Source organism: Aquitalea sp. FJL05 (assembly GCF_003852595.1).
Taxonomy (GTDB): domain Bacteria; phylum Pseudomonadota; class Gammaproteobacteria; order Burkholderiales; family Chromobacteriaceae; genus Aquitalea; species Aquitalea aquatilis.
On the sequence record NZ_QAJS01000001.1, the window covers coordinates 286,925 to 334,371 of the forward strand.

Genomic DNA, 47,447 nt, shown 5'->3' on the forward strand with positions numbered 1-47,447 from the left:
GTGTGTCGTTCACAGTGGGGCGCAGTATAGACAGGCTGCCGTTGGCTGTAAAGGGATCTGCGAAAAAAATTTTGCTGCGCGGCCTGCGCTATAATCGGCGGCTTAGCAATGACTGTGCGGGAATGCCGATGTCGGTTGGCCATTATGAAAACTTCCCGGTAGGTTCCATTTTGCTGCCCCGCCGCATGCGCCGGGCGGTGCATGCCATCTACCATTTTGCCCGCTATGCCGACGATGTTGCCGACGAGGGTGACAAGCAGCCGGAAGAACGGCTGCGCGAGCTGGCGCATCTGCAGGACGAGCTGGATGTCATCCGTGACGGTGGCATCCCGGCCATGCCGCTGATGCGTAATCTGGCTGCCGCCATCAGCAGCCATGCGCTGCCCATGCAGCCGTTTTACGATCTGCTGTCGGCCTTCAGCCAGGATGTGGTGAAAAAGCGTTACCAGAACTTTGCCGAAGTGGTGGACTATTGTCGCCGTTCGGCCAATCCGGTAGGGCGGCTGATGCTGGCCCTGTATGGTGAAAACGACCCGCGCAGCCAGGCCATGTCTGATGGCATCTGCACCGCGCTGCAACTGATCAATTTCCTGCAGGACGTGGCCATCGACTGGGACAAGGACCGCATCTATATCCCGCTGGATGATCTGCAGAAATTCCGTATCCGCGAATCGCAGATCGCCGGGCGCGATGCCACCGGCCTGTGGCGGCCGATGATGCTGGCGCAAATCGAGCGCACCCGTAAAATGCTGCAGGCCGGTGCGCCGCTGGGCAAGGTGCTCAAGGGGCGGCTGGGTCTGGAATTGCGGCTGGTCATCATGGGCGGCGAGCGTATTCTGAAAAAGCTGCACGACAGTGGCGGCGATGTGTTTCGCCAGCGCCCGGTGCTGACCTGGCGCGACTGGATTTATATGTTCTGGCGTGCGCTACGTGCCCGCTAAGCACGGCTAACAAAAAAACTGGTGCAGCGTTGCGCCGCCTGGCCCCTGGAGTGCCGCGCTATTTTGTTGGCTGCTCCAGCGACCGCTACAGACAATAACAACCATTCTTCGGGATGCTCCGGCAGGCCCGATGGCAGATGAGGAGAGGCGAGTGACGCCGCAGCAGTATTGTCAGGACAAGGCCGCCAGCAGCGGCTCCAGCTTTTACACCAGTTTCCGCTTTTTGCCGGCAGATCGTCGCGATGCCATTACCGCGCTGTATGCCTTTTGCCGCGAAGTGGACGATGTGGTGGACGAGTGCCACGACGAGGGCGTGGCCCGTGCCAAGCTGGCCTGGTGGCGTGGCGAGGTGACCAAGCTCTACCACGGCCAGCCTGAGCATCCGGTGATGCAGGCGCTCAAGCCGCATGTGACCGCGCTCGACCTGCCGCAGAACCTGCTGGAAGAAATTGTCGACGGCATGCAGATGGACCTGGACTTCGCCCGTTACGAGCGCTTTCAGGATTTGCTGCTGTACTGCCACCGGGTGGCCGGCGTGGTGGGCCAGCTGGCCGCGCAGATTTTCGGCTATCAGGACCGGCAGACACTGAAATACGCCCACGAACTGGGCATCGCCTTTCAGCTGACCAATATCATCCGCGATGTGGGTGAGGACGTGCGCCGTGGTCGCATCTACCTGCCGGTAGAAGAACTGCAGCGCTTCAATGTGCCGGCCAGTGATCTGAGCAGTTATCAGGAAACCCCGGAATTCGCCGCGCTGATGAGCTTCCAGATCGAGCGTGCCCGTGAATACTACCGCCGCGCCTGGGATTTGCTGCCGGCAGTGGACCGCAAAAGCCAGCGTCCCGGCTTGCTGATGGCCGCCATTTACCGCGCCACGCTGGAGGAAATCCAGCTGGACGGTCCGGCCAAGGTGCTCAACCAGCGCCTGTCGCTGACGCCGCTGCGCAAGCTGTGGCTGGCCTGGCGCACCTGGGTGCTGGGTTACCAGGCCTGATCCTGACATGGCTGCCATTCCACGTATTGCCATCATCGGGGCCGGCTGGGCCGGCCTGGCGGCGGCCGTTGAGTTGGCTGGCCACGCCGAGCTGACGCTGTTTGAAGCCGGGCGCGAGCCGGGCGGGCGGGCACGCCGCATCAGTGCCAGCGACAGCCAGCTGGATAACGGCCAGCATATTCTGATCGGTGGCTATCACCAGTGTCTGCGGCTGATGCGCAAAGTGGGTGTCGACCCCGAACAGGCCATGCAGCGCCTGCCCTTGAGCTGGCATCGCCAGGATGGCATACGCATGCAATGCCCACGCTGGCCGGCCCCGCTGCATGTGCTGGCTGGCCTGCTGTCGGCCAAGGGCTTGGGCTGGCAGGACAAGTGGCGCTTGGCCCGCGCCTTGCAAAGCCTGCAGCGTCAGGGCTGGCGGCTGGCCGAAGACTGTACGGTCAAGCGCTGGTTGCAGCAGCAAACCCAGTCGGACTGGCTGGTGGAGCAATTCTGGCGGCCCATGGTGCTGTCGGCGCTCAATACGCCGCTGGAGCAGGCCTCGATGCAGATTCTGGCGACCACGCTGCGCGACAGCCTGGGTGGCCGTCGTGCCGACAGCGACCTGTTGCTGCCCAGGCAGGACCTGTCGGCACTGTTTCCCACCCCGGCCTTGCGCTGGCTCAGCGAGCAGGGCGTGCAGTGGCGCGGCGGCGTGCGGGTGGAGCAGCTGCAAGCCGCCTCACATGGCGTGCTGGTGGATGGTCAGCCTTTCGACGCGGCCATCGTGGCGCTGGCGCCTTATCACGCCGCCGCCCTGTTGCAGGAGCCGGTTTTGCAGGCGCAGGTCAAGGCTTTCCAGTACTGGCCGATATATACCGCATACCTGCGCTACGATGCCGACATCGCCATGCCCTTGCCGATGATGGGCTTGCAGGGCGGCACACTGGACTGGCTGTTCGACCGCCAGGCGCTGTCTGGTGAGCGTGGCTTGCTGGCTGCTGTCATCAGCGCACCGCTGCTGGCGGTACAGGCGCTGAGTCGCGAAGCGCTGCTGCGCAAGGTGGAAACCGATATCGGTGAGCTGCTGCCGGCCTTGAACGGCCTGCAGCCGACCGCCGCGCAGCTGATCGTGGAAAAGCGCGCCACCTTTGCCTCAACCGTGGGACTGACAAGACCACACTGCCGTAGCAGGGTACAATCGGTTTTTCTGGCGGGGGACTGGCTGTGCCCGGACTACCCCGCCACGCTGGAAGGGGCGGTGCAAAGCGGTGTGACTGCCGCCCGCCAGCTATTACAGGATTTGCCATCATCACGGGTCGCCGCCGGGTGACTCACAGCAGAAAATCAATATGAACCAAACATTTGCCAAAGATTGTCTGGCTGGCCGCGTCATTCTGGTGACGGGTGCTACGCAAGGGGTAGGTCGGGAAGCTGCGCTGACGTTTGCCGCGCACGGTGCGTCGGTGGTATTGCTGGCGCGCAGCGTCAAGGGGCTGGAAAAGGTCTACGATGAAATCGTGGCCGCCGGTGGCAAAGAGCCTGCTGCCATTCCGCTGGATCTGCTGACGGCGACCGACGAGCAATTGAGCAACGCCGCTTTCCAGATCAAGCGCGAACTGGGCCAGCTGGATGGCATCGTGCATTGCGCCTCGCATTTTTATGCCTTGTCGCCGCTGTCCAACCAGGGCATAGACGAGTGGATGAACCAGTACCGCATCAATACCGTGGCACCGTTTGCGCTGACCCGCGCCTGCCTGCCACTGTTGAAGGAGTCGGCCGACGCCTCGGTATTGTTCATGGGTGAAACCCATTCGCTGCACCCGGCGGCTTACTGGGGCGGCTTCGGCGCGTCCAAGGCTGGCCTCAACTACCTGACCCGCGTGGCGGCTGACGAGTGGGAGGTGTATCCGAACCTGCGCGTCAACCAGCTGATTCCGGGTCCGGTGAATTCGCCGCAACGCAATCGCACCCATCCGGGCGAAGCCAAGAGCGAGCGGGCTGATCTGGCCACGCTGATGCCCTATCTGCTGCACTGGATGAGTGATGCCAGCAAGGGGCAGAGCGGCGAAATCGTCGAACTGGACCTGCGCAGTCAAAAGGGCGAGTAAGCGGCACAGGGCCGGTCAGCACGCGGTGGCCGGCAGATGGTCTATGGGGGGAGAGCATGAAGAGTCTGTGGATCTGGCCCTTGCTGGTGCTGCTGGCCGGCTGCAACTGGGTCAATAATGTGTCCGGCCTGTCCAAGGAGGCACACAAGGCGCTGGGCGCTGCCTGCCGCCAGACCGGCCGCTCGCTGGAAGAGTGCTTCAAGCGCAACCCGGAGGCCGACACTGCGGCTATTTACGCCGGCTGGCGCGAAATGAACGAGTACATGTCCAAGAACAAGCTGGACACTATGGAGCCGCCAGCCAGTGACAGCCCCAAGCCACACGGTGACACGGCGTCCGCCGCCAAGGATGGTGCTGCCGCACCAGCCGCCACCCCGGCAGAGGGCAAGTCCTCCAGTGCGGCACCCAGCCCGGCAGCGCCGCCGCCACTGAGCAGTGAGGAGGCCGACAAGGCCGCCAAGAGCGATCCGCAGGTGGCGGCCGTACTGGCCGCCATTCGTCATAATGGTGGGGCTGAGAAAGCCAAGGCCAAGGCGGGCAGCAGTAGCGGTGAACCAGACCAGAAGCGCCTGCTCAACATCATCCAGCAACTCAATGGCAACAAACCTGCCGACAACGGCCAGCCCCCGGCCGACAATGCCAATAACGCCAATCCCGGTTGAATCCTTCCTGCGCTTTTCCTGATGGCAAAAACCAAAACTGTTTTCAGCTGCACCGAGTGCGGCGGCCAAGTGCCGAAATGGCAGGGCCAGTGTCCCCATTGTTCTGCCTGGAACACCCTGGTAGAAGCTGTTTCCACCCCGGCAGCCAGTAACCCGCGTTTCCAGTCCTGGTCCACCACCAATGCCCGGGTGCAGGTGCTGTCCGAGGTCAAGACCGAAGAAGTCCCGCGCGACCCCTCCGGCATCGACGAGCTGGACCGCGTGCTGGGTGGCGGCATCGTGCGCGGTGCGGTCATCCTGATCGGCGGCGACCCCGGCATCGGCAAATCCACCCTGCTGTTGCAAGCGCTGGCCGTCATCGGCAAGCGGCGCAAGGTACTGTATGTGTCGGGCGAGGAATCGCCACAGCAAATCGCCCTGCGTGCCTCGCGGCTGGCGGTTGACCCCAGCCAGGTCAACTTGCTGGCGGAAATCCGCCTGGAAGCCATTCTGGAAACGCTCAAGCAAGAGCAGCCGGAAGTGGCGGTCATCGACTCCATCCAGACCCTGTATACCGAGCAGGTGACCTCGGCCCCCGGTTCGGTATCGCAGGTGCGTGAATGTGCCGCCCAGCTGACCCGCATGGCCAAGCAGACCGGCACCACCATCCTGCTGGTGGGCCATGTCACCAAGGAAGGTTCGCTGGCCGGCCCGCGCGTACTCGAACACATGGTGGACACCGTGCTGTATTTCGAGGGCGATGCGCACTCCAACTACCGCATGATCCGCGCCATCAAGAACCGCTTTGGCGCAGTCAATGAGCTGGGTGTGTTCGTGATGACCGAAAGCGGTCTCAAAGGCGTGTCCAACCCCTCGGCCATCTTTTTGTCTTCCTATCGGGATGATGTGGCCGGCTCCTGCGTGCTGGTCACACAAGAGGGCAGCCGCCCGCTGCTGGTGGAAATCCAGGCACTGGTGGATGATTGCCATGGCATGCAGCCCAAGCGACTGGCCGTGGGTCTGGAGCAAAACCGGCTGGCCATGCTGCTGGCGGTGCTGCACCGCCACGGTGGCGTGGCCTGCTTTGATCAGGACGTGTTTCTCAATGCGGTGGGCGGGGTCAAGATCAGCGAACCGGCAGCCGACCTGGCCGTGATTCTGGCCATGGTGTCGTCCTTGCGTAACAAGCCCTTGCCGGAAAAGCTGGTGGTGTTTGGCGAGGTGGGGCTGGCCGGCGAAGTGCGCCCGGTGTCACGCGGGCAGGAGCGGCTGAAAGAAGCCGCCAAACTGGGCTTCAGCCGCGCCATCGTGCCCACGGCCAACAAGCCGCGCCAACCCATCGAAGGGCTGGAAGTGATTACCGTGGACCGGCTGGAACATGCCGTCGATTACTGTCGTGGAGACTGAGCCATGATTGCCCATGCCGACCTGGAAGCCGAACTGGCCTATCTGCAGCGCTATGCCTTGGCGCAGCTGCGCGATCGCGACGCTGCCAATGAAATCGTGCAGGAAACCGTGCTGGCGGCGCTGGAGTCGGGGGACAGTTTCAATGGCAAGTCCAGTCTGCGCACCTGGCTCACTTCCATCCTGCGCTTCAAGCTGATCGACCGGCTACGGCGCAAGGGCAAGGAGGTGTTGTTCGAATCGCTGGAGGATGAAACCGACGACAGCGACTTTGACGGCCTGTTCAGCAAGAATGGCCACTGGCAGGACAAGATCAAGGCCTGGAGCGGGCCGGAAGAGTCGCTGATGTCGCGCCAGTTCTGGGAAGTGTTCGAGCGCTGTTCCGAGGTGATGCCCCGGCGCACGGCCATGGCTTTTGTCATGCGCGAGGTGATGGGGCTGGAAATTGCCGAAATCTGTAACAATCTGGACGTGACGGCGACTAACTGTTCAGTGCTGCTGTATCGCGCCCGCATGAGCTTGCGCGAGTGTTTTGAAATTCGCTGGACCGGGGAGGCCCACGCATGAAAATCAGTTGCCGGCAGGCCAGCCGCCTGATATCGCAGGGAATGGACCAGCCCTTGAACCAATGGCAATACGTGCGCTTGCGGGTGCATTTGTGGATGTGCGGCAACTGCCGCCAGTTTTCCCATCAGCTGCAGTTGTTGCAGCAAGCCGCTCGCAAGGCAGGCCGCGGAGAGTAAGGCTGTAAGGTGGAAAGAGCAAAGCCGGGTCAATGCCCGGCTTTCAGATTATTGACAAACCCCTCTCGCTTTTCGAAAGGAAAGCGAGGCTCCCTTGCAGGGCAAGGGCGGGGGGATGGGGAGTAAATTGGAAGGCTGCGGAATCAATCACTTAGTCGAGAGGCCCGGCTTTGCCGGGTCCAGTGAAATCGCACCAGTTTACTTTGTCAGCAGCCTGAAAGCCGGGTCAATGCCCGGCTTTTTGCTTAATGGCGTTTCTTGTTGCTGCTGGCAGGCTGACAGCGCTGCGGACAGCTGCCGCACTGCTTGCTGGAGAGGCCGGCGCAGTCCAGCGACTGTTTCAGGGCACAGACCGAGCGGCGGCAGGCGATGAAGCGAACTTGTTCTTCTGCAGCCAGTGCGCGGAAATGGCGCATCACATTGTGGCCGAGAAAATCGGTAAACAGGATGAGCAGATCGGTGCCGGCCGGCAGGCGGTCGCTCTTGCGCTGGTGTGAACTGTTGCGCCCGTTCAGGTGGCGGTGAATGGTGATGCCGAACTCTTGCAGCACCTCGGGAATATTGCCCAGCGTATCCGCGCCTACCAGCATTGCATTCATGACAGCTCCTGAGTGATATGTTTTGCAAATGATAATCATTATTATTTACAAAGACAAGTGCCATCTGGAGTGATTGTTATCTGGTGGCAAAACGCTAAGGCAAGGCCTGCACGCGGATGCGCACGGATTGCTGGCCGCTTAGCAACTGCCGGCCCGTGCCAATCAGCAAGCTGCTGCGGCCTTGCTCGTCGCGGCCTATGCTGCCCACTTCTATCCACTCACCCAGCCGCCCGGCCACCGTGGTGGAAAGCTGGCTGCCCTTGAGTTGGTTGCCGGCAAAGGCCTGCTGGCTGACTGCCAGTTCGATGAGCACCCGCTCACCCTGCAGGTGGGGGAGGGCGTAAAAGCCACTGACGGCCTCTTGCCAGCTGCTGCCGCGCACGATATTGCCTTGCGGCGTCAGCAACAGCCAGGGCAGCGGGCGGCTGTTGGCGGTCTGGATGAAACCGCTGCGGCCATCCAGCAAGGTAAGGCTTTGCAGGCTTTGGCCGGATTGGCTGCGGCTGTCCTGCTGCGCGGACAAGGCGACGCCATTACCCGCACTGCCGGGCAGGATGCGACCGATGCTGATATTGCCTTGCAGCTGTACGCCGGACTGGCTCTGTACACTGCTGCCGGACTGGCTCACTTCCAGCCGCAGGCTGACCGGGCGCACATCCAGCTGGCGTGCCAGCTCTGCCAGGCGGGCTTCCCGTTCAGGGCTGGCGTCAATGATCAGCTTGTTGTCCAGTGCGCTGAGCCGTTCATCCGGCAGCAGTTGCGCTTGCAGGGCGCTTTGCAGCTCGCTGGCTTGCCGCCAGCCCAGCTCGACAATCTGCAGCGCCAGTGCCGGTGTGCTGAGCAGCAGGGTGAGCAGTATGAACCGGCGCATTACAGCTCCTTGCCTGAGCGCCAGATCGACCAGATCAGCCATACGCTGTTGAACAGGGCGATCATGAAGCCGATGAAGCCGAAGAAGGGCAGGCCGAACAGCTTGGGCCCGGCGTTGACCGTCATCACGATGGAGGAGCCGATGATCAGGCAGCCGGTGACGATGGCCATGGTCAGACGATTGGTACTGCGGTCCAGCTGTTTGCCGAAGCTGTCCAGCCGTTGCAGGTCCAGATTGATGCGGAACTTGCCCTGACGGATGTCCTTGGACAGGCGCAGGATGTCACGGGGCAGGCCGGTCAGCATGCCCAGCGTTTCCTGCAGTGTCAGCTTGCCGCGCTTGAGCAGGGTTTTCGGGTGGTAGCGCGCCAGCATCAGTTCGCGCACAAAGGGGGTGATATGCTCCACCAGCTGGAAATCCGGATCGAGCTGGCGGCCCAGCCCTTCCAGCGTGATCAGCGCCTTGAACAGCATGGCCATGTCTGGCGGCAGCAAAATGCCGTGGTCGCGGATCAGCGCCATGATGTCGGTGATCAGCTGGCTGATGTTGAGGTCTTTCAGCGGCACGTGTTCGTACTGGAACATGAACTCGCTGATGTCGTAGGCAAATTTCTGCTCGTCCACCGGGGTGTTGCCGGTCCACTCCACCAGCACGTCCATCATGGCGTGCTCGTTGCGCTCGGCCAGTGCCGCCAGCAGGTCGACGATTTCGTCGCGCCGGCCATGGCTGATGCGCCCCACCATGCCGAAATCGATAAAGGCAATGCGGTGTTCCGGCAGGAAAAATACATTGCCGGGGTGCGGGTCGGCATGGAAAAAGCCGTTGAGCAGAATCATCTTCAGCACGGCATCTGCGCCACGGCTGGCCAGCTCCACCGGGTTCAGCCCGCTGTCGGCCAGCTGGTCCAGCCGGCTGGCCGGTACGCCATCAATGTGCTGCTGCACATTCACCGCCGGATTGGTGTAGTCCCAGTACACGTGCGGCACCACCACCTGGGCGTCATCGGCAAAGTCACGGGCGAAGCGTTCCATATTGCGCGCCTCGACTGCCAGATCCATCTCGCGCTTGAGCGAGCGGGAAAACTGGGCGACGATTTCCACCGGCTGGAAGCGCCGCGCATCGGGGAATTCCATTTCGATCAGCGTGGCCAGATGCGCCAGGATGCGCAGGTCGGCATCCACCTTTTCAACGATGCCGGGGCGGCGCAGCTTGACGGCCACATGGCTGCCATCATGCAGGGTGGCGAAATGCACCTGGGCGATGGAGGCCGAACCGATGGGCTTTTCATCAAAGCTGGCAAACAGCTCTTCCGGCGGTTTGCCCAGGGCCTTGATCACCAGTAGACGGACCGAGGCCGGGTCCACCGGGGGCACCGTGGACTGCAGTTTTTCGAATTCGGCAATCCACTCGGCGGGGAATACATCCACCCGCGTCGACAGGATTTGCCCCAGCTTGATGAAGGTGGGGCCTAGCTCTTCGAAGGCCAGCCGCACCCTGACCGGAGTGGGCAGGCCCGCGTCGGCATCGGGCAGGTGCAGGTTCAGCCATTCGCCGGCTTTTTCCATGGCGCGCGGCAGGCGCAGGCGCTGGGCGAACTCTCCCAGGCCGTGGCGGATGAGGATGCCGCTGATTTCCTTCAGGCGCGGAAGGTCGCGCATTGCAACAAGAGTTTCTCTGAGCATGGGCTGATTGGTGTCCAAGTTGGCTTTACACTCCCGTCCCTGTCCGATAGAGTGCGGCCTATGAAATTGCAACTCCGATTACTCGCCGTGATGCTTGCTGGCGTCATGGTTTTTGCCCAGGCCGCACCGGAAAAAAATGTGCAGGATGCACGGCCCAAGGTCGAGGCCTCGGAAGACCCCATTGCCAAGTATGCCTCGCCTGGCGAGGATGCTGTAGGGGATTTGCTGCTGCAGGCCATGAGCCTGCTGGGCGTGGCCTACCGTTTTGGTGGCAATTCGCCGGTCAGTGGTCTGGATTGCAGCGGTTTTGTCCGTTATGTATTCCAGAAATCCCTCAAGGTCAATTTGCCTCGTACCTCGGCCGAGATGGCGCATATCGGCAAGGCCGTCGATAAAAGTGAACTGGTCGCCGGCGATCTGGTCTTCTTCAATACCCGCGGTTTTGCCTATTCCCATGTTGGCATGTATATGGGCAACGGCAAGTTCATCCATGCGCCGCGTACCGGGCGCAATGTCGAAGTGGTGAACCTGAACCAGAGCTACTGGCAAAGCCGCTGGAATGGCGCGCGCCGCATCAACCGCAACAATGCCAATGTGCAGGCCGCGGATGAATTGCCGGGTGCCGCCGACAGTGTCGCCGCCAAGTCGCGTGACAACAGTGCAGCGGCAGCGCCCAAGGTAAAATGTCGCAAAGGCAAGAAGTGCAAGGCTGTCGCCGAAGCGCCCGCCAGCAAGAAAAAGGGCGGCAAGGCCGAGAAAGCCAGCAAGGGCGGCAAGTCGGCGCGCAGTGACAAGCCCGCCCGTGCCGGCAAGTCTGGCCACGGCAAGAAGAAAAAGGTCGCCGGCTGAACCGCTGGCGGCTGACCATCATCACGATGCCCGCTTTGGCGGGCATTGCGTTTTCAGGATTAGCCAGGCATGGCCATGAATATTGACATTCCGGTATGGAAAGACCCGCAAGGCGGCATTGTCGCCTGCGTGGAAAAAATCAAGGTAATGAACGAAAACCTGGAGGAATTGCAGCAGATGGCGCAAGACGCGCTGGAAGATGCCATTCTGATGGGCTGTGACGAACAGCAGGTCAAGGATTTCCTGGTGCGGCTGATGCAAAGCCTGCACAACCCCTACCAGCCCTGAAAGGCAGACCGGCATGCAATGGCCTTTTGAAGTCCTGATCGGGCTGCGTTATCTGCGCGCCAAACGGCGCAATGGTTTTATCTCCTTTATTTCCCTGATTTCCATTGTCGGCATCGCCTTGGGCGTGGCGGCGCTGATCATCGTGCTGTCGGTGATGAACGGTTTCCAGAAGGAAATCCGTGGCCGCATCCTCAGCGTGGCATCGCATGTGGAAATCTCCGCCTATGACGGGCGTCTGCCGCAGTGGCAAAGCGTGGCCAAGGTGGCCGAGCGCGATGCCCACGTTGTGGCCGCCGCCCCCTTCGTGAATGGCCAGGGCCTGTTTTCCGCCTATGGCAATGTGCGCGGCGGTCTGGTGCGCGGCATCGAGCCAGTACTGGAAGACAAGGTGGTGGACGTGGGCCAGCACATGCTGCAAGGCAAGCTGGAGGCCCTGAAGCCCGGCCAGTTCGGCATCGTGCTGGGCGTGGAGCTGGCGCGCCAGCTCAGTGTCGGCATGGGCGACAAGGTTACGCTGTTCACGCCGCAGGGCACGGTGACGCCGGCGGGGATGATTCCGCGCTACAAGCAGTTCACCGTCATCGGCATCTTCAAGGTGGACATGTTCGAATACGACGCCTCGCTGGCGATGATCCATCTGCAGGATGCCCAGGTGTTGTCGCGCCTTGGCGATACCGTCAGCGGCGTGCGGTTGAAACTGGACGACCCGATGCTGGCTCCGCTGGTGAAAGCCAATCTGCAGCAGGCGCTGGGCCAGCAGTCGCAAGTGACCGACTGGACCGATACCAATGCCAATTACTTCCGTGCGGTGCAGATTGAAAAACGCATGATGACCATCATCCTCACGCTGATCGTGGCGGTGGCGGCTTTCAATCTGGTGTCCACGCTGGTGATGGTGGTGACCGACAAGCAGGCCGACATCGCTATCCTGCGTACGCTGGGCGCAGCACCGTCCAGCATCATGAAGATTTTCATGATTCAGGGTTCGGTGGCTGGCATCAGCGGCACGCTGGCCGGGGTGGCCGGTGGGGTGCTGGTGGCGCTGAATCTGGACGTGATCGTGCCGCTGATCGAAAAAGTGCTGGGGACCAAGCTGCTGTCCAGCGAGGTGTATATGATCGACTACCTGCCATCCGACGTGCAGCTGGGCGACGTGAGCACCATTACCGTGATTGCCCTGCTGCTGGCCTTGCTGGCCACCATTTATCCCAGCTGGCGCGCAGCGCGCACCCAGCCGGCGGAGGCGCTGCGCTATGAGTAATGTGCTGAACTGCCGCAACCTGGGAAAAACCTATAGCGAAGGCCGGCTCAACCTGACCGTGCTGTCCGATGTGACGCTGCGGGTGGACAAGGGCGAGCGGCTGGCGATTGTGGGAGCTTCCGGCTCGGGCAAAAGTACGCTGTTGCACCTGCTGGGCGGGTTGGATACGCCGACACAGGGCGTGGTGGAAGTGCTGGGACGCGATCTGGCCAGCCTGTCCGAGGCTGAGCGTGGCGTGCTGCGCAACCAGTCGCTGGGCTTTGTTTACCAGTTCCATCATCTGCTGCCGGAATTCACCGCGCTGGAAAACGTGATGATGCCCTTGCTGATTCGCCGCCTGCCGCGCAAGGAGGCCGCCGAACAGGCGGCTGCCATGCTGGAGCGGGTGGGGCTGTCGCAACGCTTGCAGCACAAGCCGGGTGAGTTGTCCGGTGGCGAGCGGCAGCGTGCGGCCATTGCCCGCGCGCTGGTGACGCAGCCGGCCTGTCTGCTGGCCGACGAGCCGACCGGCAATCTGGATTACCAGACCGCGCGCCAGGTGTTCGACCTGATGCTGGAGCTGAACGAGGGCCTGGGCACCAGCCTGATCATCGTCACGCATGATCTGGAGCTGGCCGGACGGGCGCAACGCATATTGCGGCTGGTGGAAGGTCGTGTGCAGGATGCGGCGGCTGGCCAGTAAGGTCATGGCGTGCTGCCAAGGAGAATCAGGTGCTGCTAGTTCGTGAAGAAATGAATTTTGACACGGTGGTGACCGCTGCCCAGACCGGCACTGGTCTGAGCCAGTTGCTGCTGGCTGTGCTGTGCCTGCTGCTGGGGACCTTTGCCGCACGGCAGGTGTTCCGCCGCTGGTTTCAGCACCACCCGGAGCGCTACGAGCGTTTCGTCAGCTACACCGCCTTCCGGCTGGTGTTGCCCAGTGTGGCATTGGTCAGCATGCTGCTGTGCATTGTCGGCTGGAATCTGCTGACGCATAGCCGGCCGCACTTGCTGCCGCTGTTTACCGCCATGCTGTTCTGGCTGGGGGTGATCCGGCTGTTTTCCTCGGTGATGCGCCAGGCCCTGCCCAAGGGCAAGTTCGAACGCCATTCCGAACACTTCATCGCCACCGTGCTGTGGCTGGGTTTTGTCAGCTGGGCCATCGGCTTTGATGATGTGATGCTGGACTGGCTGCAATCGGTGTCCTTTACCGTGGGCAAGACCCATCTGGACCTGCTGACCATCCTCAACGCCATGCTGTGGGTGTCCATCATCGTGGTGGTGGCCTTGTGGGTCAGCCGGGTGATCGAGGCGCGGGTGATGGGGCTCAAGCACATGGACCTGTCGCTGCGCATCGTGTTTTCCAAGATGGCGCGCACCCTGCTCATCGTGGTGGCGGTGCTGATTGCCCTGCCGGTGGTAGGCATCGATCTGACCGTGCTGTCGGTATTCGGTGGTGCGCTGGGTGTGGGGCTGGGTTTTGGTCTGCAAAAGATCGCCAGCAATTATGTCTCTGGCTTCATCATCCTGCTGGATCGCTCCATCCGCATCGGCGACCGGCTGATGGTGGATAACCGTGTTGGCTACGTCACCCGGATCACCTCGCGCTATGTGGTGCTGAAAAGCGCCGACGGCTCCGAGGCACTGGTGCCGAACGACGCGCTGATTTCCAATACCGTGATCAACCAGTCCTATTCGGACAAGGCGATGTGGATCAGCCTGCCCATTCAGGTGGATTACGCTACCGATCTGGATCAGGCGCTGGCCGTGTTGCGCGAATCCGCCGTACACCCGCGGGTGCCGACCGATCCCGCGCCGGCCGCTTTTGTCACGGCATTTGCCGATAGCGGTATCAATCTGGAGCTGGGCATCTGGGTGAAAGACCCGGAAAACGGCTTCATGGGGCTGAAGTCGGAAATCTATCTGGCCATCTGGCGGCGCTTCAAGGAACTGGGCATCGAGATTCCTTACCCGCAGCGGGATGTGCGTATTGTCAGCGATGTGGCCGTGGCGCTGCCCGGCCGGGGAGAGCAGGCATGAGCGGCAAGCGACTGGCGATTGTGGATGACGATGCCGCCGTGCGGCAGGCCTTGATCTGGTTGCTGGATGGCCAGGGTTATCAGGTCAGCGGCTTTGACAGCGCCGAGGAGTTCCTGGCGAGCGGGCCGGATACCGGCTTCAACGGCCTGATTGTCGATCTGCGCATGTCCGGCATGTCCGGCATCATGCTGCTGGAGCGGCTGGCCGACTGGGCTTATTGCCCGCCCGCCATCATGCTGACAGCGCATGGCGATGTGCCGCATGCGGTGGCGGCCATCAAGCTGGGCGCGCTGGATTTCATGGAAAAGCCCTTTGATGACGAAGTGCTGCTGGCGCGGGTGGAAAAGATGCTGCGCCAGGACGAGGCCAACCGTGCCGTGCATGGCCGTCGCCAGCGTGTCAGTACGCTGCTGGCCTCACTCACCGAGCGTGAAAAGGAAGTCATGCAGCTGATCTTGCTGGGCAAGCTCAACAAGCAGATTGCCGAGGAGCTCTCCATCAGCATGAAAACCGTGGAAGTGCACCGCTCGCGGGTATTCGAGAAAATGGGCGTCAAGTCGGCAGTGGAGCTGGCCGGCCTGCTGGCGGCCAGCCAGTCCGAGCATGGCGGGAGTCGCAGCGATGGGCACTAAGCAGCCAGTATCGGTGCTGGTGGTGATTCACACTGCAGATGGCCAGGTATTGCTGATCGAGCGTGCCGACAAGGCCGGCTACTGGCAATCGGTCACCGGCAGCCGCGAGGGCGAGGAAAGCCTGCTGCAAACCGCCTGCCGCGAACTGCTGGAAGAAACCGGCCTGGTGGCCGCCGCGCATCAGCTGACAGATTGGCAGCTGCACAACCGTTACGAAATCTACCCGCACTGGCGTCACCGTTATCCTGCCGGGGTCACGCATAACGACGAGTATGTGTTTGGCCTGCAACTGGTGCATGCGCAGGAGGTGCAACTGGCTCCGGGCGAACACACCGCCCAGCAATGGCTGCCCTGGCAGCAGGCAGCCGAGCTGGTGTTTTCCCCCTCCAATGCCGCAGCCATCCGCCTGCTGCCGTCCCGCCTTGGCCTCGAATAGGCTTAGACGCTGTTCATAGGCTGAGCAGCCAGCCGCTGAGTGCGGCGGCTGCCAGCACCCGAATCACCCCCACCTTGTAGCGCAACAGCGCCACACCCGCCGCCAGGGCAATCAGCACGGCCACCCAGTCTGGCCCGGCCTGCCAGCCCTGTGGCCATAGAGCATGCCAGCCAAAGAACAGCGCCAGATTGGCAATCACCCCCACCACTGCCGCGGTGATGGCGGTCAGCGGCGCGGTGAGCGACAGCGTGCCGTGAGTACGCTCGATCAGCGGCCCGCCAGCCAGAATGAACAGAAAAGACGGCAAGAAGGTAAACCAGGTCACCAGGCAGGCGGCCATGATGCCAGCCAGCCAGGGCGCGCAGTCGCTCACATGCTGATAGCCGCCGACAAAGCCGACAAATGTCACCACCATGATCAGCGGCCCGGGTGTGCTTTCGCCCAGCGCCAGTCCGTCCATCATCTGGCCGGCACTCAGCCAGCCGTAGTGGCTGACCGCGCCCTGGTAGACATAGGGCAATACCGCATAGGCACCACCAAAAGTCAGCAAGGCTGCCTTGGTGAAAAACCAGCTCATCTGGGTAAATGGATGCTGCCAGCCATAGTGGCTGAGCAGTACGAGCAGTGGCACGGCCCATAACAGGCTGCCGGCCACCAACACCCGCAGCAGTCCGGACAGGCTGAAGCGGGCATGCGCCGGCGTGGGCGTGTCATCGTCGATCAGTGCCGGGCCGCTGGCGGTTGCAGGCTGGCCGTGGCCGCCCTTGCCGGTGGCAAACAGCGCCGGGTTGTGCCGTCCGGCCAGATAGCCGATGGCGGCGGCGGACAGCACGATCAGCGGAAACGGCAGGCCAAACAGCGCCAGTGCCACGAAGGAGGCCGCTGCCAGCGACCACAACAGCCGGTTTTTCAGCGCACGCTGGCCGATGCGTAGCGCGGCCTGCAGCACAATGGCGACAATGGCCGGCTTGATGCCGTAAAACAGCCCGGCTACCAGCGGTAGCTGGCCCAGCGCCAGATACAGCCAGGACAGGCCGATCAGGATGAATAGCGATGGCAGCACAAACAGGCCGCCAGCGATGATGCCACCCCAGCTGCGGTGCATCAGCCAGCCGATATAGGTAGCCAGCTGCTGCGCTTCCGGCCCCGGCAGCAGCATGCAGTAATTGAGCGCATGCAAGAAGCGCCGCTCCGAGATCCAGCGCCGTTTTTCCACCAGTTCCTGGTGTAGCAGGGCGATTTGCCCGGCGGGGCCGCCAAAGCTGATGAAACCCAGCTTGAGCCAGAAGACAAAAGCTTGGCGCAGGCTGACGGCGACGGGCGCTGCAGGGGCGGGTGTGGCGCGCATGATGGTTTCTTTATAACGAAACAAAAGAAAACGACTTTACAACAGAACGGAAAGTTTGAACATTTTTGCGGCAATGGGCTGCTGCCACTTGTTGCTGGCATGGCTGTGCCATGGTGACTTCAGGGCGGTACCGTCCCCTTGCCGCCCTGCTACCCGACGTGATCGGCCGTGGTGGATCTTGTCAGCGATGTATGCCCGATTGTCACAAAACACGCAAGGACAGCCCATGTCGTGCTGGTTACAATGCGGTTTTACTTTTGTTACCGACCCTACATGTTTGTACTGGAAAGCGTTAACCAGGCTCTGTTCCTGTCCATCAATGCCACGCCGGCGTCACCGCTGGCAGTCATCACCCTGGCCATTTTTCTGGCCAAATACCTGGTGCTGCTGATTCCGCTGCTGCTGCTGGGCATGTGGTTGTGGGGTGAGCAGCCACAGCGGGAAAGAGCGCTGAGAGTCTTGCTCAGCGTAGGCCTGGCCCTGCTGTGCAACCAGCTGATCGGCCTGCTGTGGGACCACCCACGCCCCTTTGCCATCGGGCTGGGCTACCGCTTTATCGATCATGCAGCCGACCCGTCCTTTCCCAGCGATCACACCACCATCTTTGCTACCACCGCCTATGCCTTCTGGCTGGCAGGCAAGGCTCGCCTCGGCCGCATGCTGCTGTTGCTGACTGTGCTTGTGGGCTGGTCGCGCATTTATCTGGGGGTGCACTGGCCGCTGGATATCCTGGGTGGCCTGCTGCTGCCCTTGCTGTATAGCCGGATGCTGGCACTGGCTTGGCCAGCCTGCGGGCCACGGCTGTTACAGTCCTTGAATGGGGTGTATCGCCTGCTGTTGGCCAAGCCGATTGCGCTGGGCTGGATCAAGGCCTGAGCCTCCATTGATGAGCAACAAACAAAAAAACGAGGCCCAGGCCTCGTTTTTTTGTTTCTGGCAGCCCGCTCAGGCGGCCAGTTGTCGCCAGCCTTGCACCATCATCACCAGTGCGATCAGCAGCATCAGCAGGCTGGACAGATAAGGCAGCCGCCGTGCCACGCCATCCAGACTACCCAGGCGCTGCCCCAGTTTCTGGGCGCCCCAGGCGGCAATGACCCCTACGCTGACCAGCGACAGTGCCAGCCCCAGGCTGAAGGACGCCACCATGGTCACGCCCAGCGCCACCCGTTTCAGTTGCAGGCACAGCAGCAGGATGGTGACCGAGGCGGGGCAGGGCATCAGCCCGCCAGTCAGGCCAAACAGCGCGATCTGCGCCGTGCTCACCGGCTTGCCGGCAAAGCGGCGGGCAATTTCATCGGCATGGGCTTTTTCATGCGCATCCTGATAAACGGCACTGGCGGCAGCTTGCGAATGGCGTTGCTGTGGGCGGCTCAGCGCTATTTGGCCACGGCTGCTTGCTGACAGGGCGGCTTGCGTACGATAGCGCTGGGTCGGCGGTGGGCCGAAGCGGACGGCAAACTGGTGGCCGTGGCCGCCGTGCTGCATGTCCAGCGTGACATCAAACTGGTGTGGTGCGGCCACCGGGCTGGCCCATTGCAAAATCTTGCCATGTGGCAGCAACTCATGGGTTTCGCTGTGGCCATCATCGCGGCGCAGCTGCAGCTGGTAACGCACGTCGGCCTGTGGTGGCTGCGGGCGCATGTGATTGTTATAGCAGTAGAGCTGCAGATGGGGCGGCTGCGTGGGGCTGATCAGCAGCTCCACCAGGCCATGGCCGGTGTTGATGATCTTGCCGCCGTGCGGTGCATGCTGCCAGGCGCGGGCAGCCAGATTGTCCTGCCGCGTGCGCCAGCACATCCAGCCGGCAATCAGCAGCACGATCAGGCCGGACAGCATCAGCAGCCAGGGCTCGGCCTGCTCCACCAGCAGCTGGTTGCCAAAATGCAGTGCCGCGGCGGCCAGCATCCACACCACCAGCGAATGCGACAGCGCCGCGCACAGGCCAAGCAATACTGCCTGGGGAATGCTGCCGCGGATGGCGATGATGAAAGACGCCATCAGCGTCTTGGAGTGGCCCGGCTCCAGACCATGCAGTGCACCCAGCAGGATGGCGGATGGTATGAACAACCATAGATTGGTCGAGCCTTGCTGTATCAGTTCGGAAAGAGGTGGCATGATGACGGGCTTCGTATTGGCAATTGCACGCAATATACTACCCCCTAGTATGTTTTGAGAAGGAAAATAGCAGCATGGGACATACCATCAAGGGTCAAAAACCTTTACTGGCAAGGGTCAGGCGCATCAAAGGCCAGGCCGCGGCCATTGAGCGCGCACTGGAAGAAGGGCAGGAGTGCATGGCGGTGTTGCAGCAGATAGCGGCCATTCGCGGGGCGGTGAACGGACTGATGGCCGAGGTGCTGGAAGGCCATCTGCGTGAGCACCTGCTGTCACCAGAGCCAGCCACCGAGCAGCCGGAACCGCAGCCGGCCCGGCAGGAAGAGGTGGACCAGGTGATGCGGATTGTGCGTTCTTACCTGAAGTAAGCACTCAATTGTCTGTGTCCATGGCTGCGCTGACCCGCAAGTGCCAGGCCAATTGCCAGGCCAGCATCCTGATGCCGCCTGCCGCTTTGCATGGTGACTACCGCCTTGCCGGCCTGATGTGCACAGTTTCGGTTCTTTTTTCACTTCATCTGCGCAGGGGACTGGCGCTGCCCTGCCTGAGTGGGCTATGGATAGAGTCATGAAACCGCTCAATGTCACTACCTACAACATCCACAAGGGTATGTCGCCGCTCAACCGTCACCTGCGCGTGGAAGAAATTGCCCAGGCGCTGGAAACGCTGTCGCCCGACCTGCTGTTTTTGCAGGAAGTGCAAGGCAAGAACCTGCTGCGCGCCTTGCGCCATGAGGGTTGGCCCTTGCAGCCACAGCACCACTATCTGGCGCGCCGGCTGGACCACAAGGTGGCCTACGGGCTGAATGCGGCTTATGAGCATGGCCACCATGGCAATGCGCTGCTGTCGCGCTATCCCATCATCGAGTGGTGCAATCGTGATATATCGGTCAACCGTTTCGAAAGTCGTGGTGTGCTGCATTGCGTGATGCTGCCCAAGGGCTGGCAGCAGCCGGTGGTGGCGCTGTGTGCCCATCTCAACCTGCTGGCGCGCGACCGGCGCAAGCAATATGCCAATCTGGTGCATTACATCGGTGCTGCCATTGCGCCGGATGTGCCCATCATCCTGGCTGGCGACTTCAATGACTGGCAGGGGGAGGCCAGCCACTGCTTGCAGGAGGCCGGCCTGCAAGAGGTGTTTCTGCAAAAGAGCGGGCGCTATGCGCTGAGTTTCCCGGCGCGCATGCCAGTGCTGCCGCTGGATCGCATTTATGTGCGCGGCCTGCGGGTGGTGAGTGCCGAAGTGCAGCATGGCCGGCCCTGGTCACGGCTGTCCGACCACCTGCCGATCTGCGCCTCCCTGTTGCCGGCCTGAGCAGGGTGTCGGGGTGGTTTTCGCAATGGAATATCGGTGATTGCCGATTGATAAAACACTGCTTGATTCCTGAGTATTCTGGTGTAATAACGCTGTTTTTCTGCAAAAAACGTGCTTTCATAGCAGGAATGCTGCATTGCGCTTGACGCAATGTGAAAGTCCATGTTCAAATGCATCCAAACTTGATCGCCGATTTGACACAGCTTGCGGGCGTAAAACAGCTAAAGCGTGGGTAAGCAGACCCCGAGACAACTCCTTCTGCTTATATAATCTTTACCAAGCATTCAAAGATTCCATGCCCTAGCCCGCCGCAGTCATTGGCGGGCTTTCTGCATTCTGGAGTGTTTGAATGATTCATCTGCAAAATATCTGCAAGCGCTTTCGCCGGCCCGACGGCGGCTGGTTTGATGCTGTCTGCGATACTTCACTGTCGATTGGTGCTGGCGAAGTGTTTGGCCTGATCGGTTTTTCCGGTGCCGGCAAATCCACCCTGCTGCGACTGATCAATCTGCTGGAACGGCCTGATAGCGGTGCCGTGATCGTAGCCGGGCAGGACCTGACCGCGCTGGATGCCAAGGCACTGCGCCGGGCGCGCCAGCAACTGGGCATGGTGTTCCAGCAATTCAATTTGATGGCCAACCGCACGGTGGCCGGCAATATCGCTTTCCCGCTGGAAATTGCTGGCTGGAGTGCGGCAGACATCGCCAGCCGGGTCGCCGAGTGCCTGGAGATTGTCGGCCTGGCCGACCGGGCGCAGCACTATCCGGCGCAGCTCTCCGGCGGGCAGAAGCAGCGGGTGGGCATCGCCCGGGCACTGGCGCCGCGCCCCAAGGTGATTCTGGCGGACGAACCCACCTCGGCTCTCGACCCCAAGACCACCCAATCGATTCTGGACTGTCTGAAAGATATCAATCAGCGCTTTGGCGTGACGGTGGTGATCGTCACCCACGAAATGCACGTAGTGCGCTCCATCTGCCATCGCGCTGCCGTGCTGGATGCGGGCAGCGTGGTGGAGGTCGTGGAAGTTAACGGGGGGGAAGTGGATGCCCGTTCGGCGCTGGCGCGCTCGCTGCTGGAGGCCGCGTAATGGAAGAACTGACTTTTGCCGCAGCGCTGGCTGATCTGGCCAGCATGGCTCCGGAAATCTGGCAGGCCTGCCGCGAGACGGCCCTGATGCTGGCCGTGGGGCTGGCGGCCGCCATTGCCCTGGGTGGCCCGCTGGGCATCGTGCTGTATTTGTCGCAGCCGGGCCAGCTGTTTGCCAACCGCTGGGTCAATGGCCTGCTGGGCTGGACGGTGAACCTGGTGCGCTCCTTCCCCTTCATCATCCTGATGGTGTCGCTGGTACCGCTGACGCGCATGATCGTTGGCAGCACCATCGGCCCGGTGGCCGCCGCTGTGCCGCTATCGTTTGCCGCCATTCCCTATTTTGCCCGCCTGGTCGAGCAAACCCTGCGCGAAATTCCGCGCGGGGTGGTGGAGGCGGCCGAAGCCATGGGCGCCAGCCCCATGCAGATTATCGTCAAGGTGCTGCTGAACGAGGCGCGCTCCGGGCTGATTTCCAGTCTGACCATTCTCACCATCAGCTTTCTGAGCTATTCCGCCGTGGCTGGTGTGGTGGGTGGCGGCGGCATTGGCGATCTGGCCATCCGTTATGGTTATTACCGCTTCCAGACCGACGTGATGGTGGCCATGGTGCTGCTGCTGGTACTGATCGTGCAGATCATCCAGTTTGCCGGCAACCGGCTGGCCTCGCGGCTGGACAAGCGTTGAACTGATTGATTCCAGACCGGGCGGCATGGCCAGCCCGGCATTTTCCCCTACCTGTATATTGCAAGGAGTTCGTATGCGTAGATTTGTCATCAAGGCGCTGGCCGCCTCGCTGCTGGGCCTGGCCGTAGCCGGCTCTGCCCTGGCTGCCGACCCGGCCAAGAAGGAAATCGTGATTGGCACCACCGTGGGTGACTTCGGCGACATGGTCAAGCAGTCGATCAAACCCATCCTGGAAAAGCAGGGCTATAGCGTGAAGCTGGTGGAATTCACCGACTACGTGCGCCCCAATCTGGCCTTGCAGGAAGGCGCGCTGGACGTGAACGTGTTCCAGCACAAGCCTTACCTGGACAGCTTCGTCAAGGAACACAAGCTGAGCCTGAAAGAAGTATTCCAGGTGCCGACCGCACCGCTGGGCATCTATCCGGGCAAGCTGAAGTCGCTCAAGGATGTGAAAGACGGCAGCACGATTTCCGCACCGAACGATCCGTCCAACTTCGCCCGCGCGCTGGTGATGCTGAACGATCTGGGCTGGGTCAAGCTCAAGCCGGGCATCAATCCGTTGACCGCATCCGAGCGTGACATCGCCGTCAATGTGAAAAAGCTGAAGATCGTACAACTGGAAGCCGCCCAGCTGCCCCGTTCGCGCAATGACGTGGATTTCTCCGTCATCAATGGCAACTACGCCACCAGCTCCGGCATCAAGCTGACCGAGGCCATCTATCAGGAAAAGAGCTACGCCTATGTCAACTGGGGTGTGGTGCGGGCGGCCGATGCCGGCAAGCCGTGGGCGCGTGATGTGATTGCCGCTTACAACTCCCGCGCCTTCAGCGACTGGGCCAAGAAAAAGTATGTGGGCTACAAATTCCCGCAGGGCTGGAAATAAGCCGGCCATGCAAAGGGCCGCTCTTGCTGGCGGCCCGGATACGGTTTTCTTGTAACACTCCTGGCTACAAGACTTGCGCGGAGGGCATGGCCCTCCGTTTTTTTATTTTGCCATGGTGAAACAGCACAGCTTGTTGCCATCCGGATCGCGGAAATAGGCACCGTAGAAATCATCTCCGCGCAGGCCCGGAGCGCCCTCGTCCTGGCTGCCCAGCTGCAGTGCGTGGGCGTGCAGTTGGTCCACGCCGGTACGGCTATCCAGATAAAAGCCCACCATCACGCCGTTGCCGACCGTGGCCGGCTCGCCATTGAATGGTTGCATGATGGCCAGTTGCGGCCGCTCGGGATGGGTACCCCAACAGATGCCACGGTCCATTTCCCACAGGCGGCTGGCACCGATGCCGGCCAGCAAGGTGTCGTAGAAGGCAGCGGCGCGCTGCAGGTCGTTGCTGCCGAGTGTGACGTAGCCAATCATGATGTTCTCCTGGGTAATGAGTCGGGGGCGTTGCCGAGCGCATGGCCGCAGGCTCGCTGCCCGGCTTGCGCTCACTGATGGTCATCCACAGTACGTCAACTGTCTGATTCTGTCTGGCGCTTATTCACACACGGTAAACGGTGCGGCTACGTCCTGGCAGCGTGGTTGCACCTGGATGGAGGCGGCACTGCGCCAGTGCGGGCCGTGGAATACCGCTTCAATATTGTTGCCGTCGGGGTCGGTGAGGTAGGCGGCGTAATAGCCATCGTGGTAGGGGCGTTCGCCCGGCTGGCCATTGTCGCCACCGCCGGCGGCCAGCCCGGCCTGGTAAAAGCGTTGCACCCGGGCCGGATCGGCAGTCTGGAAGGCCAGATGCACATGGCTGCGACTGGCCGGGCTGCCGCAGGAGACAAACAATTCGTCGGCCCAGAAATAATCCGGACCTTCACCGGTCAGTTCACGCCCCAGTGCCTGCAGCACCGCCGTGTAAAAGCGCTTGCTGGCGGGCAGGTCGGCAACGACGAGGTGAACGTGGTCGAGCAGTCTTCCGTAATGGTATTCCATGGGACATCTCCTCTATGGAAGCGCCATTGACTGCCGTGGATTTGCGGAAAAACCGGTGGTCAGGGCGCTTCTTTTCTTGACGACTTTTGTCCCATCATACGCTGCGGCCTGTTGGCTGCACATCCGGTGAAGTACGGCATTCAGCGCGCCAGCCATTCCTCGACAAACTGCTGGCGGAAGGCCTGCAGGCGCTGTAGCCGTTCCTCTGCCATGGCACGGCCGGCCGCGGTCTGCATCATGCCCGGCAGCTTTTCCAGCTTGACCTCGATGTGATCCAGCGCGTACTCGCGGTCGTCCAGCGGGCGCGTGCTGGCCAGCGGGTCGTCCGGGTGTGCCAGTTGCCGGCCCATGCGGCCGGAGGTGTAAAACATGCGCGCCAGGCCTATGGCCCCCAGGGCGTCCATGCGGTCGGCGTCCTGCACGATCTGTGCTTCCAGCGTGCGTGGCGTGATATTGGCGGAAAAACTGTGTGCTTCGATGGCGTGGGCCACGCCATCCAGCTTGTCAGCCGGGAAGCCGGCTGCGTGCAGCAGTGGGCCGGCCTTGGCGGCAGCCATGCGCGAAGCCTGTTCGCGCTGCGGGTGGTTCTTCGGCAGGTTGACCAAATCGTGCAGATAGCAGGCAGCCAGCACCACCAGGGCATCGGCGCTGCTGTGCTGTTGCAGGATTTGCCGTGCGGCAGCCCAGACACGATGGAAATGGCTGAGGTCATGTGCGCCATCATCGTCGGCGGGTTGTTGTTGCAGCAGGTCGATCAGCTGTTGTTGCCAGTATTGCAGCAGCGGGGTGTCTGACGGGGGAAGAGCGGCGGCGGGAGCGTTCATGGCAGGGTATCAGGTGGCGGGCCGTTGATTACACCCCTGCCGCCGGCCGGCGTCAACCATGCCGGCAGCAGGGGTGCGGCGGTGGCTCAGGCGTGCAGACGGCAGTAGTCGCCGGCAATGGCGGCGGCCAGTCGGGCATTGTTCAGCACCAGCTGGATGTTGGCGGCCAGGCTGTTGCCGCCGGTCAGTTCGCATACCCGTGCCAGCAGGAAGGGGGTGGATTCCTTGCCGGCAATGCCTTGGGCGCTGGCTTCAGCCAGTGCCTGCTCGATGGCGGCATCGATGCTGGCGCTGGACATGGCGTATTGCTCGGGAATCGGGTTGGCCACCACCATGCCGCCTTGCAGTTGCAGGTCCCACTTGGCTTTCATCACTGCAGCGATGGCAGCCGCGCTGTCCAGGCGGTAGTCCACCTTGAAGGCGCTGTCGCGGGTAAAGAAGGCTGGCAGGGTGGCGGTTTGATAGCCGATGACCGGTACGCCGTGGGTTTCCAGATATTCCAGGGTCAGGCCCAGATCAAGAATGGATTTGGCACCGGCACACACCACGGTGACCGGCGTTTGCGCCAGCTCCTGCAGGTCGGCAGAAATGTCGAAGCTCTGCTGCGCACCACGATGCACACCGCCAATGCCGCCGGTGGCGAAGACGCGGATGCCGGCCATGGCGGCCACGATCATGGTGGAGGCGACGGTGGTGGCACCAGTCTGGCCGGCAGCCACGATAAAGGGAATGTCACGGCGGCTGACCTTGACCACTTCGCGGCCGTTCTTGCCCAGCACTTCGATGTCGTCGCGGCTGAGGCCGGCTTTCAGGCGGCCATTGATGATGGCAATGGTGGCTGGTACTGCGCCGTGGGCGCGCACTTCGGCTTCCACTTGCAGGGCCGTTTCCACGTTTTGCGGGTAGGGCATGCCGTGCGAGATGATGGTGGATTCCAGTGCCACGACTGGCTGGCCGGCGGCCAGTGCGGCGGCGACTTCGGGGTGGATGTCCAGGTAAGCGTGTTGGGTCATGATGGCTCCGGGTAAGACAGGGTTGGGCACAGGTGCTGGATGGCAGCCAGCGACAGGGTAGGGTTGTTGGTGGCGGCGCAGCTCAGGGTCAGGGCGGCGCAGGCCTGGGCCAGACGCACGGCATCGGGCAGCGGCAATTGCTGCAGCCAGCCCCAGATCAGGCCGGCCATCAGGGCATCGCCAGCGCCGGTGGCATTGACGATGTCCACCTGTGGTGCCGGGCTCCAGCCCTGGCCCTCGGCACTGCTGTAGAACACGCCGTCGCCGGCCAGGCTGAGGATGACTTGCTGCACGCCCTGCTGGTGAAACCAGTCGGCAACGGCAGCGGCATCGGCGGGACTTTCCAGCGGCAGGCCGGACAGGGTGGCGGCTTCGATGCGATTGGGCTTGATGGTGTGGATGCGGCCCAGCCAGGGGCGGATGCGCTCGGCCTTGAAGGCCGACACGGTGTCGACAAACACCGGCTGCTGTTCGGCCTCGGCAAACAGCCAGGCCAGGGCATCGGGCGACAGGTTGGCATCGGCCACGATCAGGCCGGCATGGCGGACCAGCTCGCGCTGCGGGGCCAGCCTGGCGGCATCCAGCCGGTTCAGCACCTGCATGTCGTTGATGGCGATGGACATGTCGCCATCCGGGCCGTGGATGGACAGATAGGTGGAGGTGGCGGCATCCGGCAGCACCAGCACCGGGCGTACATCCACCCCGGCGCGCTGGGTCGAATCCAGCAGCGAGCGGCCATACAGATCGTCGCCCACGGCGCTGAGCAGCCGGCAATCAGCCCCCAGTCGCGCCAGATTCTCGGCAATATTACGCGCCACACCACCGGGCGAACAGCTGACCTGGCCGGGATTGGAGTCGCCAAAACGCAGCTTGGCCGGTGTGCTGCCACGGATGTCCATATTGGCGCCACCCAGCAGTACCACATAGCGGGTTTCGGCCAGGATGTAGCCCTTGCCCAGAATATGGCCTTTTTGCATCAGCTTCATGATGTGGCCGGCAGCCGCCGAACGGCTGATGCCCAACTGGTCTGCCAGCTGTTGCTGCGGTATCAGTGGGTTCTGGCGCAGCAGTTGCAGGATTTCCTGCTCACGTTGTGTCATCAAACAAATGTCCGTAGTGCTAACTTTTGTTTGATTGTGTCGCAGCCGCTGGCCGGGGTCAAGCCCGCAGCCTGCCTTGTGCTATTGGCCTGTTGCTGGCGGGCGGCCCGGCATGCTTGGCCGCTGCCCGCCTTGCCAGCCGGCCCCGTCCGGTATCAATCGATGAAGGGGCGTACGGTGTCCAGCAGCTTGTTGGTGTAGCTTTCCTTTTCCCCTACCGGCACCACGTAATCGAGTGCTTCGCGGGTAGCGGTTTCGCTGCTGCGTTTGAGCATGACCCAGCTGGCCAGGTATTGCGCCGACAGGCAGCCACCCGCCGTGGCCAGATTGCCGATGGCATGGAAGGGGGTATCCAGCACTTCGATGCCAGCCTGTTCTACCCAGGGTTTGGTGCGCTTGTCGGTACAGGCGGGCAGTTTGTCGATCAGCCCCAGCTTGGCCATCAATAGGGTGCCGGAGCATTGTGCGCCAATCAGCTGGCGGGCCGGATTGAGCTGCAAACGGGCCAGCAGCTCCTGGTCGTTGGCAATGTCGCGGGTCATGACGCCGCTGCCAAACAGCACCACGTCGGCCTGATTGGCGAACTCCAGCGGCTGCTGGGCGCGCACGGTGACACCGTTCATCGAGGTGACCTGTTCACTCGGGCTGGTGATGCAGGCTTCCCAGCCATGTGGCTGCATGCGGTTAAGCATGCCGGCGGCAATGAACGAGTCCAGCTCGTTGAAACCCTGAAAAGTGATGATGGCGATTTTCATGCTGTCTCCTTAGGCGTGTCGGCCAAGAGCGGCTAACAAAATAGCGCAGCGTCCCCGGGGCAGGGCGCACCGATGCAGGCAGCACCAGGGCTGGGCTAGCAGGCGCAAGGCTGCTGCAGCGGTTTTGTTAGCAGCGCTAAAGGACTGCGGCGTGCGGTTTGTCTGGTTGGCAGGAGACAGGATTATGCTGCTGTTATCGATTGCTGGCGATAAAGATCTTGCTTGGCGGGAAATCGGGCTATAAACCTGCGCTGCGGCGAGGGGCGCTGCAAGGGGAGAGAAAGCATGGCCGCCAGCGCAGGCAGGGCGGCCATGGTCGAGAGGCTTACAGCCGGTACTGGCTGAGGGTGCTGATTTGCTGGCGGGCCAGTTCGTCCAGATGGCGGGCGCTGCTGGCGGCTTCCTGCGCGGCGCTGGAGGATTCTTCGGTCATCTGGGCAATCTGCTCCACCTGCACCGCGATATTGTTGGTGGCCTTGCCCTGTTCGGTGATGGCGTCGGAAATTTCGCTGACCATGTGCACGGTATTGCCGGTGGCATCGCCAATCTGCTTGATGGCGCCATCGGCGTGATCGGCGCGGCTGACCCCGTTGCGTACCAGTTCTTCGGCCGAGTGCATCTGCTCGGTGGCCTGGCGCGAGCGGTCACGCATGGCCGTGATGGTGGAGGAAATTTCCTGGGTGGAGCTGCTGGTGCGTTCGGCCAGCTTGCGTACCTCGTCGGCCACCACGGCAAAACCACGGCCCATTTCGCCGGCACGAGCGGCTTCGATGGCGGCATTCAGTGCCAGCAGATTGGTCTGGTCGGCAATATCCTTGATGACGCCAACCACGGTATCCACCTGCGCACTATAGTTATCCAGCTCGCGAATGCTGCCGGCGGCGCTGTCCACCGCATGGGAAATCTCGCGGATATCGCTGATGGTTTGCGAGATGGTGTTGGACCCTTGCTGGGCCAGCGTGCCGGCATTGTGGGCCAGATCACGCGACTCGCTGGCGCGGTTGGCTACATGGTTGATGCTGACGGTCATCTGTTCGATGGTGGCGGCCATGCTGGCAGAAGAGGCCGACTGCGAATCAGCGGCAGCAGCGACCTGGGTGGCTGTCTGCGACAAGCCTTGCGAGGCATCTGCCACCGAGCGCGCACCATCCAGTATCGATTTCAGATTGCGCTGCAGGCCTTCCAGCAGGCTGTTGAAGGCGCTGGCGGTGAGGCTGATTTCGTCCTTGCCCGCCACCGGTGCGCGCTGGGTGAAGTCCAGCGACTGGCTGACCTGCTGCATGGTGGACTGAATGGAAGACAGACCACGGTTGATGCTGCGGAACAACACCACGCCCATATACAGCACGATGGCGAAGATGACGGCTATCAGCGTCGTCGTTTGCAGCAGCGCGGCATTGTAGGCGGTCTTGTTGGTTTCGATGGTATCGAAGGCCAGCTTGAGGTTGTACTCGGTATGGGTGTTGAGCGCCTTGCGGAAGTCTGCACTGGTGGTGTTCAGCGCCCCATCGCGCAGCATGGCATCGGCCAGGTCATCCTTGCCGCTGCGCGACATTTCAAAGTACTTGCTGCGCTCGGCACGATAGGCCGCCAGCTTGGCCTTGTCATCCTGCAATAGCTGGCGGTCGTGATCGTCGGCAATCAGGTTTTTCTCGTAATCGTTAAACAGGTCTTCCAGCTTTTTGTCGGCTTCACCAGACATGGCTTCGGCTGCTGCTTTTTCGCCGGCGGTATGGGAGACCGAATGCTTGGTTACCGCTCCACGGATATCCATGAAGGCATAAACCATGCCGTTGAGGTCACGAATACTGGGAGCCAGGTTGCTGACGGTGTCCTCAAAACGGTTGCTGGCCTGTTTTTGTTGGTAGGCACCAAAGCCGCCGACGACAATCAGGGCGAGCAGGGCGATGGCCAGGGTCAGCATGAGTCGTCTGATGATGGTCATGGGGATGTCCTTGCTAGGTTGAGGGCCAGGCTGCGATGGCAGCTGGCCGGTATTTTTTCTACGTAGCTATACGTATAGCATCAAATCATGACGTTTGTAGGGCTATTTCAAGCACCCGGAATGTGCTGGCTTGAGCAAGCCCGGACCGGCCGCAAAAAAAAAACCGCACGGCCAAGGCGATACGGTCTTTAGATTCCTGCAAGATTGCGCTGAATTTACCGCGTACTACTTAATTGCCAGCGGCTATTGCCCAGTATTTCCAGTTGCAGCCCATGGTGCTGCAACAGGCTGCTGCGATGCCCCACGCTGATGACGGTGGTGGCGGGCAATTGCTGACGCAGCAGGCGGTACATGGCGTCTTCCAGCCCTTCATCCAGTGCCGAGCTGGCTTCGTCGAGGAAGGCGATGGCCGGTTTGTTCAGCAACAAACGGCCAAAGGCCAGCCGTTGCTGCTCGCCCAGCGACAGGGTCTGGCTCCAGTCGCGTTCTTCATCCAGCCGTGCCTGCAGGTGGCCCAGCTGCACGGCTTGCAGCACGCTGGCGGCATCCTGCGCATCGGCGGCGGGCGGGCTGGCCGGGTAGTACAGCGCATCACGCAGTGTGCCACCGGGCAGATAGGGCTTTTGCGACAGGAACATCAGCCCCTGCTGCGGGCGGATGATCTGCCCGCTGCTATAGGGCCACAGCCCGGCCAGGCTGCGCAGCAGGGTGGTCTTGCCGCAGCCGGAAGCGCCACGGATCAGCAGGGCGCTGCCGCCGTCGATGTCCAGATTGACCTGCTCCAGCAGTTTGCGGCCATCCGGCGCTTGCAGGCTGAAGTTTTCCAGTGCCAGTCGTGGGCCGTCGCTGCGGATGTCCGGGCGCGGCAGTGCGGCGGCTTCCTGCATCGAGTCGCAATAACCGGACAGACGGTTCAGTACGGCGCGGTAGCCGGCAAAGTCGTCGTAGGCGTTACGGAAGAAGGACAGATTGTCATGCAGCGTGCCAAATGCCTGCGAAGTTTGCATCAGGTCGCCCAGGGTAATCTGCTTGGAGAAAAAGCGGTGTGCCTGCACGATCAAGGGAAACACCACGGCAGTCTGGCTGACGATCAGGTTGAAGCCCTGGAATTTCAGCGACCGGAACACGATGCGCCAGTTGTTGTGGATGATCTGGCCGAAGCGGCTGCGCAGCAGCATGCCTTCCACTTTTTCACCGGCGTAGAAGGCAATGCTCTCCGCGTATTCCAGCAGCCGTACCAGCAGGTAACGGTAATTGGCGTTGTACTGTTCGTTCAGGAAGTTCAGGCGCACCAGCGGGCGGCCAATCTTTACCGCCAGCACGGTGGCAATCAGCACGTACAGGAAGACGGCAAACACCATGGCGCGCGGGATATCCACCCCCAGCAGGTGCAGCGGGCCGGACAGGTTCCACAGGATCAGCGTGTAGGCCAGGGTGGAAACCAGCGAGCCGACCACGCCCATCGACAGGCCCAGCGAGCTGCCGACAAAGCTGGAAACGTCCTGCTGGATACGCTGGTCGGGGTTGTCGCTGCGTTGCGGCAGGTATTGCAGGCGATAGAAGGAATCGTTCTGCAGCAGCTTTTGCAGCAATTGCTCGTTCAGCCAGGCGCGCCAGTGAATGGAGAAGCTTTGATTGACATAAAAGCTGAACAGGCTGCGTAGCACATGGATGCTGGCCAGTACGCAGAAAATGCGCACAAAACTCCAGAACAGGCTTTCATTCAACTGCTGCAGCGAGGTGTACAGCCCATTGCTCCAGTTGGACAGCACCACGTCCAGCCGGACGCCGGCCAGGGTCAGCAGCAGGATCAAGGCCAGCCCCAGCAGCGGTTTGGCGCTGCGGCGCAGGCTGAAATAGCTGCCGCTGAGCTGCCAGAATTGCCGTCCCCAACTGGTGAGACGCACCAGCGCCCACACGGCCAGCACAAACAGCAGGCAGGTAATGCCGTAAGCCTTGGCCACCCACAGCAGGCTACGGCTCAGTTCCTCGTTCCAGTTCATAGGTTTCCAGTGTTGTACCAGACAGGGCTGACCTGATCCGCCGCCGCAAGGCAGGCGCGAAAGTATCAGCCGAGAAAATATCAGCGCAGGCGCAAGGCCCTGCCGGGCAAGCATACGTGGCGGCCGGCAGCAAGCCAATCGCTGCTGCAGCAAAAGTGCTGAAATCCTGTTGCCGCGCATGGCGGCCCACCCGCACTGGGGCCGGTGGGCCGTGGCAGGATCAGCGGCTTACCACAGCAGCTTGACCGACTTTTCTCCCAGCCAATCCTGCAAGGCTAGCAGCAAGCCGTCATCCAGCCGCACGCCCCAGGCTTGCGGCAGGGCAACATCGCCACGGGCCTGGGCATTGCTGTAGCTGATGCGCACCAGACAGCCGTTTTCCTCGTCACGGTAAGGGCCAAGCAGGTTTTTCAGCTTGCCGACATCGGCATTGCCGTTCATCTGCAGGGACAGGCCGCGGGCAAAGCGGCTGCGCGCCTCGCCCAGATCGTACAGGCGGTCGGCCATGATGCGCAGGCCACCGGAGAAGGCGTCTTCAGTCACCTTGCCCTGCACCACCAGCACGATGTCTTCCTTCAGCCGGTTGCGGTTGGTTTCATAGCTGTCGCCAAACAGGCTGATTTCGCGCTTGCTGCTGCCATCGTCCAGCTCGACAAAGGCCATCTTGCCGCGATTGCCCATCTTGACGCGGATGCCGGTGACAAAGCCGGCCAGCAGTTGCGGTTCCTTGCGTGGGCTAAGACGGGACAGCGTGGTCTTGATGAAGGCGCGCACTTCCTGGGCGTAAGCGGCAAAGGGGTGGCCGGACAGGTAATAGCCGATGGCGACTTTTTCCTCGGCCAGCTTGACGGCGTCGCTCCAGGGGCGGGTTTCCACCATTTCCACTGCCGGGGCCACATCGTCGCCAAACATGTCGAACAAGCCGCCCTGGTTGATATTGGCGTGGGCCTGGTCGGCCGCTTCCATGGCCAGGCCGACATTGGCAAACAGCTTGGCGCGGTTGGCTTCGATGCTGTCAAAGGCTCCGGCGCGGATCAGCGCCTCGATTACCCGCTTGTTGACCAGCTTCTTGTCGGTACGCTGGCAGAAATCAAACAGGCTGGTGTAAGGGCCGCTGGCTTCGCGTACCGCCACGATATGGTCGACGGCAGATTCACCGCTGCCCTTGACCGCACCCAGTGCATAGCGGATTTCCTGGCGGCTGACCGGCACGAAGCGGTAGAAGCTGTGATTGACATCCGGCGGCAGGAAACGCAGGCCGTTCTTGGCGTCGGTGGCGTCGTCGTAGAACACCTTGAGCTGGTCGGTATTGTCCAGTTCGGTGGACATGGTGGCTGCCATATAGGCGGCGCAGTGGTGGGCCTTGAGCCAGGCGGTGTGATAGGCCACCAGCGCATAGGCTGCCGCGTGCGACTTGTTGAAGCCGTAGCCGGCGAACTTCTCCATGTAGTCGAAGATTTCGTTGGCCTTGGATTCCGCGATTTCCTGTTTGGCAGCACCCTCGACGAACATGGCGCGCTGCGCCACCATTTCCTCGACTTTCTTTTTACCCATGGCACGGCGCAGCAAGTCGGCACCGCCCAGCGAGTAGCCGCCAATCACCTGGGCGGACTGCATCACCTGTTCCTGATACACCATGATGCCGTAAGTCGGTGCCAGCACCGGCTCCAGCAGCGGGTGCAGGTATTCGAACTTGGCCCCGTGCATACGCTGGATGAAGTCGGGAATCAGGTCCATCGGGCCCGGACGGTACAGCGCCACGAAGGCGATAATTTCTTCGAACTTGCTGGGCTTGGCTTCCACCAGCATTTTCTTCATGCCGGAGGATTCAAACTGGAACACGCCGGTGGTATTGGCGCTGGCAAAAATCTTGTAGGCGTCGGCGTCGTCCAGCGGCAGGTGGGCAACGTCCACGTCCTCGTTGCTGACCTGCTTGATATAGCGCTGGGCCAGTTCGATGATGGTGAGGTTGCGCAGGCCCAGAAAGTCGAACTTCACCAGGCCGATCTGTTCCACGTCGTCCTTGTCGAACTGCGACACTGGCGATGCACCATCGGCACTGGCAATGTACAACGGGCAGAAGTCGGTGAGCCGGCCGGGGGCAATCAGCACGCCACCAGCGTGCATGCCGATGCCACGGGTGAGGTCTTCCAGCTTCATCGCCAGTTCGATCAGCTCATTCGCCCCTTCCGATTCGATCACTTCGCCGATCTGCGGCTCCACTTCCATGGCCTTTTCCAGTCCCAGCGGCTTGTTGGCCTCCAGCGGAATCAGCTTGGACAGGCGGTCGCACAGGCCGAAGGGCAGGTCCAGCACCCGGCCCACGTCGCGAATCACCGATTTGGACGACATGGTGCCGAAGGTGGCAATCTGGCTGACGGCCTCTTCGCCGTATTTCTGCCGGGTGTACTCGATCACCCGCCAGCGGTTTTCCTGGCAGAAGTCCACGTCGAAGTCGGGCATGGATACCCGTTCCGGGTTCAGGAAACGCTCGAACAGCAAGGCGTAACGCAAGGGGTCCAGATCGGTAATGCTCAGGCTGTAGGCCACCAGCGAGCCGGCACCGGAGCCCCGGCCCGGCCCCACCGGGCAGCCATTGCCCTTACCCCACTGGATAAAGTCGGCCACGATGAGGAAGTAGCCGGGAAAGCCCATCTGGATGATGGTGTCACACTCGAACTTGAGCCGGGCATCGTATTCCGGGCGGCGGGCCAGCCGTTCGTCCGGATCGGGATAAAGCTGCTCCAGCCGCATCTCCAGCCCGCGCTTGGCCTCGTACACCAGAAAATCGTCCAGTGTCATGCCTTCGGGCGTGGGGAATAGCGGCAGGTAGTTCTTGCCCAGCACCACCGAAATATTGCAGCGTTTGGCGATTTCCACCGTGTTTTCCAGCGCTTCCGGGATGTCGGCAAAGCGTTCCAGCATCTGCTCGGTGGTCAGGAAGTGCTGGCATTCGGAAAAATTGCGCGGACGGCGTTTGTCGCCCAGGGTATAGCCCTCGGCAATGCACACCCGCGCCTCGTGCGCCTTGAAGTCGTCCGGATCGAGAAACTGGATGGGATGGGTAGCCACCACCGGCAGCCCGGTTTCACCCGCCAGCCACAGCGTGGCCTGCAGCACGTTTTCCACCTGCGGGTTGTCCACGCGCTGGATTTCCAGATAGAAGCTGCCGGGGAACAGGCTTTCCCAGTATTGCGCGCGGCGCATCGCTTCTTCGCGCTGCCCCATGGCCAGGGCCATGCCCACATCGCCATGCTGGGCACCGGACAGGCACAACAGATTGCTGTTGTCGCCCTGTTCCAGCCAGGCGCGCTTGATCTCGGCGCGGCCACGGTACTGGTTATCGGTAAAGGCCAGGGTCAGCAGCTCGCACAGGCGGCGGTAGCCTTCGCGGTTTTTCACCGTCAGCAGCAGGCGGGTGGGCTTGTCGCGGTCTTCTTCGTTTTCCAGCCAGATATCGGCCGAGATAATGGGCTTGATGCCCTTGCTGCGGCAGGCCTTGTAGAACTTGACCATGCCGAACAAATTCATCAGGTCCGACATGCCCATGGCGGGCATATTGTCTTTCTGGGCGCGTTTTACCGCGTCATCCAGCCGGACAATACCGTCGGTGATGGAAAACTCCGAGTGGAGGCGAAGATGGATAAAGCGGGGTGCGTTCATCCCGGCATTTTACCGGCAGCGGCGCATCTGCACCATGCGCGCGACAAGAATATCGTTGTTGCCGCCACCGCTTACCATTCGGCCTTTTCTTGTGTTGCGATGCAGCATTAGAATGGTGGCATTGCAGATCAGCCAAACGGTGACAGAGATGGATTGTGATGTCAGGGAGCTGGACGGCACCAGCCTGTACAAATTGCTGACTGGCAGCGTGCTGCCGCGCCCCATTGCCTGGCTCAGTACCCAGGATTTGCTGGGGGTGGCCAATCTGGCACCGTTTTCCTTTTTCACCGTAGCCGGGCTGAATCCACCCATGCTGGCGATCACCATCCTGAAAAAACCGGATGGCAGCGACAAGGACAGCCTGGCCAATATCCGCGCCACCGGCGAGTTCGTGGTGAATATCGTCAATCAGCAACTGGTTGAGGAAATGAACCAGTCCTGCGCGGCTTATCCGGCGGAAGTGGACGAGTTTGATCTGGCCGGGCTGGAAAAAGTGCGCAGCAAGCAGGTGAAAGTGCCGGGTGTGGCGCGCTCGCCGGTACGCTACGAGTGCGTACTGCATAGCTGCCTTGACTTGGGCCATGGGGCAGGTGGCAGCACGCTGGTGCTGGGTGAGATACGGCACGTGCATGTGGACGATGCGGTGTATCACGCAGGCCGGATCGATCTGCAGGCGCTGCACCCCATCGGCAAGCTGGCTGGCGATGGCTATACCCTGGTGCATGAGGACTTCGCGCTGGCCCGCCCCTGATCATGGGCCTGGCACCAGCAAGCAAAAAAGCAGCGCGAGGCTGCTTTTTTTGCGGCTGTTCCGGCAGGTGTCAGTGCAGCGACTGCACGATCTGGCTGGCCATCTCGTCCAGCAAGGCGTAGCGGCGGTTGTATTCGCTGCGTTTCTTGCTGGCAATGTCCTCCATCGGCTTGCGCGGGATGGGGAAGGGGATGCGGAAGTATTCGGTGTTGATTTTCTCGGCACCGATATCCAGCCAGAAGCTGTCGTAATCGGCCTGAAAATCGCGCCGATAGCGCCAGGAGCTATAGATATGGCTGTCCTTGCACACGGCCAGTACCTGCTGGCAACCCATTTCGCGGGCGATGATGGTGAGGGCTTCCAGCGCCAGCCGTTTGGGGAACAGGCCGTGGCAGGCCTTGGTGGCGGTGCGGATGCATTCGTGGCCGAACTCCTTGCGCGGTCCTTGCAGGCCGCCAACCAGCGCCACGTTCTGGCCCTGGTACTGACACAAGGTAAAGGTGAGTGTGGCCAGGGCCACCTGTTGGCCATCGATAAACTGCAGCGACAATTCGCCTTCCTTGTCGAAGGTGTGGTTGTGCCCCAGCACCCAGCCAAACTGGCTGTCATCCTTGCCGCTGACGCTGGCCAGCTTGAGGTTTTCCAGCGACAGCAGCTTGCTGCGCAAGCTGGCAGGCAGTTGCAGCAGCTGGCTGTAGTGCTGCTGCAGCATGTCGGCCTTGGCGGCATTGCCCAGTCCCCGGTGCAGATAAGGACGGTGCAGCTTTTGGGCCAGGCGCGGAGCCAGCCGCAGGTAATCGAGCATTACTGGCTGACTGGCGAGAAAACCCAGCCAGCGGTAGCTGGCTGGCAGGGTAAGCAGGGTGCGCAGCGCCAGCTTGATGCGGTTTTTTCCTTCGTCCAGATAGTCGCGGCGGGAAAATGTTCCGCTGACCAGTTGACCAAGCAAGCGTACAGGGTGCGGCCCCGAAGCTGATTCGATTGTTTTCACGCAGAGTTCTTCTAAAAGCTGTTCATGCACGGAGGAGCATTATTGTTTATCCGGGAGCCGGCGTCTTTGGCCGGCTTGTCCCGTGGTGATGACCGTTTGTGACGGATGCGATGGTTTATTTTTTTTCGTCGCGCGGTTTCATGGCCACCATGGCCGCGCGCTGCATTTCCAGGGTTTTCATCTGCATGGACAGCATGCCCAGATTCATGGTGAGCCAGCCTTCCACCACACGCAGCTCGGCCAGCTTGCGGTCGATTTCCTCCTCGCTCATTGGCGGCAGGAAAGGCTGGGCGCTGGCCGGGGTGGCAGTTTGCCAGAACTGGCGGAACATGGCGAATGGATCGGTGGGATTGAAATCGGCGCTCATGGCTGGCTCTCCTTGTCATATAAAAAAACGGGCAAGCTCTTGCTTGCCCGTTCAGTATAAGACCAAAGCCGATCGCTTAGCTGTTGCTGGCGGCTACCTGCGCATCCACGGCGGCCAGGGCTACCATGTTGACGATGCGACGTACCGAAGAGATCGGGGTCAGGATGTGTACCGGCTTGGTCATGCCCATCAGGATGGGGCCGATGGTCACGCCGTCCGAGGCCGATACGCGCAGCAGGTTGTAGCTGATGTTGGCGGCTTCCACATTGGGCATGATCAGCAGGTTGGCCGAGCCCTTCAGCGTGGTTTCCGGCATGGCCTGGGTGCGGATGGCTTCCACCAGGGCGGCGTCGCCCTGCATTTCACCATCGATTTCCAGGTCAGGCTGGGCTGCACGAATCAGCTCCAGTGCATTGCGCATCTTGTCGGCGGATTCGCCGTTGATGGTGCCAAAGCTGGAGTTGGACAGCAGGGCTGCCTTCGGCGCGATACCAAAGCGTTTCATGGCTTCGGCGGCCATCTTGGTGATACCGGCCAGCTGGACTGCATCCGGCTTGGCATTGACATAGGTATCGGTGATGAAGATGTTGCCGGTCGGCAGGATCAGCGCATTCATGGCACCGGCCACCTTGTCGGCATTGTTGTAGCCGAGTACGGTTTCCACGATTTCGAAGTGCTGGCGGTAGGTGCCGTAGGTGCCACAGATCATGGCGTCGGCATCACCGCGACGGACCATCAGCGCGCCGATCAGCGTGGTGTTGCCAATCACGCGGCGGCGGGCCTGTTCCTGCGAAACGCCCTTGCGCTTCATCAGGTTGTAGTAGTCCTTCCAGTATTCGGCAAAGCGCGGGTCGGATTCATTGTTGACCAGCTCGAAATCCTTGCCGATCTCCATCTTCAGGCCCAGCTTTTCGATACGCTTTTCAATCACGCTAGGACGGCCGATCAGGATGGGCTTGGCCAGGCCGGCCAGCACGATTTCCTGGGTGGCGTGCAGCACGCGCTCGTCTTCGCCTTCGGTCAGCACGACGCGCTTGCTTTCCTTCTTGGCTTGCGAGAACACCGGCTTCATGAACAGATTGGTCTTGTACACGAACTGGGTGAGCTGATCGACGTAGGCGTCGAAGTCTTCAATCGGGCGGGTGGCCACGCCGGAATCCATGGCAGCCTTGGCCACGGCCGGAGCGATCTTGACGATCAGGCGCGGGTCGAAGGGCTTGGGAATCACGTATTCCGGGCCGAAGGACAGTTCTTCGTCGCCGTAGGCGGTGGCAACCACGTCGGACTGTTCGGCCATGGCCAGATCGGCAATGGCGCGCACGGTGGCCAGCTTCATTTCTTCATTGATGGTGGTGGCACCAACGTCCAGCGCACCACGGAAGATGAAGGGGAAGCACAGCACGTTGTTGACCTGGTTGGGGAAGTCGGAACGGCCGGTGCCGATGATGGCATCCGGACGTACTTCTTTCACCAGCGGCGGCAGGATTTCCGGTTCCGGGTTGGCCATGGCCAGAATCACCGGATGCGCTGCCATGGTTTTCACCATGTCCTGGGTCACCAGGCGCGGGCCGGACAGACCCATGAAGATGTCGACACCCACCATGGCATCGGCCAGCTTGCGTTTGCCGTTGTCGGCAATGGCGTAACGCTGCTTGGATTCGTCCAGCTTTTCGTCACGACCATGGTAGATCACGCCCTTGGAGTCGCAGACGGTGATGTTCTCGCGCTGCACGCCCAGTGCGACTAGCAGGTCGAGACAGGCGATGGCGGCAGCGCCGGCACCGGATGCGGCCACGCGGACATTGGCAATGTCCTTGTTGACCAGACGCAGCGAGTTCAGTACGGCGGCGGCGGCCACGATGGCGGTACCGTGCTGGTCGTCATGGAAGACCGGAATGCCCATGCGTTCGCGGCACTTCTTTTCGATATAGAAGCACTCGGGTGCCTTGATGTCTTCCAGATTGATGCCACCGAAGGTCGGTTCCATGGCACAGATCATGTCCACCAGCTTGTCGGGGTCGTTTTCGTTCAGCTCGATGTCGAAAACGTCGATGCCGGCAAACTTCTTGAACAGCACGCCCTTGCCTTCCATCACCGGCTTGCCGGCCAGCGGGCCGATATTGCCCAGACCCAGCACGGCGGTGCCGTTGGTGATGACGGCTACCAGATTGCCGCGAGCGGTGTATTTGTAGGCATTGAGCGGGTCTTCCACGATGGCGTCACACGGGGCGGCCACACCGGGGGAGTAGGCAAGGGCCAGATCACGCTGGGTAGCCAGCGGCTTGGTCGGGGATACTTGAATCTTGCCGGGCTGAGGGAACTGGTGGAAATCGAGTGCGGCTTGGCGCAGTTGCTCGTCCATTCGTGAACTCCTGGGTGGTTTCTTATGGTCGTTTTGAATTTAGCTCAATATTATAAGGGCTAACCCTCTACCGGGGCTATGGTCCTGTCAGACAAGATACGCGGCGAGGGCGTTCATCCCTGCCGCGTACCTTGTCCTGTCCTGCTTTTAATGCATCATACCTAACATTCGCGGCAGCCACAGCGAGATGCCGGGAATATATGTTACTGCGACCAGGAAGCCGAGCATGGTGAGCAGCCATGGCCACACTGCCACGGTCAGCTCGGTAATGCCCATCTTGGTAATGCCCGACGCCACATACAGATTCAGCCCTACCGGCGGGTGACACATGCCGACTTCCATGTTCACCGCGATCAGGATGCCGAAGTGGATGGGGTTAACCCCCAGCTTGACGGCCACCGGGTACAGGATGGGCGCCATGATCAGCACGATGGCGGACGGGTCCATGAAGTTGCCGGCAGCCAGCAGCAGGATGTTGGTGACCAGCAGGAAGGCGACAATGCCCAAACCCTGTGCCGTCATCCAGGCGGCCATCGCTTGCGGGATCTGCTCCGATGCCATCAGGAAGGAGAACAGCACGGCATTGGTGATGATGTACAGCAGCATCGAGCTCATCGACGCAGCGTTGATCAGCACGCGCGGCACATCTTTCAGCCCCATGTCCTTGTAGACGAACACCGCAATGATGAAGGCGTATACCGCGGCCATGGCAGCCGCTTCGGTCGGGGTGAAGATGCCGCTGTAAATACCACCGATGACCAGCACGATCAGCAGCAGGCCCCACATGCATTCACGGAAGGCTTGCAGACGCTCGCCCCAGCTGGCGCGCGGCAGGCGTGGGTAGTCGAACTTCTTGGCACGATACCAGGTGGTCAGGCCCAGCAGCACCGACAGGCATAGGCCGGGCAGTACACCTGCCATGAACAGCTGGCCTACCGAGGCCGTGCTCACCGGGGAGCCATCCGGGCCAGTGACATCCATGCCGGCAGTGGCAATGGAGTACATCACCAGGTTGATGGATGGCGGGAACAGAATGCCCAGTGCACCGGAAGTGGTGATGACGCCGGCACCAAAGCGTTGCGGATAACCCTGCTTGACCATGGCCGGCAGGATGATGGAGCCCACGGCCACCACGGTGGCGACGGACGAACCGGTAATGGCGGCAAACAAGGCGCAGGACACCACACCGGCCAGACCCAGGCCGCCGTACCAGTGGCCAACCAGGGTGGTGGCAAAGCGGATCATCCGTTTGGCCACCCCGCCATGCATCAGGAAATTACCCGCCAGGATGAAGAAGGGAATCGCCATGATTTCGAACTTCTCGATACCGGTAAACAGCTTGAGCGCTACCGACTGGATAGGCACTTCCGTCATGGTGAACAGAAAGGTCAGTACCGTCAGACCCAGCGAGATGGAGATCGGCATGCCGGTCAGCATCAGGGTAAGCAGCAGACCGAAAATGATCAGTGTGGTCATTAGTGCTTGCCTCCGTGGTTCAGGTCGTGCGGGTGCAGATTGTCCAGTTCTTCTGCGCCTTCTTCCAGGCCGTCGACATGGCCGTGATCATGCTTGGGCAGGCTGCCGGTCTTGATGAAGTTCCAGGTCACTTGCAGGAAGCGGAAGCACATCAGCGAGGAGCCGCAGGGAATGGCCAGATAAACCAGCCACATCGGCGCTTCCAGATCGGGCGAAGTCTGGTCGGTATGGGCGATTGCCCAGACAAAATCACTACCCAGCGCAGCAATGACGCCGGTAAACAGGGCACCGGACAGCAGGCCGAAAATGATGAACTTGGCGCGGTTCTTGTCCGACAGGCGGTTGATCAGGACATCCACACCCACGTGGATGCCGGTACGCACACCATAGGCGGCACCGAACTTGGCCATCCACACAAACAGATAGATGGTCAGTTCCTGTGCCCAGGCCATATTGATGTGGGCGAGGTAGGGTTGCAGAGTGTCGATGCCCGAGCCGTAGCGGTGCAATACCGCGGCAAAGGTGATGAGGGTGGCGCTTCCCATCAGCAGGGCAATCATCCACTCCTCAAGGTGATCGAGGAATTTCAGCATGATTGTTCTCATTCAGCAAAAAAGAGCGTGGGTGCTACCGCACGCACGCTCCATTCATGGGCCGATCAGTTGTTGGGATTAAAGCCGGTTTCTTTGTAGATCGCCTTCAGCAGGTCCGGGCCGATGCGTTCGGCCATCTTGGCGTGAACCGGCAGCATGGCTTTCTTGAAGGCAGCACGTTCCGCGGCGCTCGGGGTGTAGACCTGGGTTTTGCCGGAAGCCTTGATGGCGGCCAGCGAGCGGTCGTTTTCCTTCTTGGCGATGTCGTTGGCGTACTTGGAGGCATCGACGATGGCGCCATCCAGCTGGGTACGTACGTCAGCCGGCAGGCCATCCCAGAATTTCTTGTTGACGATGACGGCATAGCCCAGGAAGCCGTGCTGGGTCAGCGTCAGGTTTTTCTGCACTTCGTAAGCCTTGCTGGTGTACAGGTTGGAGGCTTCCAGTTCGGTGCCGTCCACCACGCCGCTTTGCAGCGCCTGATACACTTCAGAGAAGGCCATGACTTGCGGCAGTGCGCCCACCGAGCGCATTTCCTCTTCCAGCACCTTGGACGACTGAATACGGATCTTCAGGCCCTTGAGGTCGGCCGGCGACTTGATCGGCTTGTTGGAAGAGAAGTTCTTGAAGCCGTTGTCCCAGTAAGCCAGGCCCTTGATGCCCTTGCTTTCCAGCTTGCCCAGCAATTGCTTGCCGATGGCACCGTGCATCACCTTGTTTACTTCGTCATAGTTGTCGAACACATACGGCAGGTCGAAAACTTCGAATTCCTTCACGCCCAACGGACCAAACTTGGCCAGCGACGGGGCCAGCATCTGAACCGCGCCCAGCTGCAGGGCTTCCAGTTCTTCCTTGTCCTTGTATAGCTGGCTGTTGGGATAAACCTGAACCTTGACCTTGCCGTGGGTACGCTCTTCCGCCAGTTTCTTGAAGTATTCGGCGGCCTTGCCCTTGGGGGTGTCCGGCGATACCACGTGGCTGAACTTGATGACGATTTCGCCAGCGGCCTGGGCCATGCCGGCTACACCAAAGGAAGCGCCGATCAGCAATGCAGCAATTTTCAGTTTCATGAGTGTCTCTCCGTTTCTGTTTCCGTTTGCGTTGAATGTTTTTGCTTTGTATTACAGCCCTTGTCTGTGGGCTGTTAATAGCGTGTAAAGTAGAAGGCGCGCCAACAACATGCCATTGGGGACTTCATCATTGGGGTTTTCCCGTACCGCTTATGCACGTGATCGATCTGCTTGCCCGCCGCCGTTCTCCCCGCCTGTTATGGGTGGGTACCTCGCTGACTCTCATTGCCCTGGTCATGGCGCTGGGGGGGCTGTTTTATCTGGTTTACCGCGACTGGGTGGATGAGCAGCACGACAATCTCATCCAGGAAGTGCTATGGCTGGAGCAGTCGATGCGCCTGCACATGGAGGCGCAGCAGGAGTGGGCCGAGGGCGTGGCGGCGGACATCGCCGGCGGCAAGATGCAGCCCGAGCGCTTTGTGCCGACAGCGGCATTTTTCATGCGCGAAAGTCCGGAGGTCCTGCTGGTGCAGCAGTTCGACCAGAACGGCATGCTGCTGCGCGACCAGCACGGGCAGGTTGCACCCGGCAAGGTATTGCATGGTGACGAATTCGACGCAGTGTGGCGTGCCTCGCGCTTGCGCCGTGCTTCCTATGGCCAACCCTATCGCCGCGCCGATGGCAAGTACCGCTTCGACCTGGCTGTGCCCATCATTGCCAATGAGAAATATCTGGGCAGCATCCGGCTGGTGTATCAGTTCGATCAATTGCTGCACCGGCAGGTGCCATGGTGGATCGCCTCGAAAAACTACATCAGCTTTGTCGATGTGGGTGGCCGTACCCTGGCCAGCAAGTTCGACCCTTCCGAGCATCCCGGCACCATTTCCCACCAGACCAGTTTCGACCCGCCAGGCTTCGGCGTGTATCTGCGTGCCGTCAGTTACCGTTCCGGGCTGGGGCTGACCTTGCCGGTGCTGACCGGGCTGATCATGCTGCTGGCGGTGGCCCTGCTGTACTCCATCTGGCGCATCCGCCGCCATATGCGCGAGCGTTCGCGCGCCGAGCACGCACTGGCCACCGAAGTGTCGCTGCGCCAGGCCATCGAGGACTGCATGAAAAGTGGTCTGGTGGCCATCAGCCTGGAAGGCGAAATATTGCGGGTCAACCGGGCGTTTTGCGAAATGCTGGGTTATGCGCCCGAGCAATTGGTAGGCCAGCGCCCACCCCATACCTTTTGGCCCAGTGCCGATCACCAGCAAATGCGTGCGGCCATGGAGGCGGTACGCCATGGCATGCAGCCCGAGCAGGGCTTCGAGCTGCGCTTTCAGTGCCAGAATGGCGAATTTGTCGAAGTGCGGTTGTATGCCACACCGCTGATCGAGCGCGATGGCAGCCATCGCGGCTGGATTGCCGCCTTGTTCGACATTACCGAGCGCAAACGGCAGCGGCTGGCGCTGAATGCCTCGCACCAGCGTTTCCTGACCGTGCTTAACGGCATGCAGGCCGGTGTCTGCGTGGTGAGCCAGCACAGCGGACAGCTGCTGTATGGCAATCCCACTTTTTCCTATTTATGGCTGGCTGATGAACCGGATGCGCCGTGCTGCCTGTTGTTGCCCGGCTTGCGGGAAGAGCCGGAACAGGATGATCTGGCCAGCGAGTTCACCCTGCAAAACGGTGTGCAGTGGTTCCAGATGCACCGTCGCCGGCTGGAGTGGGTCAGTGGCGAGCCGGCCTGGCTGGTGATTCTGAGTGATGTCACCGAAGAGCGGGAGCGGGAAGGGCGGGCGCAGGCGCAGCAGGAGCGCTTCCAGACCACCTCGCGCCTGATCGCCATGGGCGAGATGGCTTCCAGTCTGGCGCACGAGCTGAATCAGCCGCTTACCGCCATCAGCACCTACTCGGCTGGTCTGGCGCGACGCCTGCCGGAGCGGCTGGAGCTGCCCTCCGGTGTGCGCGAAGCGGTGGCGGCCATCAGCCAGCAGGCACAACGCGCCGGGCAGATCATCAAGAGCATCCGCGCCTTTGTCAAAAAGCACGAACCACAGCTGGAGAATGTCGATCCCTCACGCGTGGTGGCGCGGGCGGCAGGGCTGGCCGAGATGATGGCCTTCAAGGCGGGGGTGCAGCTGGTGATCGAGCAGGACGGGACAGCCTGCCGGCTGGACATGGACCCGGTGCTGATCGAGCAGGTTTTGCTCAATCTGATGAAGAACGCCATCGAAGCCATGGTGGAGGCGCAAACCCGGCGGCCGCATATCGTGGTGCGCACCACGGTGGGGCCAGCGTTCTGGCGGGTAGAGGTGGCGGATAACGGGCCTGGCCTCAGCGACAATATCAAGAAAGAGCTGTTTACCCCGTTTTATTCCACCAAGCCGGATGGCATGGGCATAGGCCTGAACATCTGTCGTTCGATTGTGGAATTCCACCGCGGCGAATTCAGTGTCAATTCCACCGTGGCTGGCGGCTGCGTATTCTGGTTCACCCTGCCGCTACGTCGCGGCAATGAGAACACATGAGTCGTGAGCTTGCGCTTTTTTAAAAAGGTAGAGGCAAGGGCGCAGCATGGTGATAGTGGCTGCTGCTGAACGGCTAGTCGATATGCCACGACCGGTCTGTGCCTGTCGCGTCGCGGCGATTCAGCCATGACATCATGAAAAACGGCGCCCGAAGGCGCCGTTGTGAGACAGGCAGTCTAGTGTTGACTGGGCTGCAGGATGGTTTCCTGTGTTTCTTCCAGCATGTCCGGATAGTCACGGCTGTAATGCAGGCCACGGCTCTCCTTGCGTAGCAGTGCCGAACGCACGATCAGCTCGGCAGTCTGTACCAGATTGCGCAGCTCGATTAGGTCGTTGGTGACATGGAAGTTGCTGTAGTAGTCGTTGATCTCTTCCGACAGCAGACGAATCCGGCTCAGTGCCCGCATCAGGCGCTTGTTGGTACGCACGATGCCGACATAGTCCCACATGGCGCGGCGCAGCTCGTCCCAGTTATGCGAGATCACCACCTCCTCGTCGTTGTCCGTCACCTGGCTGTCATCCCAGTCCGGGATCGGCGGTAGGGTGATGTCCGGTGCGGCCAGAATGTCCTCGGCGGCTGCCTTGCCGATGACCAGACACTCCAGCAGTGAGTTGCTGGCCAGCCGGTTGGCTCCGTGCAGGCCGGTGCATGCCACCTCACCTACGGCATACAGCGCGTCTACATCGGTATGGCCGGTCAGGTCAGTCACCAGGCCGCCGCAGGTAAAGTGCACGGCCGGCACCACCGGAATCGGCTCCTGGGTAATATCAATGCCCAGCTCAAGGCAGTGGGCGTAGATATTGGGGAAGTGCTCCTTGATGAAATTGGCCGGCTTGTAGGAAATGTCCAGATAGACACAATCCAGGCCATGCTTCTTCATCTCGAAGTCGATGGCGCGGGCGACAACGTCGCGCGGTGCCAGTTCGGCACGCGGATCGTGATCCGGCATGAAGCGGGTGCCATCCGGCAATTTCAGAATGCCCCCCTCGCCACGTACCGCTTCCGAAATCAGGAAAGACTTGGTGTGCGGGTGGTACAGGCAAGTGGGGTGGAACTGGATGAACTCCATATTGCCCACACGGCAGCCCGCACGCCAGCCCATGGCAATACCATCGCCAGTCGCCGTATCCGGGTTGGTGGTATATAGATAGACCTTGCCGGCCCCGCCGGAAGCCAGCATGGTGTGCTTGGCGGCAATGGTGACAATCTGGTCCAGCGTCTTGTCCAGCGCATACACTCCATAGCAGCGCTTGCCTTCCAGCCCCAGTTTGCGCGAAGTGATCAGGTCGATGGCAATGAAGTCTTCCAGAACCGTGATATTCGGATGCGCCTTGATCTTCTGACCCAGGGTAGAGGTCACGGCAGCACCGGTAGCATCGGCAGCGTGGATGATGCGGCGATGGCTGTGGCCACCCTCGCGCGTCAGGTGATAGCCGGTCTTGTGGGTATCGTCACGAGTAAACGGCACGCCCAGGGCAATCAGCCAGTCAATCGCCTCCTTGGAATGCTCCACGATAAAACGCGTCGCCTCTTCATTACATAGCCCGGCACCGGCAATCAGCGTATCGCGGATATGCTCTTCAACCGAATCCTCGGTATCCAGCACGGCGGCGATACCACCCTGGGCATAAGTCGAGCTGCCTTCCAGCAGATCGCGCTTGGTAATCAGGCCAACTTTGCGAGTAGCAGCCAGATGCAGGGCCAGCGTCATGCCGGCCAGACCACTACCGATAATCAGAACATCAAACTTGAGCATGGCAGATGCCGCCGTCGGGGCGGTGTAGGGCAGTTTGCAGAAGGCTCAAGATTAGCAGAACAGCCGTCGGGCGGCATCAGCGTTGTCTATCTATATAGGCAAGCCTCTCAATCCGGCATTGGGTTCTGCTCAATCACCCGGTCATCAGATAGCCAATCCGGCGGGTTGGATACTTATTTGGATATCAACAAGGCGCTGTGGGTGCTTGATTCGGGTCAATGTGAGGCAGCGGGGATGCGCCGGTTTCTGCGCACCCGCAGCAAGGCTGTAATAAAACCCCATTGGAATAATTATTTTTCCATCAGTGACTTAGTCCGATGTGAGTCGATATTTGGCCAGAATCTGCACTTTTCTTCGCACAAAGTGTTGACGAGGACAGGGTGCGGCGGTATAGTTC

At 61.1% G+C, this 47,447-nt stretch carries 45 protein-coding genes; 24 read left to right on the plus strand and 21 right to left on the minus strand.

Translation table 11 applies throughout. From position 1 onward, the window contains the following. Positions 1 to 128 precede the first annotated feature (128 nt). The 8 genes from hpnC (at position 129) to DBR44_RS01320 (ending at position 6,816) form a co-directional block, all read left to right on the plus strand. Positions 129 to 941 (plus strand): squalene synthase HpnC, encoded by an 813-nt coding sequence (gene hpnC / locus DBR44_RS01285; protein WP_124641272.1) that lies wholly within the window; start codon positions 129 to 131, stop codon positions 939 to 941. Positions 942 to 1,092: 151 nt separating this feature from the next. Further along, positions 1,093 to 1,938: a presqualene diphosphate synthase HpnD gene (hpnD, locus tag DBR44_RS01290; protein ID WP_124641274.1), complete on the plus strand. Its 846-nt coding sequence runs from the start codon at positions 1,093 to 1,095 to the stop codon at positions 1,936 to 1,938. A 7-nt stretch (positions 1,939 to 1,945) separates the two neighbouring features. Beyond that, positions 1,946 to 3,250, plus strand: coding sequence for a hydroxysqualene dehydroxylase HpnE (gene hpnE, locus DBR44_RS01295; RefSeq protein WP_124641277.1), 1,305 nt, complete (start codon positions 1,946 to 1,948; stop codon positions 3,248 to 3,250). A 19-nt stretch (positions 3,251 to 3,269) separates the two neighbouring features. Then, positions 3,270 to 4,028: an SDR family oxidoreductase gene (locus DBR44_RS01300; RefSeq protein WP_124641279.1), complete on the plus strand. Its 759-nt coding sequence runs from the start codon at positions 3,270 to 3,272 to the stop codon at positions 4,026 to 4,028. Positions 4,029 to 4,084: 56 nt separating this feature from the next. Continuing rightward, positions 4,085 to 4,690 (plus strand): hypothetical protein, encoded by a 606-nt coding sequence (locus tag DBR44_RS01305; RefSeq protein WP_124641280.1) that lies wholly within the window; start codon positions 4,085 to 4,087, stop codon positions 4,688 to 4,690. 21 nt (positions 4,691 to 4,711) lie between these two features. Further along, on the plus strand, positions 4,712 to 6,076 hold the full coding sequence (gene radA / locus DBR44_RS01310) for a DNA repair protein RadA (RefSeq protein ID WP_124641282.1): 1,365 nt from the start codon (positions 4,712 to 4,714) through the stop codon (positions 6,074 to 6,076). Positions 6,077 to 6,079: 3 nt separating this feature from the next. Continuing rightward, complete coding sequence (locus DBR44_RS01315; protein WP_124641284.1) at positions 6,080 to 6,640, plus strand: sigma-70 family RNA polymerase sigma factor; 561 nt, start codon at positions 6,080 to 6,082, stop codon at positions 6,638 to 6,640. Continuing rightward, complete coding sequence (locus DBR44_RS01320; protein WP_124641286.1) at positions 6,637 to 6,816, plus strand: zf-HC2 domain-containing protein; 180 nt, start codon at positions 6,637 to 6,639, stop codon at positions 6,814 to 6,816. Before DBR44_RS01315 ends, DBR44_RS01320 begins: the two co-directional genes overlap by 4 nt. Positions 6,817 to 7,061: 245 nt before the next feature. Here the strand turns inward: DBR44_RS01320 and DBR44_RS01325 are convergent, their stop codons facing one another. The 3 genes from DBR44_RS01325 to DBR44_RS01335 all read right to left on the minus strand — a co-directional run bounded on the left by DBR44_RS01325 (position 7,062) and on the right by DBR44_RS01335 (position 9,968). Next, positions 7,062 to 7,415 carry a DUF2325 domain-containing protein gene (locus tag DBR44_RS01325; protein ID WP_124641288.1) on the minus strand — a complete coding sequence of 118 codons (354 nt, stop codon included), beginning with the start codon at positions 7,413 to 7,415 and terminating at the stop codon, positions 7,062 to 7,064. Positions 7,416 to 7,509: 94 nt separating this feature from the next. After that, positions 7,510 to 8,286 carry a hypothetical protein gene (locus DBR44_RS01330; RefSeq protein WP_124641290.1) on the minus strand — a complete coding sequence of 259 codons (777 nt, stop codon included), beginning with the start codon at positions 8,284 to 8,286 and terminating at the stop codon, positions 7,510 to 7,512. Beyond that, on the minus strand, positions 8,286 to 9,968 hold the full coding sequence (locus tag DBR44_RS01335; protein ID WP_124641292.1) for an AarF/ABC1/UbiB kinase family protein: 1,683 nt from the start codon (positions 9,966 to 9,968) through the stop codon (positions 8,286 to 8,288). Before DBR44_RS01335 ends, DBR44_RS01330 begins: the two co-directional genes overlap by 1 nt. A 60-nt stretch (positions 9,969 to 10,028) precedes the next feature. On the opposite strand from DBR44_RS01335, the gene DBR44_RS01340 reads away from it, so the two are divergent. The 7 genes from DBR44_RS01340 (at position 10,029) to nudB (ending at position 15,453) form a co-directional block, all read left to right on the plus strand. Further along, positions 10,029 to 10,817, plus strand: a complete 789-nt coding sequence (locus DBR44_RS01340; protein WP_124641294.1) for a C40 family peptidase — start codon at positions 10,029 to 10,031, stop codon at positions 10,815 to 10,817. Positions 10,818 to 10,886: 69 nt separating this feature from the next. Continuing rightward, complete coding sequence (locus DBR44_RS01345) at positions 10,887 to 11,105, plus strand: hypothetical protein (RefSeq protein ID WP_193394293.1); 219 nt, start codon at positions 10,887 to 10,889, stop codon at positions 11,103 to 11,105. Positions 11,106 to 11,118: 13 nt separating this feature from the next. Next, the gene (locus DBR44_RS01350; protein ID WP_124641296.1) at positions 11,119 to 12,366 is read left to right on the plus strand and encodes a lipoprotein-releasing ABC transporter permease subunit; all 1,248 of its coding nucleotides are present in this window, start codon (positions 11,119 to 11,121) and stop codon (positions 12,364 to 12,366) included. After that, a complete protein-coding gene (gene lolD, locus DBR44_RS01355; protein WP_124641298.1) occupies positions 12,359 to 13,048 on the plus strand; it encodes a lipoprotein-releasing ABC transporter ATP-binding protein LolD in 690 nt (229 codons plus the stop codon). The genes DBR44_RS01350 and lolD overlap by 8 nt, the downstream gene beginning before the upstream one ends. Before the next feature lie 29 nt (positions 13,049 to 13,077). After that, on the plus strand, positions 13,078 to 14,385 hold the full coding sequence (locus DBR44_RS01360) for a mechanosensitive ion channel family protein (RefSeq protein WP_233578267.1): 1,308 nt from the start codon (positions 13,078 to 13,080) through the stop codon (positions 14,383 to 14,385). Further along, complete coding sequence (locus DBR44_RS01365) at positions 14,382 to 15,017, plus strand: response regulator transcription factor (RefSeq protein ID WP_124641300.1); 636 nt, start codon at positions 14,382 to 14,384, stop codon at positions 15,015 to 15,017. The genes DBR44_RS01360 and DBR44_RS01365 overlap by 4 nt, the downstream gene beginning before the upstream one ends. After that, complete coding sequence (gene nudB, locus DBR44_RS01370) at positions 15,007 to 15,453, plus strand: dihydroneopterin triphosphate diphosphatase (RefSeq protein ID WP_124641302.1); 447 nt, start codon at positions 15,007 to 15,009, stop codon at positions 15,451 to 15,453. Before DBR44_RS01365 ends, nudB begins: the two co-directional genes overlap by 11 nt. A 13-nt stretch (positions 15,454 to 15,466) precedes the next feature. On the opposite strand, the gene chrA is transcribed toward nudB, so the two are convergent. Further along, positions 15,467 to 16,801, minus strand: a complete 1,335-nt coding sequence (gene chrA / locus DBR44_RS01375) for a chromate efflux transporter (protein WP_124641304.1) — start codon at positions 16,799 to 16,801, stop codon at positions 15,467 to 15,469. A 273-nt stretch (positions 16,802 to 17,074) separates the two neighbouring features. On the opposite strand from chrA, the gene DBR44_RS01380 reads away from it, so the two are divergent. Next, a complete protein-coding gene (locus tag DBR44_RS01380) occupies positions 17,075 to 17,677 on the plus strand; it encodes a phosphatase PAP2 family protein (RefSeq protein WP_124641306.1) in 603 nt (200 codons plus the stop codon). Between the two features lie 69 nt (positions 17,678 to 17,746). Here DBR44_RS01380 and DBR44_RS19995 read toward each other — a convergent pair whose 3' ends face one another. Further along, positions 17,747 to 18,916 carry a sulfite exporter TauE/SafE family protein gene (locus DBR44_RS19995; protein ID WP_124641308.1) on the minus strand — a complete coding sequence of 390 codons (1,170 nt, stop codon included), beginning with the start codon at positions 18,914 to 18,916 and terminating at the stop codon, positions 17,747 to 17,749. A 74-nt stretch (positions 18,917 to 18,990) separates the two neighbouring features. On the opposite strand from DBR44_RS19995, the gene DBR44_RS01390 reads away from it, so the two are divergent. From DBR44_RS01390 to DBR44_RS01410, 5 genes are all read left to right on the plus strand, one after another. Beyond that, entirely contained in the window at positions 18,991 to 19,284 is a 294-nt protein-coding gene (locus DBR44_RS01390; protein ID WP_124641310.1) for a metal/formaldehyde-sensitive transcriptional repressor, read from the plus strand. Positions 19,285 to 19,483: 199 nt separating this feature from the next. After that, entirely contained in the window at positions 19,484 to 20,230 is a 747-nt protein-coding gene (locus DBR44_RS01395) for an endonuclease/exonuclease/phosphatase family protein (RefSeq protein ID WP_124641312.1), read from the plus strand. A gap of 349 nt (positions 20,231 to 20,579) precedes the next feature. Further along, positions 20,580 to 21,317 (plus strand): methionine ABC transporter ATP-binding protein, encoded by a 738-nt coding sequence (locus DBR44_RS01400; RefSeq protein ID WP_124641313.1) that lies wholly within the window; start codon positions 20,580 to 20,582, stop codon positions 21,315 to 21,317. Then, positions 21,317 to 22,003 carry a methionine ABC transporter permease gene (locus DBR44_RS01405; protein WP_124641315.1) on the plus strand — a complete coding sequence of 229 codons (687 nt, stop codon included), beginning with the start codon at positions 21,317 to 21,319 and terminating at the stop codon, positions 22,001 to 22,003. Before DBR44_RS01400 ends, DBR44_RS01405 begins: the two co-directional genes overlap by 1 nt. Before the next feature lie 73 nt (positions 22,004 to 22,076). Further along, positions 22,077 to 22,886: a MetQ/NlpA family ABC transporter substrate-binding protein gene (locus DBR44_RS01410; protein WP_124641317.1), complete on the plus strand. Its 810-nt coding sequence runs from the start codon at positions 22,077 to 22,079 to the stop codon at positions 22,884 to 22,886. Positions 22,887 to 22,988: 102 nt separating this feature from the next. Here DBR44_RS01410 and DBR44_RS01415 read toward each other — a convergent pair whose 3' ends face one another. From DBR44_RS01415 to dnaE, 9 genes are all read right to left on the minus strand, one after another. Further along, entirely contained in the window at positions 22,989 to 23,360 is a 372-nt protein-coding gene (locus DBR44_RS01415; RefSeq protein WP_124641319.1) for a VOC family protein, read from the minus strand. Positions 23,361 to 23,480: 120 nt separating this feature from the next. After that, a complete protein-coding gene (locus DBR44_RS01420) occupies positions 23,481 to 23,924 on the minus strand; it encodes a VOC family protein (RefSeq protein ID WP_124641321.1) in 444 nt (147 codons plus the stop codon). Positions 23,925 to 24,064: 140 nt separating this feature from the next. Beyond that, positions 24,065 to 24,748, minus strand: coding sequence for an HD domain-containing protein (locus DBR44_RS01425; protein ID WP_124641323.1), 684 nt, complete (start codon positions 24,746 to 24,748; stop codon positions 24,065 to 24,067). Between the two features lie 86 nt (positions 24,749 to 24,834). Next, entirely contained in the window at positions 24,835 to 25,761 is a 927-nt protein-coding gene (locus DBR44_RS01430; protein WP_124641325.1) for a pseudouridine-5'-phosphate glycosidase, read from the minus strand. After that, complete coding sequence (locus DBR44_RS01435; RefSeq protein ID WP_124641327.1) at positions 25,758 to 26,861, minus strand: PfkB family carbohydrate kinase; 1,104 nt, start codon at positions 26,859 to 26,861, stop codon at positions 25,758 to 25,760. Before DBR44_RS01435 ends, DBR44_RS01430 begins: the two co-directional genes overlap by 4 nt. A 155-nt stretch (positions 26,862 to 27,016) precedes the next feature. Next, positions 27,017 to 27,616 (minus strand): DJ-1/PfpI family protein, encoded by a 600-nt coding sequence (locus DBR44_RS01440; protein WP_124641329.1) that lies wholly within the window; start codon positions 27,614 to 27,616, stop codon positions 27,017 to 27,019. 325 nt (positions 27,617 to 27,941) lie between these two features. Beyond that, positions 27,942 to 29,561, minus strand: coding sequence for a methyl-accepting chemotaxis protein (locus tag DBR44_RS01445; protein ID WP_124641331.1), 1,620 nt, complete (start codon positions 29,559 to 29,561; stop codon positions 27,942 to 27,944). Positions 29,562 to 29,776: 215 nt separating this feature from the next. Continuing rightward, positions 29,777 to 31,564, minus strand: a complete 1,788-nt coding sequence (locus DBR44_RS01450) for an ABC transporter ATP-binding protein/permease (protein ID WP_124641333.1) — start codon at positions 31,562 to 31,564, stop codon at positions 29,777 to 29,779. A 228-nt stretch (positions 31,565 to 31,792) separates the two neighbouring features. After that, a complete protein-coding gene (gene dnaE / locus DBR44_RS01455) occupies positions 31,793 to 35,227 on the minus strand; it encodes a DNA polymerase III subunit alpha (RefSeq protein WP_124641335.1) in 3,435 nt (1,144 codons plus the stop codon). Between the two features lie 112 nt (positions 35,228 to 35,339). Here dnaE and DBR44_RS01460 point away from each other — a divergent pair, with 112 nt between their 5' ends. After that, a complete protein-coding gene (locus DBR44_RS01460) occupies positions 35,340 to 35,978 on the plus strand; it encodes a flavin reductase family protein (RefSeq protein ID WP_233578269.1) in 639 nt (212 codons plus the stop codon). Positions 35,979 to 36,048: 70 nt separating this feature from the next. On the opposite strand, the gene DBR44_RS01465 is transcribed toward DBR44_RS01460, so the two are convergent. From DBR44_RS01465 to DBR44_RS01490, 6 genes are all read right to left on the minus strand, one after another. After that, positions 36,049 to 36,969 (minus strand): VirK/YbjX family protein, encoded by a 921-nt coding sequence (locus DBR44_RS01465; RefSeq protein ID WP_158613535.1) that lies wholly within the window; start codon positions 36,967 to 36,969, stop codon positions 36,049 to 36,051. A gap of 115 nt (positions 36,970 to 37,084) precedes the next feature. Next, the gene (locus DBR44_RS01470) at positions 37,085 to 37,336 is read right to left on the minus strand and encodes a PhaM family polyhydroxyalkanoate granule multifunctional regulatory protein (RefSeq protein WP_124641341.1); all 252 of its coding nucleotides are present in this window, start codon (positions 37,334 to 37,336) and stop codon (positions 37,085 to 37,087) included. A gap of 76 nt (positions 37,337 to 37,412) precedes the next feature. Beyond that, positions 37,413 to 39,698, minus strand: a complete 2,286-nt coding sequence (locus tag DBR44_RS01475; protein ID WP_124641343.1) for an NADP-dependent malic enzyme — start codon at positions 39,696 to 39,698, stop codon at positions 37,413 to 37,415. 147 nt (positions 39,699 to 39,845) lie between these two features. Next, a complete protein-coding gene (locus DBR44_RS01480) occupies positions 39,846 to 41,174 on the minus strand; it encodes a TRAP transporter large permease (RefSeq protein ID WP_124641345.1) in 1,329 nt (442 codons plus the stop codon). After that, positions 41,174 to 41,767, minus strand: coding sequence for a TRAP transporter small permease (locus DBR44_RS01485; protein ID WP_124641347.1), 594 nt, complete (start codon positions 41,765 to 41,767; stop codon positions 41,174 to 41,176). The genes DBR44_RS01480 and DBR44_RS01485 overlap by 1 nt, the downstream gene beginning before the upstream one ends. A 65-nt stretch (positions 41,768 to 41,832) precedes the next feature. Then, entirely contained in the window at positions 41,833 to 42,837 is a 1,005-nt protein-coding gene (locus tag DBR44_RS01490) for a TRAP transporter substrate-binding protein (protein ID WP_124641349.1), read from the minus strand. Positions 42,838 to 42,995: 158 nt separating this feature from the next. Between DBR44_RS01490 and DBR44_RS01495 the strand changes: the two genes are divergently transcribed. Beyond that, positions 42,996 to 45,293 carry a PAS domain-containing sensor histidine kinase gene (locus tag DBR44_RS01495; RefSeq protein ID WP_233578271.1) on the plus strand — a complete coding sequence of 766 codons (2,298 nt, stop codon included), beginning with the start codon at positions 42,996 to 42,998 and terminating at the stop codon, positions 45,291 to 45,293. A 176-nt stretch (positions 45,294 to 45,469) separates the two neighbouring features. Here the strand turns inward: DBR44_RS01495 and nadB are convergent, their stop codons facing one another. Next, positions 45,470 to 47,050 (minus strand): L-aspartate oxidase, encoded by a 1,581-nt coding sequence (gene nadB / locus DBR44_RS01500; RefSeq protein WP_103526016.1) that lies wholly within the window; start codon positions 47,048 to 47,050, stop codon positions 45,470 to 45,472. Positions 47,051 to 47,227: 177 nt separating this feature from the next. Between nadB and DBR44_RS19690 the strand changes: the two genes are divergently transcribed. Continuing rightward, on the plus strand, positions 47,228 to 47,447 hold a 220-nt coding region (locus tag DBR44_RS19690), incomplete at its 3' end, for a hypothetical protein (RefSeq protein WP_233578273.1).

Coding starts and splice junctions, on each gene's coding strand:
- nadB (WP_103526016.1), bottom strand. CDS start 47,050: ATGCTCAAGTTTGATGTTCTGATTATCGGTAGTGGTCTGGCCGGCATG.
- DBR44_RS19995 (WP_124641308.1), bottom strand. CDS start 18,916: ATGCCACCTCTTTCCGAACTGATACAGCAAGGCTCGACCAATCTATGG.
- lolD (WP_124641298.1), top strand. CDS start 12,359: ATGAGTAATGTGCTGAACTGCCGCAACCTGGGAAAAACCTATAGCGAA.
- DBR44_RS01380 (WP_124641306.1), top strand. CDS start 17,075: ATGTTTGTACTGGAAAGCGTTAACCAGGCTCTGTTCCTGTCCATCAAT.
- DBR44_RS01395 (WP_124641312.1), top strand. CDS start 19,484: ATGAAACCGCTCAATGTCACTACCTACAACATCCACAAGGGTATGTCG.
- DBR44_RS01430 (WP_124641325.1), bottom strand. CDS start 25,761: ATGACCCAACACGCTTACCTGGACATCCACCCCGAAGTCGCCGCCGCA.
- DBR44_RS01445 (WP_124641331.1), bottom strand. CDS start 29,561: ATGACCATCATCAGACGACTCATGCTGACCCTGGCCATCGCCCTGCTC.
- DBR44_RS01415 (WP_124641319.1), bottom strand. CDS start 23,360: ATGATTGGCTACGTCACACTCGGCAGCAACGACCTGCAGCGCGCCGCT.
- DBR44_RS01490 (WP_124641349.1), bottom strand. CDS start 42,837: ATGAAACTGAAAATTGCTGCATTGCTGATCGGCGCTTCCTTTGGTGTA.
- DBR44_RS01345 (WP_193394293.1), top strand. CDS start 10,887: ATGGCCATGAATATTGACATTCCGGTATGGAAAGACCCGCAAGGCGGC.
- DBR44_RS01340 (WP_124641294.1), top strand. CDS start 10,029: ATGAAATTGCAACTCCGATTACTCGCCGTGATGCTTGCTGGCGTCATG.
- DBR44_RS01325 (WP_124641288.1), bottom strand. CDS start 7,415: ATGAATGCAATGCTGGTAGGCGCGGATACGCTGGGCAATATTCCCGAG.
- DBR44_RS01435 (WP_124641327.1), bottom strand. CDS start 26,861: ATGACACAACGTGAGCAGGAAATCCTGCAACTGCTGCGCCAGAACCCA.
- hpnE (WP_124641277.1), top strand. CDS start 1,946: ATGGCTGCCATTCCACGTATTGCCATCATCGGGGCCGGCTGGGCCGGC.
- hpnC (WP_124641272.1), top strand. CDS start 129: ATGTCGGTTGGCCATTATGAAAACTTCCCGGTAGGTTCCATTTTGCTG.
- DBR44_RS01400 (WP_124641313.1), top strand. CDS start 20,580: ATGATTCATCTGCAAAATATCTGCAAGCGCTTTCGCCGGCCCGACGGC.
- radA (WP_124641282.1), top strand. CDS start 4,712: ATGGCAAAAACCAAAACTGTTTTCAGCTGCACCGAGTGCGGCGGCCAA.
- chrA (WP_124641304.1), bottom strand. CDS start 16,801: ATGCGCGCCACACCCGCCCCTGCAGCGCCCGTCGCCGTCAGCCTGCGC.
- DBR44_RS01450 (WP_124641333.1), bottom strand. CDS start 31,564: ATGAACTGGAACGAGGAACTGAGCCGTAGCCTGCTGTGGGTGGCCAAG.
- DBR44_RS01330 (WP_124641290.1), bottom strand. CDS start 8,286: ATGCGCCGGTTCATACTGCTCACCCTGCTGCTCAGCACACCGGCACTG.
- DBR44_RS01485 (WP_124641347.1), bottom strand. CDS start 41,767: ATGCTGAAATTCCTCGATCACCTTGAGGAGTGGATGATTGCCCTGCTG.
- nudB (WP_124641302.1), top strand. CDS start 15,007: ATGGGCACTAAGCAGCCAGTATCGGTGCTGGTGGTGATTCACACTGCA.
- DBR44_RS01460 (WP_233578269.1), top strand. CDS start 35,340: ATGGTGGCATTGCAGATCAGCCAAACGGTGACAGAGATGGATTGTGAT.
- DBR44_RS01480 (WP_124641345.1), bottom strand. CDS start 41,174: ATGACCACACTGATCATTTTCGGTCTGCTGCTTACCCTGATGCTGACC.
- DBR44_RS01305 (WP_124641280.1), top strand. CDS start 4,085: ATGAAGAGTCTGTGGATCTGGCCCTTGCTGGTGCTGCTGGCCGGCTGC.
- DBR44_RS01320 (WP_124641286.1), top strand. CDS start 6,637: ATGAAAATCAGTTGCCGGCAGGCCAGCCGCCTGATATCGCAGGGAATG.
- DBR44_RS01300 (WP_124641279.1), top strand. CDS start 3,270: ATGAACCAAACATTTGCCAAAGATTGTCTGGCTGGCCGCGTCATTCTG.
- DBR44_RS01425 (WP_124641323.1), bottom strand. CDS start 24,748: ATGAACGCTCCCGCCGCCGCTCTTCCCCCGTCAGACACCCCGCTGCTG.
- DBR44_RS01420 (WP_124641321.1), bottom strand. CDS start 23,924: ATGGAATACCATTACGGAAGACTGCTCGACCACGTTCACCTCGTCGTT.
- DBR44_RS01470 (WP_124641341.1), bottom strand. CDS start 37,336: ATGAGCGCCGATTTCAATCCCACCGATCCATTCGCCATGTTCCGCCAG.
- DBR44_RS01335 (WP_124641292.1), bottom strand. CDS start 9,968: ATGCTCAGAGAAACTCTTGTTGCAATGCGCGACCTTCCGCGCCTGAAG.
- DBR44_RS01410 (WP_124641317.1), top strand. CDS start 22,077: ATGCGTAGATTTGTCATCAAGGCGCTGGCCGCCTCGCTGCTGGGCCTG.
- dnaE (WP_124641335.1), bottom strand. CDS start 35,227: ATGAACGCACCCCGCTTTATCCATCTTCGCCTCCACTCGGAGTTTTCC.
- DBR44_RS01365 (WP_124641300.1), top strand. CDS start 14,382: ATGAGCGGCAAGCGACTGGCGATTGTGGATGACGATGCCGCCGTGCGG.
- DBR44_RS01390 (WP_124641310.1), top strand. CDS start 18,991: ATGGGACATACCATCAAGGGTCAAAAACCTTTACTGGCAAGGGTCAGG.
- DBR44_RS01350 (WP_124641296.1), top strand. CDS start 11,119: ATGCAATGGCCTTTTGAAGTCCTGATCGGGCTGCGTTATCTGCGCGCC.
- DBR44_RS01315 (WP_124641284.1), top strand. CDS start 6,080: ATGATTGCCCATGCCGACCTGGAAGCCGAACTGGCCTATCTGCAGCGC.
- DBR44_RS01405 (WP_124641315.1), top strand. CDS start 21,317: ATGGAAGAACTGACTTTTGCCGCAGCGCTGGCTGATCTGGCCAGCATG.
- DBR44_RS01440 (WP_124641329.1), bottom strand. CDS start 27,616: ATGAAAATCGCCATCATCACTTTTCAGGGTTTCAACGAGCTGGACTCG.
- DBR44_RS01475 (WP_124641343.1), bottom strand. CDS start 39,698: ATGGACGAGCAACTGCGCCAAGCCGCACTCGATTTCCACCAGTTCCCT.